We start from the raw sequence: 57671 nt of genomic DNA, 5'->3' as shown, positions 1-57671 counted from the left end.
ATCGGTTTGATTGCAACTGAGGGGTCAATTTATGATCATTTGTATGTAGATGAAATTGAGAAGGTTGGCCGCAAAGTTGAACTTGGTGGCCCGGAAATTCAGCCGATGGTTAATGAATTGATCTATTCGGATATTAAGGAAAAAGGTGTAGTCGATCATGACCTCTACCACAAGATTTTGAAGACTATGCATGATAAATATGGCTGCAACGTGATTTTGCTAGGATGTACTGAATTGTCTTTGGCACAAGAAAAGGCACCGGATCATCCTTATAACGTGATTGACCCACAATCAATTATTGCGGATGTGTCAATTGAATTGGCATTAAAGATTCGTAATGGGATGGATCCTAAGGACGCATGTCAGAAATATATGTATTAAAAAATGAAGACGTATTTGTTGGTTATCAGATGCGTTTTTTTGATATTAAACTAGCACTATTATTAAGAATTTAGAACATGAGTATTTAGAAAAGAGTGAAAGAATTGGCTTTACCAGTACAAATTGAGATCGAAGGTGCACGGGTGCACAACTTGAAGAACATCAACGTGAATATCCCACTTCATAAATTTGTGGCTATCTCAGGATTATCCGGCTCAGGAAAATCATCCTTGGCGATGGGAGTTCTTTATGAAGAAGGGTCTCGTCGATATCTTGATGCACTTTCTACTTACATGCGTCGGCGAATTAAACAAGGTTCACAAGCAGATGTAACAAGTGTTAAACATATTCCATCAGCTTTAGCTTTACGCCAGCGTCCAAGTGTCCCTAACGAAAGAGCGACTGTTGGTACAACTACTGAAACATTTAACTTAGTCCGCCTAATTTTCTCTCGCCTTGGGTCACCAGTGTGCCCTAATGGTCATCGTTTAGAGCCTAGCCTTGAAATTGCAGAAGCAATGAGTAGATCAGATGATGATATGGGGAAAATTGTTTGTCCAGTCTGCGGCGTGAAGTTCTCTGTACCGGGTGCTGAAGATTTTGCTTTTAATTCGGGAGGAGCTTGTACAAATTGTGGCGGCACAGGTAAGGTGCGCCAACTTGATGAAAATAAATTGATCGCTGATGAGAATTTAACGGTTGAAGAAGGGGCTATTGCTTCATGGAGCTTGCCAGGTCGTAATTTCATGCCAAGTGTTGCTCAACATGCTGGAGTAAGAATTGATGTACCTTATAAAGATTTAACTGATAAGGAAAAAGAATTCCTGTTAAATGGCCCAGAAAAGAAATATAAGATGGATTTTCTATCAGGTACCGGTCGCGTTTTTCATGATTTCAATGCGTTATATGAAAATGCTCATCAGGCTGTATTGCGCTCTGCAGAAAGCAGTAAGAGTGAACGTGCACAGAAGAGGATTGCGGAATTCTTTACTTACTCAACTTGTCCAGTTTGTCATGGTACACGGCTTAAGCCTGAGCTACTCAAGCAATTAGTCAATGGTAAAAATATTGCGGAAGTTCAAGAAATTCAACTTGGTAACTTACCTAAGTTTTTTGAAGAAGCATTAACTAAACTACCTAAAAATATGCACAAAATGGCTTCGGTTTTGATCAATGAATTTGGCAATAACTTAGATCCATTACTTGATCTTGGGCCTGATTATTTGACTATGGAGCGGGCAGGGAACACCTTATCCACAGGTGAGCTTCAACGAATTCAATTAGCTAGAACTTTAAGAACCGAAACCACTGGCGTTTTGTACGTTTTAGATGAGCCTTCAATAGGTCTTCATCCAGCTAATGTGGACGGCTTGATCAAAGTCTTGCGCAAATTAGTTGATCAGGGTAATTCTTTAGTAGTTGTGGATCATAATGTGGATATCATTAAAGCAGCCGATGAAATTATCGAAATTGGACCAGGATCTGGAGACGCTGGTGGACAAATTTTAGATCAAGGTACGCCTGAAGAAATTAGTAAGAAAACCGATTCTTTGATTGCCCCATACTTAAATGGCACTGCTAAACTGTTTGCTCATAAAATTGCGGATAAAGTAAATTCACAACAAATTACTTTTTCGGTGGATAATTATTTCAACTTGCACAATGTAAAAGCGGGTATTCCGCTCAATCAAATGACTGCGGTAACGGGCTTTTCCGGAGCTGGAAAGACAAGCTTGATCTTAGATTCATTGGTGCCAGCAATTCAAAATGAAGCAAAAGGAAAGAAGTTACCAAAACAGATCAAAGAATTTGATTCACCTGTGCATAACGTTGTAAGTGTTGATGCTTCGCCAATCGGTAAAAGTACTCGTTCAACGGTTGCAACTTACACCACGATTATGGACAATTTGCGTAAGTTATTCGCTCAGCAGCCGTTAGCCAAAGAAAAGCACTATACGTCAAGCTACTTTTCTTACAATAATAAGCAAGGAGCTTGCCCTACTTGTGGTGGGACGGGGATTGTGACACTAGATATTCAGTTCTTGCCAGATATGGAGCAGACGTGTCCAACTTGTCACGGTGACCGGTATAATCCAGAAATCCAAAAGGTGAAGTGGAATGGTCACTCAATTGTGGATATTTTGAACTTGGACATTAACGAAGCTCTACCTGTGTTTAAAAATATGCATAAGATCGAAAAGGAATTGAAATTACTGAAAGAGGTTGGACTAGATTATCTACATTTGGGTGAAAGTACACCAACTTTATCCGGTGGTGAAGCCCAGCGCTTGAAATTAGTGACACATTTAAGCCATAAGCAAGATGATACTTTGTTTGTTTTTGACGAGCCGACAATTGGCCTGCACCCACTTGATGTGAAGGTTCTAGTTCAAGTGATGCAAAAGTTGCTAGATCAAGGCGCAACAGTGATTACGATTACGCATGATCTTAATCTGATTTGTAATTGTGATTATCTTGTGGATTTAGGACCACGAGGTGGTGAAAATGGTGGACAAATTGTGGCTGAAGGCCGTCCACTTGATTTAATTAAGAAGCCAAAGAGTTTAACAATTGAGTATTTGGCGGATTATCTAAAAAATTTTGAAAAGTAGAAGCGAAAATCTTGTCTTGTGCTAAAATCAAACTATAGATGGAGGGCAAAAAAATGAGAAATCTAATGGAAGGTGTTGGCTTACATAATGACATCAGCCCTGAAGATAATGAGTTGATGATTAAGATTCGAGAGTTGGTAAATAGTGATCCAGATTTGCTTGGAAACGAAGATATTATGAAGTTTGTCGAAGTTGCTTTATTTCGTGCAAGCAAAAATGAGCCTAGAAATGTAATTGCCAAAGAACTCGATGAAGAACTATCAGGTTATTTAGTTAAGAATAAATTCAAAGCTCCTGAAGGTGTAAAAAAATTGCAAGCCGTATTAAAGCCATATACAGAAGTTTTGTAGATTGTAATGTCTAGCGTAAGCTAGGCTTTTTTTAACTCTAAAAATAGACCGCTGACAAAAAGTAAGCTATAATATTTGTGTGATTAAATTAGTAATACGAGGGAGGATTTTTCATGAGTAAGATCTTCATATTTGGTGGCTCTGGTCGTGTAGCAACAGAACTTATTAAGGATTTAGTTGCTGATGGAAATGAAGTTGTCGCGGCAGCTCGTCATCCAGAAAATGTAATAAGACTTGATGGAGTTACAGCAGACAAACTCGATTTACATGCCAATATTGATGAAATTGCTAGTCAAATTAAGGGTAGTGATATTGTTTACTTTACTGCAGGTTCACGTGGCAAAGATTTAATTCAAACAGATGCCCTTGGTGCAATTAAGACGATGATTGCTAGTGAAAAAGTCGGAATTAAGCGTTACGTCATGCTCAGTTCAATGTACAGCTTAGACATCGATGCGTTCAACAGTATTCCAGGTCTTGAAGATTATTTGGCAGCTAAGTTCTTTGCTGATACGTATTTGAAGGATTCTACTAACCTTGAATACACAATTTTGCAACCAACTAATTTGACTGAAAAAGCAGCAACAGGCAAAATTAGCTTAGATATTACTACTTCTAAAGAAAATACCATTCCAGATGTTGCTAGAGTGCTTGCTGATATTATTAAATATCCAAACACAGTTGGAAAAGTTATTGAAATGACAGGCGGTAATACTGAAATTGAAGAGGCGCTTAAGAGCATTAAATAGTTAAAGCGGACCAAATTGGTCCGCTTTTTTGTTGAAAAATACCGAATTGGTCAAAAAAGCGACCGAATTTGATCACTTTTACTTTTATCCCACATTATCTTTTAGAATGATGTATAAGATTTGACAGAAATAGCATTCTATATTACTGTATTAAATAGATAATACAGTGAAACGAAATGGATTATTTTAGTGGGGGATGGAAAAATGTTATACATTTTATATATTTTGCTTGGACTTTTGATTGTTTTGGGTGTTGATTGCGCAATTACCGCTTTTTTGGCAATTCGCGATACTTTGAAATACCAAAAAGAAGATCGTATGAGTTTTACTGCCGCTTTTATGAAGTATTTTGCTAAGAATAATAATATTCCGACTAGCTTTTCAGATATTTTCGAGTAGGTGATTAAAGTGAAAACTTATCAGACAATCTTGTATCCTTTGATTTGCTTTTTCTCATTGATTTTATCGTTAGCGGTCTTTGCCAAGCTAGTGGGAGATAGCAATATCTTATTTACTTTAGATGTTATAGCTCAAGTACGCTTTGCTTCTTTAGTTCTGTATGCAATTTTGATCGTTTTTGGAGGATACCTGTTAATTAAGATGCGCAGCGTTGCAGTTTGCATTGTGGCAGGATTGATCTTTTTATTGTCTGCTTGTTACTTGATGCAAGGTCCAGCACAATTTACACTTTTGATCTATTACTTCTTATATTCTGGCGTTTTAGCTGTTTTAGCAATCAAACAATTGAAAACTAAATAAGAAAAATTGACTTTGGATTTGTTCAAAGTCTTTTTTTATGCAAGTAAATGACGAATTTTGAATAAAAGTAAATAAAAGTGACATTTTTTGAAGAAAAATGATTGATTTTGATGGAGAAAGCGAATACAATAATTATCGAGGTGAGAAATGATGCTGACACAAGAACGCCAAAGTTTAATTGAAGATTACGTTAATCAACACGAATTGTGCCGCGTTAGCGAATTATGCGATTTAACTGACACATCTGAATCAACTATCCGTCGTGATTTGATTCAAATGGAAAAAAATGGCATTCTCAAGCGAGTTCACGGTGGTGCACAGTCAGTTAAGCATTTCTCGCGTGATGTTTCCCAAAACGTCCGCTTCAATCTGAACCATGAGGTTAAGATTGCAATTGCTAAATATGCAGCTGAACACTTTGTTAAACAAGGTGATAACGTCTTTATTGACGCAGGAACAACTACTTATGAAATAGTTCCGTTTCTCGCTGAGATTCCTAACGTTAAAATTATCACTAATGGTGTTGAAACTGCTTTATGCAGCTTGAATCATGGTATTAAGACTTTCCTAGTCGGCGGCGAAGTTAAAGATGACACTCACGCCGCAGTTGGTCAGACAGCTTTAAATCAGATTAAAGCAATGAATTTTTCAGCTAGCTTCGTTGGAGCTAATGGAATTGAAAAAAATGGTAATTTAACTACACCAGATCCTGAAGAAGCTGCGGTTAAAGCAGCCGAAATTAAGCAAGCTAGACGTGCATATGTCTTAGCTGATAGCAGTAAGATTGGTGAGCGAAATTTTGCCGTTTTTGCTAATACCAATGACGTTGTTGTGGTAACAGACAAGATTAAATTAAGTCAAAAAAAGGCATTACCTGCCGATATAAATCTAGAGGAGGTTATGGAATGATTTATACAGTAACTGTTAATCCAGCGCTTGACTACGTTCTTCAATTAGAAAAGGTTAACCGCGGAGAAGTTAACAGAACTAATAATGATTCATTTTTAGCTGGGGGTAAGGGAATCAACGTTTCTCAAATCCTTAATCAATTGAATGTTGACAATACTGCTTGGGGCTTCGTTGGCGGCTTTACTGGTAAGGAATTAGTTCGTCAATTGAATCAAAAGAGAATTGAAAGTGACTTTGTTACTATTTCAGACAATACTCGTGTGAACGTTAAGATTCACGCTGAAAAAGAAACTGAAATCAATGCAGCTGGTCCAGAAATCACTAATCAAGAAATCGTTGCCTTCAAAGATCGTTTGAACGATTTGAAAAAGGGCGACATCGTTGTAATGAGTGGTTCACTTACTCCAAGTCTTCCTACTGATTTTTATCAATCACTTCTTCCAACTATTAAAGAAGCTGGTGCAGAATTCGTAGTTGACACTACTGGACAAGCTTTACTTGATACTTTGGAATACCAACCATTAGTTATTAAGCCAAACCATCATGAATTGGCAGATTTGTTTAACACTACTTTTGATTCAAGTGACGTTATGCTTGAATACGCACAAAAGTTGCTTAACATGGGTGCACAAAACGTTATGATTTCAATGGCTGGTGATGGTGGCTACCTCTTAACTCAAGATCATGTTTACCACGCTAAGGGTGCGGTTGGTACAGCCGTTAACTCAGTTGGTGCAGGTGACTCAATGATCGCAGGTTTTGTTGGAACTTACTTTGAAACTGGCGATGCTGCTGAAAGCTTTAGAATGGGAATGGCATGTGGTGCCGCTACAGCATTTACTAAGGATATTGCAGTTAAGAGTCAAATTGATGCTGTTCTTCCACAAATTAAGGTTGAACAAATTTCCTAAAACTTATAGGAAGGGATGAATAATCACATGAGAATTAAGGACATTTTAAGTACCGAATCTATGATTATGGACCTCAAGGCTGATAACAAAGAAGAAGCCATTAAAGAAATGGCTGACCTTGAAGTCAAGACTGGCATTGTTAACAATGAAGATGAATTCATCAAGTCTATTTGGGCTCGTGAAAATGAATCAACCACTGGTATCGGTGGCGGAATTGCAATGCCTCACGCAAGAAACAAGTATATCAACAAGGCACGTGTTCTTTTTGCTAAGAGCAAAAAGGGGATTGATTATAACTCATTAGATGGTCAACCTGTTCACTTGTTCTTCATGATTACTGCTCCAGACGGTGCTGACAACACTCACTTGCAAGCTTTGGCAAAATTGTCAGGTTTACTTGTTAACCCAGACTTAGTTGAAGCTTTGAAGAAGGCTGAAACTCCTGAAGATGTTATCAAGCTTTTTGAAGATGCAGAAGATAAGAAGGATGCTGAAGATAAAGCAGCTGAAGAAAAGAGAAAAGCCGCAGCAAATAAACCTGCCGATAATAGCAAGCCATTAATCGTTGGTGTTACTGCATGTATTAACGGTATTGCCCACACTTACATGGCTGAAGAAGCTTTGATTAAGGCTGGTGAAAAGCGCGGCATCGAAGTTAGAATTGAAACTAACGGTTCAGAAGGTGTTAAGCATGAATTAACTCCTGATGAAATTAAGCGCGCTAAAGGTGTTATTATCGCTTCAGATAAGAAGGTTGACATGCCTCGTTTTGATGGCAAGCCTTTGACTAACCACCCAGTTGTTGATGGGATTAATAAGCCTGACGAATTAATCGACGCTATTATGGATGGTGACGCAAGTGTTTACCATGCAAGTAGTGCTGATAAAGAAGAATCAAGTGCTAAGTCATCTGGCGGTGGCGTATGGCACTCAATCTACCAAAACTTAATGAACGGTATCAGCCACATGCTTCCATTCGTTATCGGTGGTGGTATCTTGATGGCCATCTCCTTCATCGTTGAAAACTACATGGCTGGTGGTGCTAAGAACCCTGCATTTATCTTCTTAAATTCGGCTGGTAACTTAGCCTTTGCCTTCATGGTTCCTGTACTTTCAGCTTACATCGCTGAATCAATCGGTGATCTTCCAGCCTTAATGCCAGGTTTTGTTGGTGGATACATGGCCTCAATTGTTAATGGGACTAACGGCTTGACTGTTAATGTTCAGGCTCATTCAGTTTCACCAGCAGGATTCTTAGGTGGTCTTGCTTCAGGTTTTATTGCTGGTTACTTGATGATTGGTCTTAAGAAGTTGTTTGCTAAACTTCCTAAGTCAGTTGAAGGTATGAAGCCAATGCTGCTTTACCCAATCCTTGGATTGCTTCTAATTGCAGCAATTATGTACTACATCATCAATCCAATCTTCAGTACTATTAACTTAGCCCTTACTCACTTCTTGAACAGTATGGGTACTGGTAACTTGGCAATCTTGACTACTATCTTGGCAGGTATGATGGCTATCGATATGGGTGGACCTTTCAACAAGGCTGCTTATGTCTTTGCTTCAGGTGCCTTTGCTAACGATCCAAAATCAGCTACAGCTGCAGTTATGATGGCTGCTGTTATGGTTGGTGGTATGATTCCACCATTTGCTACTGCAATTGGTACTACTTTCTTTAAGAACAAGTTTACTGAAGAAGAACGCCGTGCCGGTGTATCTAACTGGGTACTTGGCTTCTCCTTTATTACCGAAGGTGCCATTCCATTTGCTGCAGGTGACCCAGGTCACGTTATTCCATCATGTGTGATCGGTTCAGCTGTCGGTGGTTTACTTGTAGGTTTATGGCATATTCAAGTGCCAGCACCTCACGGTGGACTTTGGGTATCACCACTTGCTAACCACATTTTGCTATACTTCTTAGCAACCATCATTGGTTCAATTGTGGCTGGTGTTATTTTAGGATTCTGGAAGAAACCAGTTAAAGATTAAGAAACTACAACTCTAAAAACCCTAAAAACATTGATAGAGTAATGAAATTAAATAATATATGTTATTATTTAAAAGACTGTACATTTCCGTCAAAAAGTATTATTATAAAGACATCTTGATGATCTCTACTTAATTCAAGATACTCTGTTATGTTTTGCGTCACTGAAAAGTGACGTTTTTTTGTACTTGAAATCAGGTTACAAATAGTAAGCAACAATAGTTATAAAAAATAAGTAAAAATAATTGACAAGAAAACTCAAAAAGATTACTCTAATATGATTTAGAAAAACAGCAACATTTTCTAAATTATAAATAAAATAGAATTTTGAGGAAAAAAGATGAAAATAAGACAAAAACTTGTTTATGTAGGTTTATTAATAATGACCGTATTTACTTTAGCTGCATGTAGTAACCAAAAGAGTAAAAATGGTAAGATTACAATTGTAACTACGACCAATGTTTATTCTGATATTGCTAAACAAATCGCAGGTAAATATGGTGATGTGAGTGCAATTATTACTAAGTCTGCAACAGATCCACATGATTTTGAACCAACTACTAATGATGCTAAACGCGTGAATAACGCTGATATTATCGTAGCTAATGGAATGGGCTATGATAACTGGATGAATAAGTTGGCTAAGTCGGTTAATAAGAAGCCGGTTTTGGTTGGAGAGGATTTGATGCACTTAAAGCACAATGATAATCCTCATATTTGGTACAATTTAACTATGCCAAAAAAATATACTGATTATTTGGTAAAAAGACTCAGTAAGCTTGATAAGAAGCATGCAGCATATTTCAAAAATAACCAAAAGAAATATTTAGCTAAGATTGATCAAATTAGACAACTTGCTAAAAAAGCTGATGGTAAGAATAAAAAACCAGTCTTTGTTAGTGAACCGGTCTTTGACTACGCTTTAGAAGAAGCAGGCTACAAGATTGGCGATAAGGACTTTGAAGAAGCAATTGAAAACGGAACTGATCCAAGTCCTAAGATGATTGGTTCAATGACAAATGCTATTAAGCAAAAGAAGATTGCCTTCTTTGTTAATAATACTCAAGCAAGTAGTTCAACTGTTAATACTTTTGTGAAGCTTGCTAAGCAAAATAAAATTCCAGTCTTAAACGTTAGAGAAACTATTCCTGACAACACTTCTTACCTTGCATGGATGAAACAAAATTATCAAGCCTTAGTTAACGTGAGTCGATAACGAGAATTTTAATTGAGAAAAGAGGCTACTGAAGTGATTTTAACCGTAAAAGATCTCACAATGAGATTTGATACTAAAACAGTTTTCAGTAATCTAAACTTCGAGCTGCAAGAAGGATCGATGACGGCACTGCTTGGCCCTAATGGTACTGGTAAAACTACGCTGATTAATATCTTAATGAACTTATTAGTTCCAACTAGTGGTAGCTTCGAGTTTGATAAGGGAGTTAAGCTCGGCTATGTACCTCAGTTCAGAAATATTGACGCAGAATATCCTTTGTCAATTAAGTCATTTGTTAGTTTGAACGCGCCATTGATCAAGACAAAAGCCGTTAAAGAAGAGATAGAGCATGAACTTGAAGAAACTAACCTATTGGATATCAAAAATACCAGAATGGGTGAAGCTTCAGGTGGACAAAAACAGCGGGCATACTTAGCTCAGGCACTTCTTGATAAACCCAATATGATTATTCTGGATGAAGCAACAGCCAGTTTAGATCCTGTAGCCAAAGAAGAGCTGATGAAGTTAATTAGCCATTTGAATGAAGAACACAAGATGACTGTTTTGTTTGTTACTCATGATGTGCCATTAGCGCGTAAGTACATGGATGAATATTTGTATTTAAATCATGGAACGATCAAACAAGGAAAGATGAGTGAGTTTGAGGGGGATTACGAATAATGTTTCAATATGAATTTATGCGTTATGCCTTCTTAGCAAGTACTTTTATTGCAGTAACTTGTGGGATCGTTGGAGTTTATGTGGTCGCTAGAAATTTTAGCTTTTTAGCTCACACATTATCAGAAATTGGTTTTGCAGGGGCAGCTTTTGCAGTGTTTTTAGGAATTTCACCTTTATGGGGGATGTTGCTATTTACACTACTTGGATCAATTAGTGTTGGAGAACTTTCAATGCATAGTGATCAAAAAGAAAGTTCCATTTCAGCTATTTCAGCTTTGTTCATCGGGTTGGGTGTGCTTTTCTTGGCTATTTCAGGCTCAAATAGCCGTTATGCGACGAATATTTTATTCGGTAGTATTATCGGTGTAGACAAGCAAGGCGTCCAGCAGCTGGTTGTTTTGTCCGTAATTATCTTAGTAATGATTTTTGCGGTACAAAAGCAATTAAACTTTGACTCTTTTGATCACATTGGAGCTTTAGCTCACGGGATTAAAACTGGGTTAGTCGGAGTAATTTTCTTAATTGCTTTGGCGATGGCTGTTTCAATTGGTTCACAAATTGTTGGATCGTTACTTGTCTTTATTTTGTTAACATTGCCGTCTTCGACTGCGCGCTACTTAGGTAGAACGATTCCAGCAATGATTGCTTGGTCGGTTGCGATTGCCTTATTTGGGGTCTGGTGCGGTCTGTACCTTGGTTTTATCACTAATTGGCCAGTTACCTTCTTTATTTCTGTAATTGAAGTAGTGGTCTATTTAGCCGCTTATTTTACACATGTAATAAGACATAAGTTATAAGAATAGAGGAAATTTCCTACTTTTGGAGTTTCCTCTATTTTTTTTCACAAAGTAAAGCGTATAATAAAAATAAAAAGAAAGCGGTTACGAAAGGAGTTAAAATATGACTAGTTACTTTAAGGGGTTTCCACAAAGCGATCGAAATGAAAAGATTGATATGATCAATGTTGATGAATTGGAAGAAAGAGCAAAGAAAGTAATGCCTGAAGGAGCATACTACTACATTGCCTCAGGTTCAGAAAATGAATGGACTTGGAGAGCTAATACCTCAGCCTTTAATCACTATCAAATTGTGCCACGTGCGTTAACTGGCATGGACAATCCATCAACTGAAACAGAGTTTATGGGGATGAAATTAAAGACTCCTATAATGATTTCTCCAATTGCTTGTCATGGGATCGCTCATAAAGATGCGGAAGTTGCTACTCAAGAAGGTGCAGCTGCAGCTGGTGCACTATTTTCATCAAGTACATATGCTAACAAGAGTGTTGAAGATATTGCAGCTGCAGCACCAGATGCACCAAGATTCTTCCAACTTTATTTGAGTAAAGATTGGGACTTCAACAAGATGGTCTTTGAAGCAATTAACAAGGCTGGATACAAGGGGATCTTCTTAACAGTAGACGCTTTGGTATCAGGCTATCGTGAAGCAAACTTGAGAACTAAGTTCACGTATCCAGTGCCACTTGACTTCTTCACTCGCTACTTAGGCGGAAAGGGTGAAGGCCAAAGTGTTGCACAAATGTATGCTTCAAGTGCTCAAAATATTTCCCCAGCTGATGTTGAAAGAATTAAGAAAGAATCAGGTTTGCCAGTCTTTATTAAAGGGGTAATGTGTGCAGAAGATGCATATAAGGCACTTGGCGCCGGTGCAGATGGTATTTACGTAACTAACCATGGCGGTCGCGAGGTTGATGGAGCTCCTGCAACTATCGATGTTTTGCCAGAAATTGCTAAGGCGGTAAATCACCGTGTTCCAATTATTTTTGATTCCGGTGTTCGCCGTGGTTCTCACGTCTTTAAGGCTTTAGCAATGGGTGCTGACTTAGTTGGAATTGGTCGCCCATACCTCTATGGATTAGCTCTTGGCGGTGCAAAAGGTGTGGAGAGTGTTATTGATCAACTTGACGATGAACTCAAGATTGATATGCAATTGACTGGCTGCAAGACAATTGATGATGTTAAGCACGCTAAGATTGACAGTATTCATTATGGTCGCGATGATTTACCTTCAAACACTGATCCATCAAGAATAAAGCCATATCCTAAGACTGCTGATAACCAAATTAAGCAAGAAGCTGAAACTGATGCAACTTCAGGTGCTTCTCATCACTAGGATTAAATGAAAAAAGGCAGCTATTTAAGCAAATTTGCTTAGTAGCTGTCTTTTTCTTCGTCATCTTTTGCTTTTTCTTCGTCAAATAGGGTAAAATGACTAAGCAAAAATGTCAGTGACGAAGAAAGAAGGTGCCTGTTTGAAAGAATTTAATTATCAGACTCTCAATAATTTAAAGCTTGATAATACGTTAATTAATAAATTAACCACAATTTATCAATTACGTGGTGAAACAAGCAGTTTTGATATTAATTATCATGAAGAATTGGAAAGATTGATTGAAGTTGCTAAAGTTCAGAGTACCGACGCATCTAACAGAATTGAAGGGATTTTTACAACAGATTCAAGGCTAAACAAAATTATGTCGGACAAAGTAGAGCCGCGTGATCGTGATGAGCGAGAAATTGCGGGCTATCGGGATGTCTTGAGCATTATCCATGAGAATTATCGTTATATGCCTATTAGCAAGAATACAATTTTGAGTATGCATAATATGCTGTTTAAATATGCTGGTGATTCCTGGGGCGGTCAATTTAAAGATATCAATAATAGGATCATTGCTAAGTATACAGATGGACACGAAGAAGTTAGATTCACTCCACCAGAAGCATTTTTGGTGCCAGATTTAATTGATAATTTATGTAATCAATATAATCAAGCCCTTGACAGAGGCGAGATTTCACCGCTAATCTTATCAGCAGCCTTTGTATTTGATTTTGTTTCTATTCACCCATTTCGTGATGGGAATGGTAGAATGTCGCGGCTCTTAATGTTGTTAACGATGTATCGCTCTGGATTTGAAGTTGGAAAATATATCAGTGTGGAAAAGATTATCGAAGAAAGTAAAGAAAGCTATTATGATGCTTTGGCTGATAGTTCAATTGCTTGGAACGATAATAAAAACGATTATGCGCCATTTATCAACTATTATCTTGGAGTCATTGTTAAAGCTTACCGAGAATTGATTGAAAGAATTGGACTTGTCCATAATCATCAAGAACTATCTGCGGATAAGTTAATCTTAAAAACACTGCAGCAGCAACTGCGACCGCTGTCTCGCAGCGAGCTAGTCGAATTAATTCCGCAATATAGCCAAACAACTATCCAACGTAATCTAAAGAAGTTAAAAGATGAGGAAAAAATTCAGTCGATTGGAAAAAGTAGAAATATTAAGTATATTCTTAGTCAAAAATAATTTTTCTTAGTCAAATATGGTAAAATGACTAAGCAAAAATGTCAGTGACGAAGAAAAAAGCTCATGCGATACATAATGTATCAACATGAGCCTTTTTTCATATATGCAATTTTTTAGTAATCGTAATCATGGTGATGACTTGGCACACGGTAAGCATAAGCCGCAATAAATGGCTTGTAACCTACACCAATTGCCAAGGCAGTCACATCTTGACCGTTAACTTTCTTTTGAACTAAACCATATGAAGTACCGTTTCCAGCGCCAGCAGTCCAACCATTAACATTTAACCATTGAATACCATCTTTGTTAAAGATGCTAGCATTACCCCAAGTCATTGTTTGGTCAATGATGAAGTGGTATTTCTTATAATTACGAGCATATTTACTTGTTTTGGCAAGATCAGCTTGGTAAAGCTTAATTCCATCAACGTGGTGCTTCCCAATTCTGACTTTATAAAGTTTATCGTGTTTTTGACCAAGCAAAGCAGAGCCCTTATAGACCCACTTGCCACGCATGTTAGCTGGAGTAACAACATGACCAATTCTGCCGTAAGAAGCAGCTTGAACGTTATCTTTATAGCCGAAGGCAAATAAAGAAGCAAAAACAGCGATTGTAAAGATAATTTTCTTTTTCATAATAATCACTTTTCCCCTATGTTTTCTTACTCTTATTAAAGCATGGATTGGGTGGTGAGAGAAGATAAATTGGTGATTTAATGAAAAAAACTGCTTCAACGAGAAGCAGTTTTTGTGATGTGAGAAATTTTACTTTCCTTTTATGTTATATATGTAGTTTGGGATTAAGTCAAACTAATTTTTTAAAATTTGCCAATTAATTTTTCGAATTCATCTAGACGCTTTTCAAATGAAGCAAAAGCAGCTTCTAAATAGTCAGGCTTCGTCATATCAACGCCAGCATTCTTCATGATTTCAACTGGATAATCACTTGAACCGGCTTTAAGAAAGCCTAAGTATTTTTCACGATCTTCATCACTGCCGTGAACAATCTTGTCTGACAAAGCAGCGGCTGCCGCAAAACCAGTTGCGTATTGGTAAACGTAGAAATTGTAGTAGAAGTGAGGGATACGTGCCCATTCCTTAGCAATATCGCCACCTTCTTCAACGCTATCACCGTAGTAGCGCTGATTCAAATCGCCGTAGAATTTGTCCAAAATATCGGCAGTCAATGGTTGACCTTTAGCATCAGCTTCGTGGATAAATTGTTCAAATTCCGCAAATTGAGCTTGTCTAAATAAAGTTCCCTTGAAGGCATCGAGATAGTAATTTAAGACAAAAGCACGAGTCTTTGGATCAGTAATGTGATCTAAGAAGTATTCAGTTAAGATGTTTTCGTTAGTAGTTGAAGCAATTTCAGCTACGAAAATTGGGTAATCACCGTAAGCATAAGGCTGAGTATTTCTTGTGTACCAAGAGTGAACTGAGTGGCCAGTTTCGTGGACTAAAGTGTAAAGGGAATCCACGTTATTTTCCCAATTGAGTAATTCATATGGATCGGTATCGTATGAACCACCTGAATATGCGCCGGTTACCTTGTTCTTAGATTCGACAACATCAATTATACGGTTATTGAAGATGTAATCAACATGCTTAAGGTAATCTTCGCCAAGTGGAGCTAAGGCCTTCTTAGCTTCTTCTTTAGCTTCTTCGAATGTGTAAGTTAAAGCTGGCTTACCAGTCAAAGGAACGTACATGTCCCACATTTGTAAGTCTTTTAAGCCCAAAATCTTCTTGCGTAGGTTTACATAGCGGTGAAGTAAGTCTAAGTGGCTGTCGACTTCTTTGATTAAAGTGTCATAAACAACTGTAGGGACGTTATTTTCAGCTAAAGCAGCGTCACGTGCAGAATCAAACTTGTGGGCCTTAGCGTTGAAATTATGAGCCTTAACGTTACCAGACAAAGTTGAAGCAAGGGAATTTTCAAATTGACCATAGCTTGCATACATCACGTCAAAGGCGTTTTTACGTACCTTGCGGTCTTGAGATTGAATCAAAAGTGAGTAAAGGCCGTCTGACAATTGGACCATTTCACCATTTTCGTCTTGAACGTAGCCGTATTCCATATCAGAATTAGTCAACACATTGAAGGTGCTTGCTGAAACGTTTAATGCGTCAGAAGCATCAGCAATGATTTTTTCTTGTTCAGCTGGCAAGGTGTGAGGACGCTTCTTGGTGATCACTTCTAACAAATGATCATAATCTTTAAGGCGGGGTTCATCTTGCTTGAACTTTTCTAATTCTTCAGCGGGAATTGCCAGAATCTCAGGGTTAGTAAAAGAAGTTGCGGCTTCAAATTGTGCGGTTAAGCTTTGAACGCGAGCAACGTAACCTAAATAATGAGCATCAGCTGTATCAACATCGCTAGACATTGTAGCGTAGACATAAACTTTTTCTAAACGGCGGCTAACGCCAAGCATTTGGGTTAAACCTTCGTATAAGGCTTTGCCACTAGTAAAGCTGCCTTTTAAGCTTGATAAGTCAGCAATATCGTTTTTAACGTTTTCAAATTCGTTTTCCCATTCTTGGTCATCTTTGAAGACGCGGGTCAAATCCCATTTAAGTTCTTCAGGAACTTCGTTTCTTGCAGGTATAGCCATAAGAATTCTCCTTTAATAAAACTAATAAATTATAAGTTAAATACTACTACCAAAAAGTAGTTCATCAAACTAAAAAGATAAGTAATTTTTAAATTTGTGTGACATTATTTTCTTCAATATATAAAAGTGTTACAAATAATAAAGAATATTTTTTCTAATTCGAAGGGAAAAGGAATATCGAATGGATCCAAACTCCAAGAGAAGAGAAGACTACCGCAGAAATAATTCGTCATTAAACCTAAAGCGAAATGGCGCTTTTGCTGCAAATAAAGCACCTAAAAAGCCAAAGGGACATATAGTTGCACGAATTATTGGAATTGTCGCGGTTTTAGCCGTTTGTTTTGCTGGCGCATGGGCGGCCCATCTATACTTTACTTTACATAGCGCAATTGATGGCCAAAGCGGAAACAATTCGGCGACTTCAGCTAAGATTGCTAATCGGCAACCAATTTCAATTTTGATTTTGGGTGTTGACCAAGGTATTGAAGGCCGCCATGATCAAGGTAATTCAGATACTTTGATTTTGGCAACGGCTAACCCTGATAAAAATAAGGCAACAATGACTTCAATCCCGCGTGATACTTTGGCAGATATTAAGGGTGATCCTGGAAACAAATATTTTATGTTCCGGATTAACTCGGCTTATGAAATCGGTGGCAATACAGCAGCTAGAAAAACCGTATCAAGCTTGCTTAATACTCCGATTGATTATTATCTAGAAGTTAATATGAAAGCTTTAAAGAGCTTGGTAAATGCAGTTGGTGGTGTTGATGTCAACGTTCCGTTTGATTTCTCGTACGACTGGTGTGATTTCCACAAAGGTAAACAGCACTTAAATGGCCGCCATGCTGTGGCTTATGTCAGAATGAGAAAGGAAGATCCGCGAGGCGATTATGGTCGTCAACTTCGTCAAAGACAGGTAATTGAAGCTGTAGCAAGAAAAGCTATGTCAGTTAATACTATTACCAACTACCGTAAGTTAGTAACGATCTTTACTAAATATGTCAAAACTAATTTAACCTTTAATGATATGTTTGCCTTAGCTATGAACTATCGTGGCTGTATGAAGAATCTTAAGTCAGGCTACATTCAAGGACATGATGCCTGGATTAATGGATCTTCAATTCAAGTTGCATCAACTGCAGAATTACAGAAAAAATCTGATCAGATCAGAACTAATCTAGGTTTAGCCAAAGAAACTTTGAATAATGAAGAAACCCGTCAGAATCGCTTGAATACTGAACAAAATCATGTTAAATGGAAAGATCCTAATCCATTTACTAACTATCAAGTTTTTGAACTAAATAGTGATACACCTGAATCAGGTAGTAGTTCGTCGAATGGATCTTCTAGTCAAAGTTCTACTTCTTCATCCAGTTCTTCTGGTAAAAAGTTCCTTGATTTTTTTAAATAAATGAAAAAAATAATAAAGTTCAAAATAACATTGTAATTTTTTTAAGCCCGCTTGTTGGGCTTTTTTTACGTGTTAAATAACTGCGCGCTGTCGGATTGAGCCGCTTAAGAAGAATAATCTATAATTAAAATAAGATAACATTGCTGAAAGCGCATAAGCGTGCGACTTGCAAGGAAAAAATGGAGGTGTAAACTTAAATTGAAGATAATTTTGTATGAGGAATTAGAAATTCGACGGAGGCGTAATTATGGATGTGTTAAGTTTGGCACGTTTCCAATTCGCAATGACAACTGTCTTTCACTTTTTCTTTGTACCATTTTCAATTGGTACGGTATTCGTAGTTGCCATTATGGAATCGATGTACGTGCGTACAGGAAATCCTAGTTACAAAAAAATGACGAAGTTCTGGGGAAACATTTTCCTTTTGAGTTTTGCAGTGGGAGTTGTAACTGGGCTTATCCAAGAATTCCAGTTTGGTATGAACTGGTCTGATTATTCAAGATTTATGGGTGACATTTTTGGGGCTCCACTAGCTTTTGAAGCACTATTGTCATTCTTTATTGAATCAACTTTTATTGGTCTTTGGATGTTTACCTGGGATCGCGTTAAGAAGGGCTTACACCTATTCTTTGCTTGGATGATCGTGTTTGGTACAGTAACTTCAGCACTTTGGATTTTGACAGCTAATTCATTTATGCAGCACCCAGTAGGCTTTACTTTAAGAAATGGTCGTGCTGAAATGTCAAACTTCGGTGCACTTTTGACTAACCCACAATTAATGTATGAATTGGGGCACGTACTCACTGGCGCTTTACTTACAGGTGCAACTATTATTACTGGATTAGCAGCTTTCCAATTACTAAAAAAGCATGACTTGTCAGAAGCTAACAAGGCTATTTACCACAAGACAATGCGTATTGGTATGGTTTTAATGTTGATCTTCTCATTAGGTTCAATTGCAGTAGGTGACGTGCAAATGCGCTATACCATTACTGAACAACCAATGAAGTTTGCCGCTACTGAAGCTGTCTATAAGACAACTGGTGAAAGAGCACCGTGGACTGTAGTTGCTATTGCTAACCCTAAGACGCATGAAGTTAAGGGAATTGATATTCCTGACATGTTAAGTATTCTTTCATACGGTAAAACTACAGGTTCTGTAAAAGGTATGGAAGAAGTAAATAAAGAACTACAAAAGAAATATGGAACTACAATTGATAACCATAAGATGGATTACTATGTTCCAGTAAACACTTTGTTCTGGTCATTTAGAATTATGTGTGGATTTGCTGCACTATTATTCTTAATGTCATTAATTGGGTTAATTGTTACTCGTAAAGGTAAGAAGGGCAATCGTTTCTTCCTTTGGATTATGGCATTATTGACCTTCTCACCATTCCTTGCAAACACTGCAGGTTGGCTCATTACTGAACTTGGTCGTGCACCTTGGACAGTTTACGGTTTATTTACTATTGCTCAAAGCGTTTCACCTTCAGTAACAGCAGGACAATTGCTCTTCTCAAATATTGTTTACTTCTGCTTGTTCACAACATTAGCCATCATTTTGATTGGTTTGATCGTTCGCTTCTTGCATAACGATCCAGAAGAATATGCTGCTAAAGAAGACGCTAAGAGAATGGATCCATTTGCAAAGGAGGCCTTCTAAAATGTCAATCTTGCAATTTTTATGGTTCGTCTTAATTGGAGTATTGTTCTCAGGCTTCTTCTTCCTTGACGGCTTTGACTTCGGGGTTGGAATGGCAGTTGAGACATTAGCCCATACAGAAGACGAAAAAACTCAAGTAATTAGTACCATTGGGCCAGTTTGGGACGGTAACGAAGTTTGGCTTATTACAGCCGGCGGTGCCATGTTTGCATCATTCCCATACTGGTATGCTACTTTGTTTTCAGGTTACTACATTATCTTACTTTTGATTTTGGTTGGTTTGATTCTTCGCGGGGTTTCATTTGAATTCCGTAAGCACAGCCCAGAATATCGCAAGCCAGTTTGGGATAAGACAATGGCAATTGGTAGTCTGATGGCAACCTTCTTCTTAGGTGTAATGTTCATTTCAATGATTAAAGGGATGCCAATTGATGCTAAAGGTAATATGAGCGCTAGCTTCTGGGATTACATTAATTGGTTCTCAGTTGTCGGCGGGATTGCTTTGACCTTGCTTTGTTACATGCATGGGTTGAACTACATCACCATCAAGACTAAGGGTGTTATTTCTGAGAGAGCTCAAAATTATGCTAAAGCTCTTTACTACGTCCTTTATGCAGGCGAAGTTGTCTTTGCGTTGTTACTACTTTTCCAAACTGACTTTATTAAAGTTCACCCAATTTTGACTTTACTTTGCTTAGTCTTAATCGTTGGCTTTACTGTTGGTGGACATGTTGCAGTATTTAGAAATGCACAAGCAGCTGCCTTAACTTGCAGTGGTTTAACTTTAATTTCACTTGTTGCTTTGATTTTCTGTGGCTTGTTCCCACGCGTGATGATCTCATCTATTAGCAGTAAGTACGATTTAATGATTCAAAGTGCTTCATCTTCAAACTACACTTTAATTGTCATGACTATTGCAACTGTTATTTTGGTACCTTGCGTTTTGGCTTACACGATTTGGGCTTACTGGATGTTCCGCAAGCGTATTTCAATGCCAAAGATTGGTGAGGTTAAGTAATGATTGATCGACAGCTATTTAAACTTGCTGGCGCTAGTTCAATCGTAAAAAAACTTGCAGTGCTTGAAGTTCTGCAAGCTTTTTTTATAATGGGACAAGCGTTATCGCTTAGCTTTGTTTTAACTAAGTTATGGCAAGGAAAGTCCCTAGATATAGTTTTATTATTAGTATTTATTGCATGTTTTACTTGCAGGCAATTCTTAAATGCTGTGAGTGATTCGTGGCTGACGGATTATTCAAGCGAAGTTTCAGAGAATTTGAGAGCTGAATTACTAGAAAAAGTCTTTGATGAAGGACAGGCGCTAGTGCAAAAGCAGGGAACTGGGTCGCTGATTACCATGTCCTTAGATGGAATTGACGAAGTAAGAAATTACATTAAGTTGATCTATAGTAAGGTTCTAGAAATGATGATTGTTCCAGTTTTGCTTTTTATTGGGATGCTTTTTCTTGATTGGAAATCAGCAGTGATCTTACTGACAACTTATCCATTGATTGTTTTATTCATGATTATTTTGGGAAAATCAGCTCAAGATAAGGCAATTAAACAGTTTGGTAATTTTCAAGTTTTGTCCAATAACTTCATTGATTCCTTGCGCGGAATTGATACTTTGAAATATTTAGGTTTAAGTAAGCTGTACTCTAACAGTATTTTTAAGACCAGTGAAGGTTTTAGAAAGAGGACAATGTCAGTCTTAAAAGTAGCGATGTTGTCAACTTTTGCACTTGATTTCTTCACTACTTTATCAATTGCAATTATTGCAGTTTTCCTTGGTTTTGACCTAATGAATGGCAAGATCAATTTATTCCCAGCTTTAGGAATTTTGATTTTGGCACCGGAATATTTCTTACCGATTCGTAATTTTGCCGGTGACTTTCACGCAACTTTGAATGGAAAGAATGCTTTTGCTCGCATTAACGAATTGATCAATTTGCCCAAAGAACCAAGTGAAGAAATTTCGCTTCATGATTGGCGTGATAGCGATGAATTGATTGTTTCTAACTTGCGCTTTAACTATAAGGAAGGCGCCGAGATTGGTCCAGTAAATTTAACTGTTAAAGGCTATCAAAAGATTGGAATTGTCGGTATGAGTGGGTCAGGGAAAACTACTTTGATCAACTTACTTAGCGGTTTTTTGACACCTATTGATGCAGAGATTAATATTCAAGACCGCGCCGTAAATACGATGAACATTCCAGACTGGCAAAAGCAAATGATCTATATTCCACAGCAACCTTATGTTTTCACTAAGAGTTTGCGCGAAAATATTGCCTTTTATACACCAAATGCGAGTGATGAAGAAATTAAAGAAGCTATTCATGTAATGGGGCTAGATGATTTATTAAATGACTTACCAGAAGGTCTTGATACTGTAATTGGACAAGGTAAGCGGGTCTTATCTGGTGGTCAAGCACAAAGAATTGCATTGGCTCGAGCTCTTTTAGATCAAGAACGAAAAATAATGATCTTTGATGAACCGACAGCGCATTTGGATATTGAAACTGAGATTGATTTAAAAAAGCGGATGATCCCATTGATGAATCAACGTTTAGTCTTGTTTGCGACTCATAGATTGCATTGGCTAAAAGAAATGGATTATATCTTAGTGATGAACCATGGTCAATTAGTTGAACAAGGAACGCTTGAAGAACTTCAAGAAAGTGATGGTTACTTCAAGCAGTTAACTAAGCAAATGAAGGGTGAGCGAGATGATTAATAAGATTCCAATTTTAAAAGCATTAAAAAACGATCGCTGGGTTCGCCCGTTCATTAAACAATATAAAAAGACACTAATTTTAGCTATATTTCTTGGGATTTTAACTTTCATTTGTGGTGGCGGATTAATGTTTTGCGCCGGCTACTTAATTAGTAAAGCTGCGACAAAACCTGAAAATATTCTATTGATTTATGTTCCTATTGTATTGACTAGAGCTTTTGGAATTGCCAGACCAGCAGTGCGGTATATCGAACGATTAGTGAGTCACAATTGGGTGTTAAAGATGACTTCTAAATTTAGACAGAAGCTCTATGATTCACTGGAAAAGGACGCCACAACCTTTACTAGTAAATACCAATTGGGGGATGTGTTAGGGCTACTTTCAGATGATGTTAGTCACATCCAAAATCTCTATTTGAGAACGATCTTCCCAATGTTTGTTGCCTATGGTCTATACGCAGTTATTGTAATTGGACTTGGAGCATTGTCACCTCTAATGGGATTATGGATGCTCTTAGTATATGGCCTTATGATTTTTGCTATTCCAATCTGGTCAGTTCTAGTTAACGGTGCACGTCAAAGCTATCAAAAGCAGGTTCAAGATGAACTTTACATTGATTTAACTGATAACGTTATGGGTGTTACCGATTGGATTTTGTCTGGTCGTAGTAATGAATTTTTAAAATTACACGTTAATAGTCAGAAGAACTTGCTTGTTGTTAATAGAGCAATGAAAAAGTTTGAACGTCTTCGTGATTTTTTGGTTCAAATGCTATATCTTTTGATTATTGTTAGCTTAGTCATTTGGGGTTCAATCAAGTTTGGCGGGCGTTCGTATGACTATACTAATTGGATTGCTGCCTTCGTTTTGGCTGTTTTTCCAATGGTTGAAGCATTTGCAGCATTGCCTGCTGCTGCTCAAGAAACAAATGTCTATAAGGATTCGCTTGATCGCTTAAATAATTTGCCAAAAGCAGACAATAAAAAAATAAAAGAGATCAACATAACCGCGCCTTATGAGATTTCCTTAATAGATGTCCGTTATACGTATCCTAAGACTGAAAAAGAAGTCTTAAGAGGAATTAGCCTTGATATTAAACCTGGCGAAAAACTGGCAATTTTGGGTCGCTCAGGTGCAGGTAAAAGTACCTTAGCCTCTTTACTTCGTGGCGACTATTCGCCGACTAGTGGTCAAGTTACCTTAAATGGAATTGAAACTGACCAGTTTGGTGACCAAATGGCAAAATATTTTAGTGTCATTAACCAAAAACCGTACTTATTTAACACGACAATTGCTAACAACTTACGATTAGGTAATGAAGATGCAAATGAAGAGCAGTTATGGGATGTGTTAAGACGAGTTGGTCTTGATGAAATGGTGCAAAATTTACCAAAAGGTTTAGATACCGAAGTTGATGAAGCTGGTTTGCGGTTTTCTGGAGGTGAAAGACACCGTTTGGCGTTAGCCCGAATTTTACTGAAAGATACGCCAATTGTGTTGTTAGATGAGCCGACTGTGGGACTCGATCCAGTAACTGAACAAGCGGTGATTGATACATTTATGAGTCAGTTAAAAACTAAGACATTGATTTGGATTACTCACCACTTGAAAGGAATCGACCAAATGGATCAGGTTGTGTTCATTGAAAATGGACGAATTAATATGCAAGGGTCGCCGCAAGAATTATGGGAAAATGAAAAACGCTATCGTGAATTAAAGCGCGCAGATCAAGGTATTTAGGTGAAAATGAGTTTAACTAACAGAGTTTCAGAAGAAGAAGTTCATAATATTTTTAGTAGAGTGGCTCCCAAATACGATGTGATGAATAACATTATCAGTTTGGGTATACAAAAAAAGTGGCGTCGGCTCTTTTTAGACACATTGAATCCAGAGAATCAAAATAACTTCCTGGATTTATGTTGCGGCACCGGTGATTCAACGATTGATTTATTAAAAAAAGGAGACCGAGTTGTCGGACTTGATTTTAATGAGCCGATGCTTAAGATCGCTAAACGAAAAAGCAAGGAAAAAAAGCTAGATGAATCAATTGATTGGGTGAAAGGTAATGCAATGGATTTGCCTTTTAGAGATGACTCTTTTGATCTAGTCACGATTTGTTTTGGATTACGCAATGTTCCAGATGCTAGACAAGTGACGAGTGAAGTTTATCGAGTTCTAAAGCCGGGAGGATGTTTTGCAGTTTTGGAAATGTCGCAGCCAACTAATCCAGTGATTAAGTTGGGCTGGAACCTTTATTTCAAGCTTTTTCCCTATTTTGCAAAATTAACTCGTAATAAAGTTGCAGATTATCGATATTTGTCCAAAACGTCAAAAAACTTTTTCTCTGCAGTTCAACTTAAGGAACTAATGGAAGAAAAAGGTTTTAAGGATGTATCAGTAACGAAACTCACATGGGGAGTTGGTGCAATCCATATTGGTCAGAAAAAATAATTTATCTGGTTCGATCTAGCAATTGGCTAGTCAATTGCTTAAGGATCTTACGTGCTGGACTATTTGGGAGAAGATCAAGTTGATCAATTGCCATTTGTGTATATTTTCTTGCAATTATGTGACTTTGCTTAATTGCAGAACTATTTAAAATGATTTTTTGAACCTGAAGAAGATCATCTTTGGTCATTTCAAGTTTCTTGTTAAGGAGTGGCGTCAGTTTTTCCTTCAAATCTGGCACGTTTAGAGCAAGAAGTAGTGGTAAGGAATAAACACCAGTGGCAACATCTTCAAGGACAGGTTTGTTTAAAGTATGTGCTCCAGTGTAATCTAAAATATCGTCAATCATTTGGAAGGCAATACCAAGGTTCTCACCGAAAGCAGCCAAGGTAGCAACCATTTTTGAATTGCCACCGCCATAATAGGCACCTTCTTCAGCGGCTAATTTGAACAAGGCAGCAGTTTTACCTTTAATATTTTCTAAATAGTTGTCAAAGGTTTGCTCTACGTTGAAGCGGTCAGCCATTTGATTTAATTCACCATTTAGTATTTTAGTCATTGTGCGTGCATTCTTAACCATATATTCATGATCAAGGTCAGTGTTTAACATTAGATCAAAGAAGTCAGTGAATAATAAATCACCGGCATAAACGGCTGTATCTTTGCCAAAGCGGCTTTGGATTGAAACTTTGCCACGGCGTTCATCAGCATCATCAATGATGTCATCATGAATAAGAGTAGCCATATGTAAGATTTCGATTGAGCTGGCAAGATGAATTACCTGTTCATTAATCTGACCTGCAATTTTAGCAGCTAAAATCAATAAACTTGGTCGTAAATACTTACCACCATTATTAGCCATTGCTCTTAGTGCTTCTTGCAGCTCCAAATGTGGTGTTGAAATGGTTTGTTCAATACATTGATTTACTTGCTTCAATTCATTCTTGATTAAAGGATATTGTTCCCAAGCTTGTTTCTTATTCATAAGTAATACTTTCTAGTTCTATACAAATGCACGTATCTTAACACTATTATTTATTTTAGCCTTTACTAATATTAAAATAAATAATAAAAGATTCAGTTTTGATTCCTTTGAAAGGGAGTGGCCATCTTTGTCTTTGAGTGTTTTTTTAGAGCTTGTTGAAATAAAAGCTAAGACTGCAAGTGTCATCCCGTTTTTGCTAGGGTTATGTTTTAGCTATTACTATTTTCATCAGCTAAATTGGCAATTATCAGTAGTATTTTTTATTGCCATGTTTTTATTTAATATGGTTGTTGATATGTTGGATAATTACAGCGATTACTATCATGCTGATAATAAAGAGTATCAACAAAAGACTAATATTATTGGTAGAGAGAATATTTCGCCAAAATTAGTTTTAACTTTAATGATTGTCTTTACAGTTATTTCTACTATTCTTGGCCTTTGGTTAGTTGTTAAAGCGGGGCTAGCTGTTCTATGGATGGGAATCTTCTGCTTTGCAGTTGGATATTTATATTCATCAGGACCTGTCCCAATTTCAAATTTACCATTAGGTGAATTGTTTTCAGGCTTCACCATGGGTTTTATGATTACGCTGATTAGTGTCTATATCAATACTTATCAAGTCTTCACTTGGAATTTTCCAACTTTGTTTAGCGTTTTCTTAGTGGCACTGTCAGATGAGTTATGGATTTCTAACTTGATGCTAGCAAATAATTTATGTGATGCTGAAGAAGATGAGTCGAATCATCGTAAGACAATTATTCACTTTATTGGTATTAAAGGTGGCTTGATCGCTTTTACTGCTAAAAACATTCTGGCTTATTATTATTATTTTTTGCCATTTTTGGGACTTGCTCCCCGTGGCATTTGGCTTAGCTTGTTAGCAATTCCGTTTGTTTATAAGCAGAACAAGCTGTTGATTCATAAGCAAGTTAAGACAGAAACATTTATTACAGCTGTAAAAACTTTGCTGGTTGGTTCCGCCAGTCAGTTAGTAGCATATTTTATCGGAATTCTATTTTTAAAATAATACGAGGGGAAAACTATTATGAAGAAGATTGTTGTTCTAGGCGCAGGCTATGCCGGAATTAAAACTGTTGTTAAATTACAAAAGAAGATGAAAAATGAAGTAGAAATTACTTTAGTTGATCGCAATTCATATCACTACGAAACAACCCGTCTTCCAGAAGTTGCAACTGGAGAGAATAGTTATACTCAAATTTCTTATGAAATTAATGATGTCATTAAGAAATCAATGACTACTTTTATTCAAGATGAAGTTGTTAAGATTAATCCCGAAGAAAAAACTGTTGAATTAAAGAATCACCCAGAACTTCATTATGACTACTTGGTTTTGGGATTAGGATTCACCTTCACCAGTATGGGGATTCCCGGTGTTGAACAATATGGCATGCCAATGTACAATCCAAAGACTGCCATTGAAATTCGTGACCATGTTTTAAATGAGATGAAGGAATATCGTAAGGATAAAGATAAAAAGCACCTTCAAATTGTTATCTGTGGGGCAGGTTTTAAAGCTTGTGAATTAGCCGGTGCCTTTAGAGATGCTGCTCCTAGATATGCTAAGATTGCTGGCGTTCAACCTGAAGATATTAGAATCACCTCTTTTGACGCTTCTCATCGTTTGCTTCCAATGTTTGATGGAAAAATTTATGATTATGCAATTGATGCAATGAAGAAACAAGATCTGAATATTATTTATCCATCTTATATTAAAGAATTGACTGAAGATGGAGTTAAATATAATTTGGCATCTGATCCAGAAGATGAAAAGCCACGTGAACTTAGGGCAGGAACTATGGTATGGATGATGGGCTTTATTGGTAGTCCAGTAATTCAAACTTCAGGCTTCAAGCAACGTCGAAACCGAATTTTGGTTGACGATCATTTGACTGTTCCAGGTTTTGAAAATGTCTATTCATTAGGAGATGTTTCAAACGTCCTCCAACCAGGTAAGAAGTGGCCATATCCTAACACTGCCCAACTTGCTCTTTCAATGGCTAATTACGCTGCTGATGATATTAAGGCAAGAATTAACGGTCAGACACGTCCAAACAAATACGCTTACCATGATTTAGGAGTTTGTGTAAAAATTTCTGAACATAGTAAAGCTGCCGCAGTTGCATTGGGACACGGTTATAAGGGTTACATGGCAAGTGTACTTAAGAAACTTATTGCCGATAGATCATTAATGGAAACTGGCGGTATTAAAGAAGTTATTGCCCAAGGTGAATTTGACTTCTGGCACTAATATTAATGACGATAAATGATGAAAAAGTAGTGGATTATATCAGATTCACTACTTTTTGTTTTAATTTTTTCAACATGCTAGTATTCTAATAGTATTGGAATTTTTATGAGGGAAGAAAATGAAAAAATCTAGTCTTTTTCCGGTTATCTATGGGGCAATTTCAGCTCTAATCGCTTTTATTGCAGTCTTATTCATTTGTCACGGAAATTTTCATCTTAGTTTACCTGTTTCAGTTTTAATCGCTGGTATTTTAGCAATTTTATTTTTTATCCTCTCTTATTTTAGAGGTCATGCCAGTGTTGAAATTAAACGAATCGTTGCTAAATATCAGTTAAGTGATCAAGATCTAGCTGAGATCACAGGGATGAAGGCCAGCGATTTTCCGATTTATAATAATAAGTTGCAATTGATTTTGCCGAAAAGATATTGGCCTAAAATTTTGAACGCACTACAAGAATATGAAAAAGAACATAGTTAAGGGATGTGAGAAATATTGAGTCTACTTGAAGTAAAAGACTTAAGTCAAAGTTTTATTGATAAGACATTATATGGAGATGGTAATTTTGTTTTAAATAAAGAAGACCACATGGGGGTAACTGGACAAAATGGGGTGGGAAAATCCACTTTAATCAAGATTTTGACTGGTGAAATTATACCGGATAATGGGTCCGTTAAATGGCAAAACAAAATTGATGTCGGCTACTTGGACCAGTATGCGAAATTAACTCCTGGGGTCACAATCAAAGGCTTTTTGAAGACGGCGTTTGATGAGTTATTTGCTAAAGAAAAGCAGCTGAATGACTTGTATACTGAGTACGCTGAAAATAGCGATGATGCACTGCTGGAAAAAGCGGGGAAGATTCAAACTTTTTTGGAAGAGAACAATTTCTATGACATTGATACTGAAATTGAGCGAGTTGCTTCTGGCTTGGGATTAGCGGAACTAGGTTACGACCACGATGTTTCAAAATTATCTGGTGGTCAGCGTTCTAAGATTATTTTGGCCAAGCTACTATTGCAAGATCCTGATGTCTTGGTGCTTGACGAACCTACCAACTACCTTGATGTGTCTCATATTGATTGGTTAGTTGATTATTTGAATGATTTCGAAGGTGCCTTTATTGTTGTTAGTCACGACTACGACTTTTTGGGTCGAATTACTAATTGCATTATTGATATCGACTTCGGTACAATTACTCGCTACACTGGTACTTTGAAGCAAGCTATCCGTCAGAAAGAAGCTAACCGCGAAACTTATTTGAAAGCATATGCTAACCAACAACGTAAGATTGCCAAGACCGAGGCATATATCCGGAAGAATAAGGCAGGTACGCGTGCTAAAAGTGCTAAATCTCGTGAAAAGCAACTGGCAAGAATGGACGTCTTGAATCCGCCTAAGAATAACCGTAAGGCAAGATTCGACTTCCCATATGTGGCAACTGCTTCTAACTTACTTTTACAAACGCAAGACTTGGTGATTGGTTACGATCAAGCTTTGGTAAAGTCAGCTTTCAACTTCTCTGTTGGTGCTGATGAAAAGGTGGCGATTACCGGTTTTAACGGAATTGGTAAGACGACCTTGCTTAAAACCTTACTTGGCAAGCTCGATCCGATTTATGGCTCTTTTGAATTGTCTGTTACAGCTAAATTAGCTTACTTCAAACAAGATTTAACTTGGCCTAACGGTAATATGACGCCGCTTCAGTACTTGCAAGAAGAGTTTGAACGCAAGAAGCAAAAAGAACTTCGTCAAGCATTGGCTAAAATGGGTTTAACTGCACAGCAAGCAATGAGTCCGTTAAAAGAACTTTCTGGTGGTGAACAAGAAAAGGTTAAGCTTGCTAAGATGCAATTTGAACCGGCTAATTTACTATTTTTAGATGAACCAACTAACCACTTGGACAACGACACTAAGGATGCTTTGAAGAAGGCAATTATTAATTTCCCAGGTGGAGTAATTATTGTTTCCCACGAGCGCGACTTCTTCCGCGGGGATTGGGTTGATAAGACCATTGATTTGGAAAAATTAAATTAATTCTTGGAGAAAAAATAATGGTTGAAAAGAAAGATACTGCTTTTTACCAAGAGGTATTGGATATTTGTCTAACAGCAGGACGCCTAATGATTGAGGGCGGTAGCGAAATGTATCGAGTTGAAGATACGATGATGCGAATTGCTCAGAATGCTGGAATAAAGGATCCACGCGTCTTTGCTACACCTACTTGTGTATTTATGAGCTTAGATGGCGGCGATCTTTCTCAGATGAAGCAGATCCGTGATCGCAACATTAACTTGGAACTGGTTGACCGTGTTAATGATTTGTCACGACAGTTTGCGGTTAAAAAAATCACATTAAATCAACTTAGAAAAAAGATCATTGATGTAGCTACAGATACACCATCTTTTCCACTTTGGATGCAAGTTATAGGAGCTGCGGCTTTGAGTGCAACTTTGATGGTTTTGTTTATGGATGACTATGATTGGGTTGACTTTCCGGCTGCTGCATTTGTTGGGGCAATTGGCTATTTAGCCTATGTTTATTTCAAGCGTTCCACTAAAGTTAGATTCTTGTCTGAATTAGTGGCAGCAATGGTGATGGGATTAGTTGCAGTCGGAATTACCATGATTTTTCCAAATATGATTGTTGATAATATCTTAATTGGAGCCTTGATGACTTTGGTGCCCGGGTTAGCTTTGACCAACGCCTTGCGTGACTTGTTCATGGGCGATTTATTGTCAGGAGTGGTTCGTTTTTGTGAAGCTGCTTTAACTGCTTTAGCCTTAGGCGGCGGGGTTGCAATTATTATCAAGTTTTTAGGAGCATAGCGATGCCTTTTTGGTTAGAAATAATTATTAATATTGTCTTCTCATATATTGCCTCGATTGGTTTTGCTTTGACCATTAACGTACCACACCGTGCTTTGAACTTAGCTGGAATTAACGGCGTAATTGGTTGGATGGTGTACTGGTTTGCGGCAAGAGCTGGAATGGGACGGATGCTGTCAAATTTGATGGGTGCCTTTGTGATTGGGATCTTGAGCTTGGTTTTTTCTAGAAGAAAAAAGTGTCCGGTTACTGTTTTTAATATTCCTGCTTTAGTGCCGCTTGTCCCAGGTGTGCCAGCTTATCAAGCTGTCCGGGCATTAGTTAATGGGAATACTTTTGATGCGGAAACTGCCTTTTTAAGAGTGGCAATTGTAACATGTTCAATTGCATTGGGGATATTACTTTCGACAATGTTTGTGGAAATGTTCTACCGGATTAAAAAGTTTTACAGACAAAAACAAAAAAGAGTATAATAGGGCTGACGAGTCGAGAAAGAGCGCGAGATGCGTATATTTTGAGATAGAGGGCATCTGCTTTTAATAGCAAGCACGGGAAGTGCCGATGCTGGATAACCCTGATGTGAACAGGAAGTGTCCTCACGTTTAGGCGTGCCTTGAATAATAAAAGCGAATCCGAAAGGATTCGCTTTTTACTTACTCCACATATAACGCCTGCTTACCTTGTTGGTTATAACTTGCTTCAATTCCACTCCACGAAACAGCGCGATTCTTATAACCATATGAGTCGTTCACATAGACAATCTTCTTTTTTTCATTATAGCCCGTAATCACACAAGCATGCGACGATGGGGTCACGTTAACTTTACCTTGCTTAGTATTCCACGTCTGCATGTCGTTTACGCGGTTGAACTTCAACGTTGTAATAATCATGACGGGATGCCCATCAGAGACCAGATTGATAATCTGGTCAAAATCATCGCCTGTCGCATTTTGGATGCGGTTAGTATATTTCCTTGCAACATTGTAGAGCGGCTCGTTATAAACGCACCAGCCCGCATTAGCTTGTCCCATATACCCAACAAAACCTTGGTGAGGATTGCCGCGGTATTGACCATCTTCACTGTAAGAAGACACGTGGGCAATATTGCTTGCTAGTTCATCTTTAGTTACTTTTATGCCGTAATAATTTAAAAGCATGGCTAGAGACGTTACCTCGCATCCGTTTGGTAAATCCGGCATTTGGTTCATGATTGGGACGTTAAGTTGTTGTTCTTCTTTAATTGGCTTTGGGAAAAAGCGCCAAAATACGACAGCTAATAGGACAAGAGCTAATGCTGCAATCCCAATAAGTCGCCAGCGCATTGATCTTTTATTTTTTCTTAATTGCATTCTTGATTCAGTGTTCATATACAGTATTAAAACATGCTTGCCCCAAATAAACCAGAAAAACTCCTCCATTAATAATTGTAATTAATGAATTTTTTGGTTATTGTAGTAATAACAGATAAAGAATTTTAAAGCGAAGGAAAATTTGTTTTGAAAATTACACTAAAAGATTTAACAGAAAAAATTGAAAATCAAGATTACATTCAAGACTTAGAAACAGTCAAATATGCGGAAGTAAGTAGATCTAAGGCTAAACTTAAGAAGATTGCTGACAAGATGGTTAAGGAAGTCGTAGCTGCATTTAAGCACGATTCATTAGTACAAACTCAACTAGCAATTGATGGTCAACGCCCTGTTACTTTTGCCTTGGAAACTAATATTATCAACTTGCCTTATAATAATTATAAGAAGGTTTCCAATTTCTTTGATGAAGAAGGCGAAAATCCACTTTACGTTTATTTTGAAACCATCTCAGACTATGTGAATGTTTCAAAGTTCCGTATTGATCAGCTTGCTACTGAAGAAGAAATCGAAGAGGATCCAGATGCAGTTGCAGCTAAGTTAGTCGATGCTATGGTCGAAAAATTGCAAGTGATTCGCGAATATGAAAAGCCAGAAGCTAAGACTGCTGAGAAGGCAGAAACAAAGATAAGTAAAACTACTAAAAAGTCTACAACTAAGGCTAAAAAATAAAGTAAATTCGAAAAATACGCCCCTTTGTAAAACAGAGTGACGTATTTTTTTACCTTCTTGAATTTTTTAGGAAAAATTCCACCTTTTTTTGCGTATTTAATTATAGAGGGTAAAACCTCAAAAATTAAATATGGAGGAAGAAGATGGCAATTGAATCAACGGCAATTACTGATGATGTGATGTTTCAAAACGTAATGAAAGATCCAGTAACTTGTCAGATGCTGATCCAAAGCATTTTACCCAAACTAAAGATTGAGAGGCTGGAAGTTCATACTCAAGAAAGAGTGGTCGATGATCGCAAGCATAAGTCAGTGATTATGGATATTTGGGCTAAGGAAATGGGAAAAGATGGTCCAGCTAGACAGTATGACGTTGAAATGCAGGTGGCAGATCAACATCATATGGATTTGAGGGCGCGGTACTACATGTCACGTTTAGATACAGAATCTTTGCGTGCAGGTAAGAACTATAGTGAATTACCGCCGTCATATGTGATTTTCCTGTGTCCATTTGATCCGATGGGCACAGGATTGAGAGAATATGATTTTGTCTATCGCTGCAATCAAGACTTTGCGCTTGCCTTAGACACCAGAACTGAGATAATATATTTAAACTCAGTTGGTGACAAAGGTGAAGTTTCAACAGACTTACAGAATTTCTTTAAGCTGATGAATGGTGAAACTGCACCTAGGACAAAATTTACTAATAAGATTCAATTTCGTATGGATGCATACTCAAGGACACCAGAATGGAGGGACCATAGGATGTATATTGACACTTTAGTTAATGAAGGTAAAAAAGCAGGTAAACAAGAAGGAATTCAAGAAGGGATTAAAAAAGGTAAACAAGAAGGAAAGCGTGAAAGCATTATAAACACCATTAAGGCAATGAGAGGCGAGAGAACCGCAGATGCCGATATTCTTAATCTCTTGAAAAAAATCTATGGTTCTGATTACTCTAGTGATGAATTAAAACAATTCATGAAAGAAAATTAGAGTCAAAAAAGCGAGGAAGGATCATAAACCTTTCTCGCTTTTTATTTTCATTCATTGTCTAATCTAGTTAATGCGTTGCGATTAGAGTAGTAGAAGAAATCTTCAAAGTTAGCGCTCTTAATTACGCCATCTTGGATAACATCACTTAGACTGTGCATAATATCATCTGGATACGGAGTAGGATAACCCAGATTCATGAAGTTCTTGCTGATGGTGTAGTGGAAGTAGTTTAGTGCATCCTCTGACCAACCAACTTCTTTGTAGAAGTCCTTAATGAAGGCATCCATTATATCAGTCATTTCCTTAACAAAATTGTTAAGCCATGGCTCAATCTTCTTTTGTTCATCTTCAGGCAAGTTGTCTTTTTCTAAACGGAATTTAACTCCCGGATACATAGCATTAAATGAAGTTGTTCTAATTGCTAATTTAACAATTTCAGTACTTCTTGATAATTCGCCATTACCAAAGATGAATAATGGTGCATAAAAACCGGTATGATAGATTGACATTTCCATAAAGGATAAAGCAATCTTCTTCTGCCAGCGAGTACCATTCTCATAAATATCAAGATACTTCTGAATAATTGCTTGTAAAGCTGAATTGTTTTCAGCCCAGTCAAAGTAATCATTAACGTGAAGTGGACTTGCCAAGGTGCCGACAACATAACCGTACCCTTTGTTAGCAATTGCTTCTAGATATGTCAACGCAGTAAAGACACTGTATTCTTGAGGAGTAGCAGCGTCTTTTTTTACTGCTTCATTACCAGTTTTTACTTGAACAGTTGATAAGAGTGTCAGTGCAGCAAAAGCCTTCAAGAAGGTTTCTTTAACTGACGCATCTAATTTATCAAATTCTTGTTTGTCGTTTGATACTGGAACACGCTCTGGTTCCCAAATAAAGTCATTTAAACGTGACCATGCTGAGTAATCAAGGCGATTTTCAATCTTGTTCCAGTTTATTGCTTTATATTTCTCAGTCATTGTTTACCTATAATCGCTTAAGAAGCTAATCTTATTTCGTAACTCTTTAGGCTTTTCAACCTTTTGGGTTGTAGTTTCACCATTATTGAGCTTCTTAATAATATTACGAACGTTTTGGACATCTTCAGTCGAACCGCTAAATTCGAGGAGGTATAGAATTGGCACTTTTAAAGTAACTGAAAGCTTCTTGGCTGTTTGTGCAAACAAGTCGCTGAAGTTTCGGTTGCCGCAGCCAATGATACCGACGAGTTTCTTTTTATTATCTTTGAAATTCAAAAAATCAACGATTGAATCCATCATAAAATCTTGATAAGAAGGTGTAATTAACACATAGTCCTCTTTCATTTCATACTGTGGCAATTCGTCGGTGATTTCATGAGCTTCTAAGCCAGTTTTTATAACAAATTTTTTGGTTTGACCAGTTATTGAATAAAATGCTACAGCTACCATGATTTTCCCTAACTAAATCTATTATGTTAACACTTACATTTTGACATAAATTAGCTCAATATTCAATTAATAGTAAGATTATGAGACTATAAGGTAAAATAGATCGCACTTGCCATTTAAGTTGAAATATTGATCACTCGGCACCCTATTCAAAATTAATTTGATAACTTATAATAAAGGCTATGGAGGAACTTGCCGTATGATAAGCTGGAATCTGTTGGGCATCCTAATTTGGGTTGCCATCATTCTTTATTTAGTCTTTATAATTCAAAATATTCGCAGACGCCGCATTAAGATGATTATTAAGGAGCATCGGCGCTTTAGTCCGCGTAATGTCATGCTCGATGTTCTAGAAATTGTGGTGTTATTTGTAGCAGCAGGATGGATGATTAATCAAGGAATTTTAGATAATCCTGATCTGGAAGATGCTAGCCGCATTAGTTCAACAATCAAGTATGAGCCACTTATTATGAGCACAGGTACTGGCAATTCTAGCTATGTGACAATTAATTCTTCTAAGAAAAAAGAAGGTTCACAAACTTATACTTTTTATCGCGCTGGTAGTAAAATGACCGTTTCAAGTGATTATGCTTCTGTTGCTTACGGTAATACTGCAACGGACGTTAATGCTGAAAAAATCCCATATATCAAGAAAGAATTGACTAAGATGGATAAAAAATATCAGCGTGCTTATGTTGCGATTTACACTGCTAAATATAAGCAAAATTGGCGTAACGGAATTGGCTTACATGCAGGAAGAATTGCGACAGTTTACTATTTGATTAGAATTCCTGATGCAAGTTTTATTAAGCAAAGTAAAAATTAGAATAAAAAAAGCAGCTTAAAGCTGCTTTTTAATTTGGATTAATAAATTACCTTCAGTAAAGGCAAGAATCAAGCTGGCGGTCAAAAAGTCCATCACATTACCAGATGAATATGCCGCAGCCAGCATAAAGACTGTTGCTGCTAAAAACGTTGAAATCAAGTAGGTTCTAACTCGCTTATTAGTTAGCCACTTAAATACTCCATATAGCAAAATTCCAACGTATGGCCCAATGAAGAGAATCATGCCGATCCAACCTAAAGAATAAACTTGTGACATAAAGTCGCGCTCTAAGTTGAAAATATTGCTCTCTCTAGTGTAAGATATCCCGAAAACTTTATCGAGCTTATTGTTGTTAGTCTTGACAACCTGGTTAAGCATCGCAAGTTCCAAATGCCGGTTCTGCATCCGTAAATCGCCAGGCTCACGCATAATTCTGAGCCAAAATTCCGGATCATATTTGTAAGGATAGCTCTTGAAGACGAAGCGCTTGTTTAAAGCATAAGCTTCATAATTCTTTTCAATAAAGTCTCGTAAGAATTCCTCGCGCTTTTCACCTTTTGGATACTTCTTTAAACCGGCAGCAAGTTCCTGCTTTTCTTTACTTAAATCATGGTCAGACTGAAGTGCCAATTGCTTTTCATAATTGTAGCGTTGAATGGTTGGACTAAATGGTAGAATACCAACAGCTGCCATAGCAATTACAAGTGCAGTAATGAGCGCCTTGGAATTTTTTTTAGCATTTTTGAACAAAAAGGCGTGGGCAGCGTGGATTAAAATAGCAATCACGATTCCACCAATTAGGCCAAAAGCTGCGACCTTAGTACCAAGCTCGATCATGGCTAAAGCTTGCATAATGAGCAAAACAGTATTTTTCCAATTGAATTCACTGAAAAGATAGTAGACCATAAATGGTACTAACATAAATAAAACAGCGGATACCATGTTGGAGAAGTTGAAGAAACCCTTAGAGGCCATGTGGGAGTAGCCAATCTGACTATTTACGAACCATTGAAAAATATTAGCAGAAATGCGGCCCTCGCCGTATGAACGCAGCGAAATAACGAATAAATTACTAATAACAATGGTGCCTGAGAACAAACCTGAGATCCACTTGATTACATTAGCTAAATCTTGAGCTGAAAAGTCACTTTCCTTAGTAAAATACATTGTTGCTAAAGGTAGTGCCATTCTAATTAAGTAGAAAATCTCGCTACCAGCAGAATAACCATAATTACTTGGATTAACGCTGGTAAAATTGCGCACGTGCCACAAATGTAAAATACTGTAGATGACTAGTAAGACCAAATAAGCGATTAACCACTTATCGCGGCCCAACTTTTGCCAATTTTGCTTCTGACTGAAGAACATGCAGAAAATAGCAAAAACTGCCAAAATTCTGATAATCGTCGGCAATGTAAAAGGTAAAACTTCTGCTAACTTGCCATTGTAGAACCAATAAAGATCCAAAAAAGGCTGGAGCAGAATAAAATAGTAGAGAACTTGTTTAGTTTTTTCTTTCATTGATAAATATTCCTCGTAAAAAAGTTACATGCCAATTTTAGGCAAAAAAAGAGCAGGGAATCAAGTCCCTGCTCAGAAAATATTCTTTATTTTTGATCGTCAGCGTCTTTTTTAACAGCGTCGTTAACCTTTTCAATCTTAACTTCATTAGTTGAAGCAGTTTTACTATTTTTATTAGCACTGCGAGCAACTTTCAAGTTCTTGAAGTTAACGACAATCTTGTTGTTTAAGTCGCTGATTGCAGTTTCATCAACTGGATCATATGAAGTGATTGCCAAGAGAGCTGAGTTTTCGTAGATCTTTTCAACTTTGCCTTGGAATGGCTTCTTCAATTCTTCTTCAGATTTACCATTAAGAATGGCACCAACTTTAACGTCTGCTTTCTTCATAAAAATCCTCCTATCAATTTTTATCTCTATTCGAAAAAATTATCTTCTTTTACAATAGTAGAATGTTATTATAAATAGACCAAGTTTACAAGGGAAAGCATCATAATGAAAAAAATAATTTTAATTGCAGGGCCAAGTGGGGCCGGAAAAACTACCATTTCCAATTATCTTCATCAAGAATTTAAAGTTCCGCGCGTCTTAACACACACAACGCGTCCAATGCGCGAAGGCGAAGCTGATGGGAAAGATTATTATTTTGAAATTGACGAAACTTTCAATAAGTTGCACTTCTTCGAACATATTAGATACGGAAATTATCAATATGGTTCAAGTAGGGAGGCATTAAACGCAGCTTGGCAAAAGAGCGACATCGTTTCTTTAATAGTAGATATTAAAGGAATTGAAAGTTACGTAAAACAATTGAATCCGTCAGAATTTTATTTCTTATATGTAACAACTTCGACAATGGATGAGTTGAAAGAGCGCTTGATTAAGCGCGGCGACTCGCTTGAAACAGTCAAAGAGCGCCTTAGCGGAGATGAATTAAACCGTCTGCCAGAAGATTTAAAACCTTACGCTCATATCTTACTTAATGACACCTGGCATGAGACTGCCGAGAAGCTAAATGCCCTTGTAGCAAGCCTTCGCGGTGAATAAAAGGCGCGTTTGTAACATAAAATTACTCTTCTTTAACGTGTTTGCAACCCTTCTTAACGAGTTAGTAGCTCTTTTGATACATGCTTGTAACATTAAGCAGGTATTATATAAAACGTCAACAAATGAAGAAACGTTAAGGAGAGAATTAATTTTGAAATTTAAACGTGATTTAGTTAAGTTAGCAGCAGTTTTATCTATTTTCTTTACTGGTATTTCAGTAGTAAATGTTCCAGTTGCAAATAACGGACAAGAAGTTCAAGCCGCAACTGTATCAGACAAGCGTAAGGCAATCGTAAGTCTTGCTAAGAAGCAAGTTGGTAAAGCTTACGTTAGTGGTTCAGCTGGTCCTTCAGCATTTGACTGCTCAGGTTTAGTACAATACGTTTATAGAAACGCAGCTGGTGTTAACTTGACTCGTACTACTTACACTCAAGTTAAGGAAGGTAAGTCAGTATCAATGAGTAACCTTAAGAAGGGTGACTTGTTATTCTGGGGTTCAGCATCAGCTCCATACCACGTAGGTATTTATGTAGGTAACGGTCAATACGTTCACGCAGCAACTCCAAGTCAAGGTGTTCGTAAGCAAGCTTTAAGCTCATACTTCTACCCATCAGCAGCTAAGCGTGTGCTTGACTAGTTTTTAAAAAAATTAATTCCCATCTGAATATAAAAAAGGCTCTTTAGGAAATCATCCTTAAGAGCTTTTTACGTACAAGTATTTATTTTGTAACGTTATTGTAATATAAGACGAGTATTATATAAAACGTAAACATTTTAAGGAATCCTTAAAGGATTAGACATTAGCAGAGTTACTTAATCTGCTGTATAGATAGGATTATCAGGAGAAGAAAGATTGAAATTAAAGAATAGTTTTGTTAAAGCAACAGCAGCTGCTGCACTTACAATTGGTGGACTTGCTACTGTTAATGCAGTTAAGCCATCAGCTACTAGCCATGTTCAAGCCGCTACTACTCAAATCAAGGTTAAGTACGTTCAAGGTTACGGAGTTAACATTTGGAATAACTACGAAGGTGGTCGTTTCACTGGTAAACGTGCTCAACACGGTACTACTTGGAATGTTCTTGATACTAAGACTGATTCTAAGGGTAACACTTGGTACGAAATCGGCGAAAATCAATGGATTGATGGCAAGTATGCTGTAGATGCATCTTCAACTGCTGCTACTAAGACTAAGAAGAAGTCTACCCAAGCCTCAGCTACAGCTTCATCAATTATTTCTTTAGCTAAGGCTCAAGTTGGTAAGCCTTATTCTTGGGGTTCAGCTGGTCCTTCAGCATTTGACTGCTCAGGTTTAGTACAATACGTTTACAAGAACGCTGCAGGTATTGACGTAACCCGTACTACTTATACTCAAATTAAGCAAGGTACTTCAGTATCAATGAGCAACTTACAACCTGGTGACTTATTGTTCTGGGGTTCAGCAACATCTCCATACCATGTAGGTATCTACCTTGGTAATAACCAATACGTTCACGCTGCAACTCCAAAGCAAGGCGTAATCGTTCAATCTTTAAGTTCATATTTCTATCCATCAGCAGCTAAGCGTGTGCTTAACTAATAAAATAATCAACAGAATAAAAAATAAGAGTTTTGGAAATTTCCAAGGCTCTTTTTTTATAGAATCTTAACTTTTACGGTATAATCAAAATATAACGGAACTAAAAAAGTCCGTTTTGTAACACGAATGTAATACTAAACTAGTTACAATAGATATTGTATAGTGTGATCATATTAATAACAGATATTTTTCGCTACCAAACAAAAGGGGATTGAGAAAATGAATCTTAAGCTAGCAAAGCTTGGGGCAGTTGCTACAATTTCAGTAGCTGGCGTAACGACCATTACGTCAATGAAAACAGTATCTGCCGCAACTTACAAAACTGCAATTAAAAGAGTAAAAATTAATTACCTTCCAGGTAAGGGAACCAAGATTTGGACTAATTATAATAATGGTCGATTCATAGGTTTTCGTGCTAAAGATGGTACTGAATGGAATGTAGTGAAGACTGCTGTGGATAAAGATGGTGGTCTTTGGTACATGGTAGGTGACAATGAGTGGATTGAAGCTCGTTATACTGTAGATATTGATCAAGTTACGCAAGCTCCAAAGACGCAAAAGCTTGATAAGACCGCGGTTAAGCCAGAAATTAATACTAAAAAATCTTTAACGCAAAAAGTTAAGGAAAAAGTTACTGCCGCTAAGACTGAAACTAAGAAGAAGCAAGTCCAAAAGGCAAATAAGATTGTTAACCAAACTATCAATAAAACTACAACTGGTAAGGCTTCTACTCAAGCACCAAGTAATGCGACCGCAACTGTTGTTGATCTAGCTAAACAGCAAGTAGGTAAGAATTATAGTTGGGGTGCAGAAGGTCCTGACACATTTGACTGTTCTGGCTTAGTGCAATATGTTTATGCTAAAGCAGGTGTTAATGTTCCAAGAACAACTTATGATCAAATTAAACTTGGTCAAACTGTTTCATTAGACAGTTTACAACCAGGTGACTTGGTCTTTTGGGGTTCAACAACTGCTCCATATCACGTAGCTATTTATGTTGGAAATAACCAATATGTTAATGCGGCTACACCAGAGCAAGGAGTTGTATTACAAACATTGAGTTCATACTATACACCATCAATTGCTAAAAGAATTTTATAGAAGCTGATATATACATAGGTATAAATGATTTCTATTTAGAAAAAATATTAAGATGACGCAAAAACGGCGGCTGTTATGCACAGTCGCCGTTTTTGTTCTGTGGATTATTATTTCTTAGCAATATCGCTATTTGAAATTGTGCCTTTTTGTCTGAATAAACGGAAGGTGTATGTATAAACATTGCCAATCTGAACCTTATACTTGTGAGTATTCACAATTTTTGTTTGGTTACTTGGCTTGAAACTGATAGCACCAGTATAGCCGCTGCCATAATAATCGCTACCAAAATTACGTACTAAAACAGCGCGACTTTTCTTACCGGTTGTCAGGTCAGTAATATAGACCTTTGGCGTTCTTGAAATCCGCTTATTAGCAAAGAATGCACTCCATGGCGTGTCGCTTGTTAATAACTCGTATGGAAAAACATTCTTGCTAGGATAAGTCACAGTGTTTTGCACAGCTGGGCGTAAAATGTCGTCGGCAAATACACCATTTTCCACAGAATAAAACTTGCCGTTGTCTTTGCCATATGCAGCACCGATTCCAATGTGAGTTGCACGTGCTGATAAAAGCAAAGCGCGGTGGCCAGGATTGCCAGCACCAGCTAAGTTGTTGCGGTCTTGCAAAAGGTCGGTGACAATTTCACCAGCAGTGGCACCAGTATTACTTTCTAAAAAGTTAATATTGCCAAGAGTGGCGTTTTCAGCTGTGTCCCAGTCAGTCTTGGAAATATAGGCTGGTCGTTTGTAGCCAAGCAAGCCGTGCGCGCGGAGGTTGGTCTTAGCATTAACGCTGGCTAAAGCTGCTACCCCGATTTGAGCATCGTGATTATCTTTGTCATGGTTGGCTTCACTTGGCAAACCGAACAAGGATCGGTAGTAGTTGATGTAATCCATCGAAGTAGAAATATAACCAGCAGTAAGTTTCCCAGCTTCAAAAGGCGCAGCGAAATTGGGCAAAGTATTGTAAAGATTGCTTTGAGTGTAGTTAGTTGTCTCTAAAGATTGGTAAGTCTTTTGAAAAGAGCGGGCGGAACTGGCCTCGCTTTGACTATACTTAGCTGCTGATACTTGCCCCGTTGGTCCAAAGAACAAAATGCCAGCGGCTAGGGAAATTAAGAGCGTTTTGACTTTCATTTTTCCTTCTCTTCTATACTAAATACTGCTTGAACTTCGCTTGATCACTCGGAGAAATATTTGCAGTGATCATAATACCATCGTCTTCATAATCTTCCTTAGTAACTTGAGCGTGTTCGTGTAAGTATGCCAGATCGCGCCCTGCTGCTAATGGTAATTTCAGATTGAAGGATTCGTAATCACTGAAGACCCGTTTGGTAATTAAATCAGCTAATAGTTTGATCGATTTCTCGTCGATTGCAGAATATAGAATGTCGTTTCCTTCAATTTGTGGATAATTACGGTCGGTCTTATCAGCCTTGTTATAGGCTGTGATCATCGGAATATCCTTCACGCCAATTTCGTTTAAAACTTCTTGTGTAGTTCTAATCATTTGGATCATGTTAGGATCTGATGAGTCTACAACGTTTACCAAAAGGTCAGCGTCTTTGGCTTCTTGCAGAGTTGCCTTGAATGATTCAACTAAGTTGTGGGGTAATTTGGAAATAAAACCAACGGTGTCTGAGAGAATGAAGCTGAAATTGTTGTCCATGTCGATGCGGCGAACGGAAGTGTCCAACGTAGCAAAGAGCATGTTCTTAACGAAAACTTGCTTGTCAGGCTTCTCATCGGTGAAAGTCTTGAGTAGGCCGTTCATGGTTGTGGACTTGCCGGCATTTGTGTAGCCGACCAAGGCAACTTTAGGGATGTGGTTTTGGTTTCTGCGGGCAGATTTGAGTTCTTCCTGGCTTGCTACAGCCTTAAGTTCTTTCTTAATTGCAGAAATTTGCTTACCGATCGTCCGGCGATTTAATTCAAGCTTAGATTCACCGGCACCACGGTTGTTGAAGCCACCACCACGCTGCTGGTCCAGGTTGTTCTCGGAGGGATGCAAACGTGGTAGTTCATATTGAAGGCGTGCAAGTTGCACCTGTAATTTAGCTTGCTTAGTGCGAGCACGACTGGAGAAAATCTCGAGAATTAATTCTGTTCTGTCAATTACTCGGAGCTTTGTCAGCTTCTCTAGGTTACGAATTTGAACAGGAGTTAATTCGTCGTTTATGATTAAGACTTTGGCCTTTAACCCTTGTGCCATCGCTTTAATCTCATTAATCTTACCTAAACCAAAGTATGTTCCAACGACAACTTTTTCGGCATTTTGTTGAGCACGACCAACGACTTCCATATTATTAGCTTCAGTTAAGTTGGCTAACTCAGTCATGTAATATTCGAAGTTTGGATCGTTTAGGTTTACCCCAGCGATGAAAGCTTTTGTTTTTTTAGATTGGTTATCAATCATTTATGCACCTACTTTCTATAAGAATGATTAACTATAATTTTAGTATATTCTATAAAAAGATGAAATTATTTAATTTAACACCGACATTAATTAAGGATAATAAAGAAAATTGTTAATAGGGGTGGTCGAAAACGCTTTTGTAGTTATATAATACTAGGGATAATGTAAATTGAAAGTAAGAAGGTAAAGTATGGCAGAGGAAAATAATAAAAACGAAAACCAGCATCGACATCACCATCATCATCACAGAAAACGTCGCAGATTTTGGCGGATCTTCTGGATCGTGATCGGCTTGATCGTAGTTGCTGGTATTTTTGTTGGCGGAATGATGTATAAAAACGTTAGAGATGCCACAACTACTATGTATACCCCCGTTACTAAGACAACTAAAAGCAACAAGGGGAGAAACCTCGATGATTTACTAAAAGATAAAAAGCCAATCAATATTCTTCTATTAGGTACAGATACAGGTGCAATGGGAAGACATTGGAAGGGAAGAACTGACACCATCATGATGATGTCAATTAATCCTAATAAGAAAACAACCAACATTGTTTCAATTCCACGTGACTCAAACGCAATTTTCCCAAACTATCCACAATACGGTGTAACTAAAATTAACTCAGCTTATACCTTGGGCGGAGTTAGTGAAACAATAAAGACACTAGATAAGTACTATAGTGTTCCAATTGATGGCTACATTATGATTAATATGGGTGGCCTTACTAAGGCGATTGATCAAGTTGGTGGAATTGATGTAGAATCCCCACTAACATTCGATAATATGGGTTATCACTTCGAAAAAGGTAAGACATACCACATGAATGGTAAGAAAGCCTTAGCCTTTTCACAATTGCGTCATGGTGATCCGCGTCAAGATTATGGTCGTCAAGATAGAGATAGACGTGTTGTAGCAGCTCTTCTTAAGAAGTCTGTATCTCCACAAACACTGCTTAATGATAAGTTCTTAAAATCTATTTCAAACGAAATGCAAACTGACTTGACAATGGGACAAATGTTTACAATTGCTAAGGACTACCGTCAAGCAACTGATAACGTTACTCAAGATCATGCTCAGGGTGAAAGTAAGCAGACTAATAATCCTAAATTTGGTACGATGGAAATTGAAGTTATTAGTCGTGCTGAGCGCCAGCGCATTTCCGATAATTTACGCACCGGCTTAGATTTACCAAAGGTCAAAGTTGCTGCTAACTCAGCAAGTTATGTAATGAATAATTAAGGAATGAATGAATGGAAAATCAAGATAATAATACAATTGACTTAACCCAATTACTTCGGATTTGTCGTAAACATATCTGGGCATTAATTATTTGGAGTGTAGGTCTTGCATTAGTGGGATGGGGAATTGCTAACTTTGCAATTACTCCTAAATATACTGCTTCTACGCAATTATTAGTTAACCAAAAAGCTAATAAAAATGATCCTAATGCAGCGTATAATACCCAACAAGCTAATATGCAAATGGTTACTACCTATAAAGATATCATTACTAGTCATGTTATCTTGAGCGAAGCATCCGATCGCTTAGCTAATCCAACTAGAGTAGTCCAAAAGGCCAAACCCGCTAAATATCGTGTTAATGCTGACGGTAGAAGAGTCTTAGTAAGAAAGGCTCAACCAGCAGTTGTTGAAAGATCAGGTAAGTCATACAGTGTTTCAGCTAACCAACTTGCTAAAGATATTTCAGTTTCAACTCAACAACAATCTCAAGTATTCTCTTTGAATGCAACAGCAGATACACCAGATAAGGCAAAGGCTGAAGCTAATACGGTTGCAAGAGTATTTCGTGATCGTATTCCAAGCATTATGAATGTAAACAACGTGACTATTGTGGCACCAGCTACTAATGGAGCTCAATCTTCTCCTAATGTAAAATTATTTACTTTAGCTGGCTTTGTAATTGGTCTTATTCTAAGCTTTGCAGTAGTTTTAATTCGTGAAATGAGTAATACTACTGTAAGAGATGATGAATTCATGACTAATGAACTTGGCTTGACTAATTTAGGTCAAATTGCTCACTTTAGAGTGCCTGGATCATTCTCTGTTAAGAAGTTAAACAACAATAGTGATAAGAACCGTCCAGCTAAGAGACGTAGGGTTTAGAAAGGAAAGGCAATGGCATTATTTAGAAAAAAACGTGGTTCAAGTGAAACCATGAAAAAAGGTGCTAGATTGATTACTGCTGCAGATCCTAAGAGCCCTGTATCAGAACAATTTAGAACGGTTAGAACTAATATCAACTTCATGGCAGTTGATTATGATATCAAGACAATGGCATTTACTTCAGCTAACATTAGTGAAGGTAAATCTACTGTAACTGCTAATGTAGCGATTACTTATGCTCAAGCTGGTCTTAAGACATTATTGATTGATGCTGACCTTCGACGTCCAACTTTGCACAGCACATTTGATGTACAAAATAATAGAGGGCTAACTACTGTTCTAACTTCAGAAGCTGATGTATTTAATTTAGATGAAGTTGTTGAAGACAGTGGGATTGAAAACTTGTCAATCTTGACATCTGGTCCAATCCCACCAAATCCAGCTGAATTAATTGGTTCTAAGCGAATGAGTACCTTCATTGATTTAGTAAAATCACATTATGATTTGGTAATTCTTGACTTAGCACCAGTACTTGAAGTTTCTGATACGCAAGCTTTGGCAAGTAACTTGGACGGAGTAGTCTTAGTTGTTAGACAAGGTAAAACGCAAAAGCCAGCAATTAAGCGTGCAGTTGAAATGCTTAGATTCGCTAAAGTACGTATCTTAGGATATGTCATGAACGATGTATCTAGTGAAAATAACGGCTATGGCTATGGCTACGGTTATGGTTATGGCTACGGGAATGAAAACAAGCAAAAAACAGGCTTTCTTTCAAGGTTTAGAAAATAATGGTTTTAGTTGATATTCACTGTCACATCTTACCTGGAATTGATGATGGATCAAAAGACTGGGAAACATCAATTAAGTTGGCAAGGGATGCGGTTAAAGATGGAGTGACACATGCGGTGTGCACGCCACATACGTTAAATGGAAAGTACACCAATCATAAAGATGATGTTATTAGATTAACTGAAAACTTTCAGGATATGCTTGATGAAGCAAAAATTCCATTAACAGTATTTCCGGGGCAAGAAGTACGAATTTCAGGAGATTTACCTGCTGCACTTGATAATGATGATATACTATTCTTAGATGAAACAGGTCAATATATGTTATTGGAGTTTCCAAGTGATGATGTGCCGACTTATGCGAAGGATATGATCTTTAATATTCAGCAACGGGGAATTACACCGATTGTTGTGCATCCTGAGCGTAATAGTCGTATTTTGAAAGAGCCACATATTTTGCAGGGGTTGATTGAGCAGGGATGCTTGGTTCAAATTACTGCTAGTTCATATGTTGGAACATTTGGTAAAGATATAGAAGAGATGAGTAGACGCTTTATTGATGCTGGGCAATGTGCTTGCTTTGCGTCAGATGCTCATGATCTGCCTAAAAGACAATATGAATATAGCGCCGCATTGAAGAAATTAAATTCTGAATTTGGTCAGGGAGTGGCTCAAGAATTCGAAGCCAATGCGCGCGCAATTGTGAATGGTGACAATGTTCAGTTAAATTGGCAACCACTTAAGAAAAAGAAGAAGTTTTGGTTGTTTTAGCTGAAACTTAAGAAATAATTGGTATTATATTACTGTTTTAGAATATTAAGTAAAAAAGAGGATAAGAGGAATAATGATGGCGATGGAAAGACTTGAAATTAATCCTAAAAAGGTTTCTAACAGACCTTTTTATCACACAGTTAAACGATTATTTGATATCGTTGCAAGTGCGATAGGATTAGTTCTTCTATCACCATTATTTTTGTATCTAATAATTAGGATTAGACACGAAGATGGTGGTCCAGCATTTTATTCGCAAGAGCGGATTGGTAAAAATGAGAAACCATTTAGAATGTGGAAATTTCGCTCAATGATTGTAAATGCTGATCAAATGATAGAGCAACTTGAAGAGCAAAATGAGATTGATGGTGCAATGTTCAAGATTAAAGATGATCCAAGAATTACTAAAATTGGTCATACTATTAGAAAGTATAGTCTTGATGAATTGCCACAATTGTGGAATGTATTAATTGGTGATATGTCATTAGTGGGTCCTCGTCCACCTCTACCCAGTGAAGTAGCCGAATATACTGATTATGATAAGCAACGTTTAGAAGTAATGCCTGGCTGCACTGGACTTTGGCAAGTAACTAGACGAAATGAAGCTGACTTTGATGAAATGGTCTGGCTTGATATTGTTTATATTAATCATTCTGGCTTATGGGAAGATTTCAAGATTTTAGTCAAAACTGTGGGTGTCGTGGTTCATCCAAATAGTGCGTATTAGGGAGGACCCTATGGATAAAAAAATTAGAGTTCTCCATGTAGCAGAAGCCGCTGGTGGAGTAGAAAGATATTTAGAAACACTATTTAAATATAATGATGACGATAAAGTAGAGAATATTTTAGTATGTTCTCAAAATTATGATCCTGAAAAGTTTAAGAATATAACTAATCGAGTAATAGTCTTAGAGATGGCGCATAATATTGATCCAAAAAGTGATTTAAAAGTCGAAAAAAAGTTAAGATCAATTATAAAACAGTTAAAGCCAGATATTGTATATGCTCATTCTAGCAAAGCAGGTGCATTAGCTAGAATTGCGGATCTAGGATTGAAGAATAAGGTTATCTATAATCCTCACGGATGGGCATTTAATATGCAACAATCTGCTAAAAAGAAAGAAATGTATAGATGGGTAGAGAAGATTTCTGCTCATTTTTGTAACAAAATTGTCTGCATTTCTGATGCCGAACGAGAGTCGGCTCTTAGAGAAAAAATTTGTAAGTTACGTAAACTGAAAGTGATTTATAACGGAATTGATATAGAAGAGATAGAAAAGACATTTCCTATGAGTAGAACTCAATTAGGCATTCCTAAAGATGCATTTGTTGTAGGTATGGTAGGTAGACTATCTAAGCAAAAGGCTCCAGATATCTTTGTAAAAGCTGCAAAGTTAATCAAAGAAAAGATGCCTAATGCATTCTTTTTAATGGTTGGGGATGGTGAATTGCGAGATAAAATTGAAGATTTAATTAATCAATATAATCTTAGTTCATCATTCTTGATAACTGGTTGGGTAGATAATCCTACAACTTACATGAAGATTATGGATGTAGGAATGCTATTATCTAGATGGGAAGGTTTTGGATTAGTTCTCCCAGAATATATGGCTTGTGGCGTTCCTATTATAGCCACTAGCGTTGATGCTATTCCTGACATTATACGTGATGGCGTGAATGGTATGTTAGTTGATAAAGATAATATTCAATTAATTGCTAAGATTATTAAAAAAATGGTTATAGATACTAGGTTTAAACAAGATATGATCAAAAATGAACAGCATGTGGTTGAAGAAAAATATAATGCTAAAAGGGTGGGGTATGAAACAAATAGTATGTATCAATTGTTATTAGATTGATTTAGTTATATTGAGGTTATGTTTGTGATAACTAAAAAAGAAATAGTGGCAATAGTAGTATTGTATAATCCTGATAGTCAAGTTTATAAAACAATAGCTGGTTATAAAGGACTAGTAAATCATGTAATTCTTGTAGACAACTCATCAAAAAATAATCAAGAATTATTTAAAGATTTATCTTACGTAAAGTATATCCCATTATTAGATAATTTAGGTATTGCATATGCTCTAAATAAGGGAATAAAGGAATCATATGAAAAATATATTTTAACTATGGATCAGGATAGTAATATATCAGTCAGTTTAATTAATTCTTATTTATCCTTTTTTAATAAGTGGAATAGAGAGAACATAGGAGCATTGACGTGTCAGTATAATACTGATAGAAATCCTCAAGAACCTACCCTTGGATGGGAAAAAGTAAAGCTATCTATGCAATCAGGAACGTTATTTAAACGCAGTACATTTCAAAAAATAGGATATTTTAATGAGAATCTGTTTCTAGATGTTGTTGATTATGAATATTTTTTAAGAATGAATAGTGCTGAACTGCAATTAGTTCGTATAAATTCAGCCGTTTTAGACCATCAACCGGCTACAACTCGGATGTTGAAAATGGGACCTATAAGATTAAAATATGGAGTTGCATCTCCTGTGAGATATTATTATCAAGCTCGAAATTTATTTTGGACGGCTAGAAAATACAATGATGTAACTTTATACATTAATTTGTTGATTAAATGGTTAAAAATACTATTATTATTTGATGACAAAAAGAAGTACTTTCAATATTTCTCTAAAGGTATAAAGGATGCAAAAAATAAAAGGTTGGGGAAATACAATGAACACAGAAAATAAAGTAAATGTAGCAATTTTGATGGCAACTTTTAATGGTGAGCGTTTTATAGAGGAACAAATAAATTCTATATGTAATCAGACTTTCAAGGATTGGACACTATATATAAGAGATGATGGCTCTACGGATAAAACTTTATCTATTATTAATCGTTTCGAAAAAAAAGACAATAGGATACATTTGATATCCGATAATATGAAAAGATTAAGACCGATGAAATCATTTTTAACTTTATTAAAAGAAGTAGAAGCAGATTTCTATTTTTTTTGTGACCAAGATGATTTTTGGAAAAAAAACAAGTTAGAGCTAATGATAAGGGAAATACTTAATCAAGATAACAAAAAACCTAACTTGGTATATTGTAATTTGCAATGTGTAGATAGTAGTTTAAATCCAATAGATAATAATTTTAATAGTTTGGTTGGGACTGTAACGGGTTACAGTAGATGTATAACTAATGATATGCCTGGTTGTGTAATGTTGATTAATAAAACTTTGAGAGATCTCACAATTAAATATACAACTAATTATAAAGAAATTATGATGCATGACTGGTGGATAGCATTAATTGCACAATTTTGTGGGAAAATAACTTTTTTAAATGATAGGTTGATCTTATATAGACAACATGGTGATAATGCTGTCGGAGCAGGAAAAAATGGAAGTACTTTAAAAAAGATTTTTCAAAAAGGAATTGTGAAGAAACAGAAAAAACTTGTAGTTCAAACATATTTACAAATAACTGATTTTTTTGAAACTTATAAGAATTTTATCTCAAATAAAGATATTGAAGTTATAAAAAGACTAATTTCATGTAGACATAAAAGTGCCTTATTTAGACTGAATTTCTTAATAAAAAATAATATTCATAGTACCTATGGATTACGTACATTTGCTTACGATGTATTATTTTGTTGCAGGTTAAATTCACTTTTAAAGGATAAAGAATAAGAGGAGATTAATGAAAGTAACTGCAGGAATTGTATTGTTTAACCCCGATATAAATAGATTAAAAGAAAATGTTTCAGCAATTGAATCTCAAGTTGATGAAATAATATTTTTTGATAATGGTTCAAAAAATATTTCAGAAATTAAAATTATGGTTGCAGGTATTAATTCTGAATCTGTTTTATTAACTTCATCGAAAAATATCGGAATTGCTCAAGCCTTAAATGAAATAGCCAGATATGCTATAAAAAACAAATATAAATGGTTGTTAACTTTAGATCAGGATTCTGTAGTTTATCCTAATTTAATCGCTCAGTATAAAAAAAAGTTAAACTTGCCACATTTGGGCCAGATAAGTTGTAAAAGGGTAGATCGAAATATAAAAGATGATAATATTACATTTAATGATTGTAGTGTGAAAGAGGTAAAATATTGTATAACTTCAGGTACTTTAATTAATTTAGAAGCGTTAAAAAAAATAAATGGGTTCGATGGAAAACTATTTATAGATTGGGTAGACAATGAAGTTTGCTGCGCTTTAAGAAAAGCAGGATATAAAACGTATGAATTAAATTATAAGGGATTATTACAAGAAATGGGAAAAGCTACGTTTAGTGTTTTTTTGAGAAAGAAGATATATACGCCTAATTACCCTGCCATTAGATATTTTTATAATGCTCGAAATAGTATCTATACTGCAAGAAAATATCCCACTGAAGAAAATGTATGTATCAAGGTTTTACAACAATGTAAAGTGCAAATTCATATTATTATTTTTGAAAAAAATAAGTTAAAGAAGTTTTGTTCAATAGCCCGAGGCATCAGAGCGGGTTTGGGGTTAAGTAAGTATCATGATAGGGGATTATATGAGTAGTCAAATTATTAACATTATAAAAAAAGGTATGGGGCGTGTATCTACCTTCCCTTTTTATATCAATTTAGGAAATAAATGCTCAAATGTTAAAATCAAAAAAAGCATAGCTTTATTGTTGAGTCCTGTTGGTTTGATTTCACTACTATTTAATAAAAAGTATAATGTTCCTAAATATAAACTTTCGGTTGCTTTAATTGTAAAAAATGAAGGTCCTTATATAGTAGAATGGATTGAATACTATAAAATGTTGGGCTTTAGAAGAATGTATATTTACGATAATGATAGTACCGACGGTACCTATAATAAAATAAAGAAGTACATTAAAAGCGGATTAATAAGATATATTAAAATACCAGGACGAGCACGTCAATTGGATGCATATAATGATGCGTTAAAAATCGCTAGAGAAGAAAGTAAATATTTAGCAATATTAGACGCAGATGAGTTTTTATTTCCTATAAATGGTAAAGATATTTATTCAATTATAGATAAATATATGACTTCTAACGATCATATTGGTGGATTAGGAATTAATTGGCTTATTTTCGGTTCGGGTGGGCAAAAAAACAAAACTGATGGTTTGGTAACGCAACGCTTTTATTATAGAAGTAAATATGATTTTGATGTAAATCGACACGTTAAAACTATTTGTGATCCACGAAAAGTAGCAGGAATATTAAATCCACATATAGTTCAATATAGATATGGATATTATGAAATAAATTTGTCCTATAAAAAAATAGATTCGCCTTTTACTGAATATAATCCCAATGCTCCATTAAGAATAAATCATTATTTTACTAAATCTAAAAGTGAATATGTAAGTAAAAAGAATAGGGGAGAAGCTGATTCTTTAAATATGAGAACAATGAAGGACTTTAAATTACATGATAAAAATGATGTATTTGATGATTCTATGAAAAAATATAAAAAAGTTTTAGAGAATAATATATAAATAATGAAAGTATAAAAGTATAAAGGGATATATACGAATGACAACAACTATATATATTGTTACGCATAAATCATATGAATTAAAAATAAAAAAAGAGCATATATACAAAGATTTACTTTTGGGTGCAGCGTTAGGAAATAAAGGAAATGCTGATTCTCTTAAAGATGATACAGGAAATAATATCTCTTCAAAAAATAAATCTTTTTGTGAATTAACTGGGATATATTGGATATGGAAGAATTCTACTTCGGATATTATTGGGTTAGATCATTATCGTAGATTCTTTGTGAAGAGTGAAAATGCTCTTAATCTATTGTCAGAAAATGATATAAAAGAAATATTAGCAAGGTATGATATTATTATGCCTAAAAGAAATCCAAACGTTTTTTCTAATAAAACGGCTGCTCAATTTTTTGGCGATCAACATGATCCATTAGTCTGGACTTTATGTAGAGATTATATTAAAGAAAACTTTCCAACTTATTTGAGTGATTTTGACTGGTTTAGTAGAGAAAAAACAGGATATGTGTTTAATATGTTTATAGGTCGAAAAGAAGTATTAGATGAATATTTTGAATGGTTGTTTCAAATATTAAATGCCTTAGAAAAAGAAGTAGACTTATCTATATATGATGACTACAACAAGAGAATGTATGGTTTTGTTGCCGAAAGATTAATAAATGTTTGGGTACATCATAAGAATTTAAAGGTAAAAGAAGTTCCTGTTTATATGACTGATAAGCCTAGCTTAAAAGAAAAAATGAAATCCAAAATAATAAGTCTTAATAAAAAAATAGCACAAATATAGTAATAAAAAAATTAGGAGTAAGTTTATGAATTTTGGAATAGCTTATGGGATTGTATTAGTCATATTTTTAATATTTGGTTTTTTTTGTAGTAATCCATTAAGAAAACGATATCTGCTTTTATCTGCTTTTTTTATTGCCATTCCTGCTTTTTTTGTAAAACCAGCACCCTTTTCTACTTGGGATACAATTCGGTTTAGTAATTTATTGGATATAATAAGGTCATTAAATAGTTCCGGTGTATTTAATGGGCTACAATGGGGAATGAGTGAATCTGTTTATGCAAATCAACCAATAGTTGTAATATACATATGGTTGCTGAGCTTTTTTAGTAATAATGGAATCTTTTTTTATGTAACAATAGTTTTGTTTGTATTTCTTTTAGCTTTATTGGTTGTAAAAAGTTTAGAGAAATATAAGGTAACCAATAATATGGTAGGAGTGATTACTCAACTTATTGTTTTAATGATTTTTAATTTGTTTTTTGAAGTTGAGGGTGTAAGAAATTTTTTAGCCTTTGATATTTTTGCATTAGCCTTTTTCGTTGACGTAAATACTCTAAATAAAAAATATAAATTTTTATGTTGGATGGCATACTTAATTGCATATGCATTTCATCCGGCAGTTATTCCATTTATTATTTTTAGAATAATTTTATTGTCTAAGAATAGATGGATTATTTTCTTTACTAAACTAGGAGCACTTATATATACATTTTTTACACCAGTAATATTATCGTTTTTTAATAGTATTTCTTTTATTTCACCTTTGATTGAGAGAGCGGATAATTACTTTTATGGCCAAAGTAATTATGATGCACATGCTACAAATCGAGAAATACTTTTTACGACATTAATCCTTGTATATTTAATAATTGAATTGCTCCTTTTTTATTTAATTAGAATGAGTAAACAAATTAACCAAATATATTTACAAATGTATATTATTGTATTGCTATTTACAATTGGATCATTTTTAAATATGCAAGTTTATTTAAGATCAATAATTTTATTATTATTTATGAGTGTTCCTATAAAAGTTAAATTATTCTCAAATATTTCTGAATTAAACTATAATGTTGTATATAAAAGTAGTGTATATTTTTATCGGTATGCTTCTATAATATTTTCTATCATGATGTTTGGATATTGGTACATACAGACATATTCTAGAGTTCCAAGTTTAAGTTTTTAAAAAGCGAGAGTACTAATGAAGAGTAAATATTTAATAGTAGGTTCAGGTCTATTTGGAGCAGTATTTGCTCATGAGGCTGCAAAGCGTGGTAACAAAGTTACAGTTATTGAAAGAAGAGATCATATTGCAGGGAATATTTATACTAAAGAAGTAGATGGAATTCAAGTTCATCAATATGGTGCACATATCTTCCATACATCAAATAAAAAAGTTTGGGATTATGTACATCAATTTGCTGACTTTAACCGTTATACTAATAGTCCTGTTGCTAATTACAAGGGACATATGTATAACCTACCTTTCAATATGAATACCTTCAGTGAAATGTGGGGAGTAAAAACTCCACAAGAAGCTATGGATAAGATTAATGAACAACGTCAAGAAATGGCAGGAAAAGAACCACAAAACTTAGAAGAACAAGCTATTTCTTTGATTGGTCGAGATATTTACGAGAAATTAATTAAAGGCTATACCGAAAAGCAATGGGGAAGAAAAGCTACTGAACTTCCAGCATTTATTATTAAACGGCTTCCAGTTCGTTTAGTTTATGATAACAACTACTTTAATGATGATTATCAAGGTATTCCAATTGGTGGTTATACTAAAATGGTTGAAAAGATGTTGGACAATCCTAATATCACAGTAGAGTTAAATACTGATTTCTTTGACAAGAAGGATGAGTATCTAAATAACTATGACAAAGTTGTTTACACTGGCATGATTGATAAGTTCTTTGATTATCAATTAGGTGAACTTGAATATCGTTCACTTCGCTTTGAAACAGAAGAAAAGAATGTTGATAATTACCAAGGAAATGCTGTAATCAACTATACTGAAGCTGAAATTCCTTATACTCGTGTCATTGAACATAAACATTTTGAATTTGGAAAAGGTGATAAGGATAAGACAATTATCACTCGTGAATATCCAGCAGATTGGAAGCGTGGAGATGAGCCTTATTACCCAGTAAATAATGACCGTAATAATGAAATGTATTCTAAGTATGCTGAATTAGCTAAAAAAGAAGGCAGTAAAGTTGTTTTCGGTGGTCGTTTAGGACAATACAAATATTACAATATGGATCAAGTGATTGATGCAGCTCTTGAAGCTGTAAATGCTGAATTTGGTGAATAATTCTTATGAGAGTCGTTAGGAACTATCTTTATAATGTAGGATATCAAGTTCTAGCAATTATTGTTCCACTAATCACTTCTGCATATGTTGCACGTGTCCTTCGTCCAGAAGGTGTTGGTGCTAATGCATTTACTAATTCAATAATCCAATATTTTATTCTTTTTGCCAGTATGGGTATTGGATATTATGGAAATCGTCAGATTGCTTATGTACGTGCCGATCGTAATAAGATGGCCAAAACTTTTTGGGAAATCCAAATTGTTAAAACAATTATGACTTTAACGTCATTTATTGCGTTTGAATTATTCATGCTCTTTTATACCCGGCAACCAGAATATATGTTGGCACAATCAATTAATTTAATTGCGGTGGCATTTGATATCTCGTGGTTTTATGAGGGAATCGAGGATTTTAAAGTTACTGTTCTAAAGAATTCCTTTGTAAAGATCGTATCAATGCTTGCGATTTTCTTACTAATTAAGAATCCAGAAGATTTAACTTTATATATCATTGTTTTGGCAGTTTCGACTTTATTAGGGAATTTAACACTTTGGCCTAATATAAAACGGGACTTACCAAAAGTTAAGGCTAATATATTAGATCCTTGGAAACATTTCTTGCCAATGTTTGAGTTATTTATTCCTCAAATTGCTACTCAAGTTTACGTTCAGTTGAATAAGACGATGCTTGGGGGAATGGTAAGTGAGACTGCATCTGGATATTATCAATATTCAGATAATTTAGTTAAATTAGTATTGGCTTTAGTAACTGCGACAGGAACTGTAATGCTTCCACACGTTGCCAACGCTGTGGCAAAAGGTAATATGCAAAAAGTAAACCAAATGCTATACAAGTCTTTCGACTTTGTTTCTGCTGTATCTTATCCAATGATGTTTGGGCTTGCTGCAATTTCTTTAACTTTAGTTCCTAAGTATTATGGTCCAGGATATGGTCCAGTTGGTCCAGCTATGATGATTGAATCAATTGTGATTTTGATGATTGCTTGGAGTAATGCGATTGGTGTTCAATATTTATTGCCTTTAGGTAAGAATAAAGAATTTACTATTTCTGTTACTGTAGGTGCAGTTGTTAACTTAATTCTTAATATTCCATTGATTCATTTATGGGGACTTAACGGAGCAATGTGGTCAACCGTTATTTCCGAAGTTTCTGTTACTATGTACCAATTATGGGTGGTACGTAATCTACTTAATTATAAAGAATTGTTCCATGGAAGTTGGAAGTACCTATTATCTAGTGTGATAATGTTTGCACCGGTATTCTGGATGAACACACATTTAAGAAATACTTGGTTAATGATGGGAATAGAAGTAATCGTAGGTACGTTAATTTATGTTGCTTTAGTCTTCGTTCTGAGAGCACCATTAATTGATCAGGCTAAGAGTTTGGTTGGACATAAGTTTTCTAAAAAGTAATTAAAATATTGAAATAGCTTTTCGTTTAGAGAAGCTATTTTTTGAGGATGAATGAGTGAAGAATAGAGATTCGCGGTAAGCGTCAAAAACTGAAGTATATTGAAAAAGCAGCTTGGCAATGATATGTATCAC

57 protein-coding genes (1 of these 57 running past the window's edge) are annotated in these 57671 nt (G+C 36.1%); 47 read left to right on the top strand and 10 right to left on the bottom strand.

Annotated features, from left to right (window positions below):
- From FC46_RS02815 to FC46_RS02750, 14 genes are all read left to right on the top strand, one after another.
- Positions 1-381, top strand: partial view of an aspartate/glutamate racemase family protein gene (locus tag FC46_RS02815; protein ID WP_057797629.1) — the 3' portion only. 366 nt of this gene lie to the left of the window's left edge; the window shows 381 of its 747 coding nt (coding positions 367-747); the start codon falls outside the window, past its left edge; its stop codon occupies positions 379-381.
- Positions 382-485: 104 nt separating this feature from the next.
- A complete protein-coding gene (locus FC46_RS02810; protein WP_057797627.1) occupies positions 486-2993 on the top strand; it encodes an excinuclease ABC subunit UvrA in 2508 nt (835 codons plus the stop codon).
- A 53-nt stretch (positions 2994-3046) separates the two neighbouring features.
- The gene (locus FC46_RS02805) at positions 3047-3343 is read left to right on the top strand and encodes a bacteriocin immunity protein (protein ID WP_236702285.1); all 297 of its coding nucleotides are present in this window, start codon (positions 3047-3049) and stop codon (positions 3341-3343) included.
- A 113-nt stretch (positions 3344-3456) separates the two neighbouring features.
- Positions 3457-4092 (top strand): SDR family oxidoreductase, encoded by a 636-nt coding sequence (locus FC46_RS02800; RefSeq protein WP_057797623.1) that lies wholly within the window; start codon positions 3457-3459, stop codon positions 4090-4092.
- A 204-nt stretch (positions 4093-4296) separates the two neighbouring features.
- On the top strand, positions 4297-4491 hold the full coding sequence (locus FC46_RS02795) for a hypothetical protein (protein WP_057797621.1): 195 nt from the start codon (positions 4297-4299) through the stop codon (positions 4489-4491).
- Positions 4492-4500: 9 nt separating this feature from the next.
- Entirely contained in the window at positions 4501-4851 is a 351-nt protein-coding gene (locus FC46_RS02790; protein ID WP_057797620.1) for a hypothetical protein, read from the top strand.
- A gap of 150 nt (positions 4852-5001) precedes the next feature.
- Complete coding sequence (locus tag FC46_RS02785; protein WP_057797704.1) at positions 5002-5760, top strand: DeoR/GlpR family DNA-binding transcription regulator; 759 nt, start codon at positions 5002-5004, stop codon at positions 5758-5760.
- Positions 5757-6671, top strand: a complete 915-nt coding sequence (gene pfkB / locus FC46_RS02780) for a 1-phosphofructokinase (protein ID WP_057797618.1) — start codon at positions 5757-5759, stop codon at positions 6669-6671. Before FC46_RS02785 ends, pfkB begins: the two co-directional genes overlap by 4 nt.
- Before the next feature lie 27 nt (positions 6672-6698).
- On the top strand, positions 6699-8660 hold the full coding sequence (locus FC46_RS02775) for a PTS fructose transporter subunit IIABC (RefSeq protein ID WP_057797616.1): 1962 nt from the start codon (positions 6699-6701) through the stop codon (positions 8658-8660).
- 338 nt (positions 8661-8998) lie between these two features.
- Complete coding sequence (locus tag FC46_RS02770) at positions 8999-9874, top strand: metal ABC transporter solute-binding protein, Zn/Mn family (protein ID WP_057797614.1); 876 nt, start codon at positions 8999-9001, stop codon at positions 9872-9874.
- 33 nt (positions 9875-9907) lie between these two features.
- The gene (locus FC46_RS02765) at positions 9908-10555 is read left to right on the top strand and encodes a metal ABC transporter ATP-binding protein (protein ID WP_057797613.1); all 648 of its coding nucleotides are present in this window, start codon (positions 9908-9910) and stop codon (positions 10553-10555) included.
- A complete protein-coding gene (locus FC46_RS02760; RefSeq protein ID WP_057797610.1) occupies positions 10555-11352 on the top strand; it encodes a metal ABC transporter permease in 798 nt (265 codons plus the stop codon). The genes FC46_RS02765 and FC46_RS02760 overlap by 1 nt, the downstream gene beginning before the upstream one ends.
- 103 nt (positions 11353-11455) lie before the next feature.
- On the top strand, positions 11456-12688 hold the full coding sequence (locus FC46_RS02755; RefSeq protein ID WP_057797608.1) for a lactate oxidase: 1233 nt from the start codon (positions 11456-11458) through the stop codon (positions 12686-12688).
- A 139-nt stretch (positions 12689-12827) separates the two neighbouring features.
- Complete coding sequence (locus tag FC46_RS02750) at positions 12828-13883, top strand: Fic family protein (protein ID WP_057797606.1); 1056 nt, start codon at positions 12828-12830, stop codon at positions 13881-13883.
- A 113-nt stretch (positions 13884-13996) separates the two neighbouring features.
- Here FC46_RS02750 and FC46_RS02745 read toward each other — a convergent pair whose 3' ends face one another.
- Together FC46_RS02745 and pepF are read right to left on the bottom strand one after the other, a co-directional pair.
- Entirely contained in the window at positions 13997-14518 is a 522-nt protein-coding gene (locus tag FC46_RS02745; RefSeq protein WP_057797604.1) for a hypothetical protein, read from the bottom strand.
- 182 nt (positions 14519-14700) lie between these two features.
- Positions 14701-16497: an oligoendopeptidase F gene (gene pepF, locus FC46_RS02740; RefSeq protein ID WP_057797602.1), complete on the bottom strand. Its 1797-nt coding sequence runs from the start codon at positions 16495-16497 to the stop codon at positions 14701-14703.
- 181 nt (positions 16498-16678) lie between these two features.
- On the opposite strand from pepF, the gene FC46_RS02735 reads away from it, so the two are divergent.
- The 6 genes from FC46_RS02735 (at position 16679) to ubiE (ending at position 24762) form a co-directional block, all read left to right on the top strand.
- The gene (locus FC46_RS02735) at positions 16679-17911 is read left to right on the top strand and encodes an LCP family glycopolymer transferase (RefSeq protein WP_057797600.1); all 1233 of its coding nucleotides are present in this window, start codon (positions 16679-16681) and stop codon (positions 17909-17911) included.
- 247 nt (positions 17912-18158) lie between these two features.
- Positions 18159-19577 (top strand): cytochrome ubiquinol oxidase subunit I, encoded by a 1419-nt coding sequence (locus tag FC46_RS02730; protein WP_057797598.1) that lies wholly within the window; start codon positions 18159-18161, stop codon positions 19575-19577.
- 1 nt (position 19578) lies between these two features.
- Entirely contained in the window at positions 19579-20595 is a 1017-nt protein-coding gene (cydB, locus tag FC46_RS02725; RefSeq protein ID WP_057797595.1) for a cytochrome d ubiquinol oxidase subunit II, read from the top strand.
- Entirely contained in the window at positions 20595-22310 is a 1716-nt protein-coding gene (gene cydD / locus FC46_RS02720; RefSeq protein WP_057797593.1) for a thiol reductant ABC exporter subunit CydD, read from the top strand. Before cydB ends, cydD begins: the two co-directional genes overlap by 1 nt.
- Positions 22303-24051 carry a thiol reductant ABC exporter subunit CydC gene (gene cydC, locus FC46_RS02715; protein WP_057797591.1) on the top strand — a complete coding sequence of 583 codons (1749 nt, stop codon included), beginning with the start codon at positions 22303-22305 and terminating at the stop codon, positions 24049-24051. Before cydD ends, cydC begins: the two co-directional genes overlap by 8 nt.
- Positions 24052-24057: 6 nt before the next feature.
- Entirely contained in the window at positions 24058-24762 is a 705-nt protein-coding gene (gene ubiE / locus FC46_RS02710) for a bifunctional demethylmenaquinone methyltransferase/2-methoxy-6-polyprenyl-1,4-benzoquinol methylase UbiE (RefSeq protein WP_057797702.1), read from the top strand.
- A gap of 1 nt (position 24763) precedes the next feature.
- Here the strand turns inward: ubiE and FC46_RS02705 are convergent, their stop codons facing one another.
- Positions 24764-25744, bottom strand: a complete 981-nt coding sequence (locus FC46_RS02705; RefSeq protein WP_057797589.1) for a polyprenyl synthetase family protein — start codon at positions 25742-25744, stop codon at positions 24764-24766.
- A 127-nt stretch (positions 25745-25871) separates the two neighbouring features.
- On the opposite strand from FC46_RS02705, the gene FC46_RS02700 reads away from it, so the two are divergent.
- The 6 genes from FC46_RS02700 to FC46_RS02675 all read left to right on the top strand — a co-directional run bounded on the left by FC46_RS02700 (position 25872) and on the right by FC46_RS02675 (position 31315).
- Complete coding sequence (locus FC46_RS02700; RefSeq protein WP_057797587.1) at positions 25872-26774, top strand: prenyltransferase; 903 nt, start codon at positions 25872-25874, stop codon at positions 26772-26774.
- Between the two features lie 18 nt (positions 26775-26792).
- Positions 26793-28016 carry an NAD(P)/FAD-dependent oxidoreductase gene (locus FC46_RS02695; RefSeq protein WP_057797585.1) on the top strand — a complete coding sequence of 408 codons (1224 nt, stop codon included), beginning with the start codon at positions 26793-26795 and terminating at the stop codon, positions 28014-28016.
- 118 nt (positions 28017-28134) lie between these two features.
- A complete protein-coding gene (locus FC46_RS02690) occupies positions 28135-28494 on the top strand; it encodes a hypothetical protein (RefSeq protein ID WP_057797582.1) in 360 nt (119 codons plus the stop codon).
- A 15-nt stretch (positions 28495-28509) separates the two neighbouring features.
- Positions 28510-30051 carry an ABC-F family ATP-binding cassette domain-containing protein gene (locus FC46_RS02685; protein WP_057797580.1) on the top strand — a complete coding sequence of 514 codons (1542 nt, stop codon included), beginning with the start codon at positions 28510-28512 and terminating at the stop codon, positions 30049-30051.
- 17 nt (positions 30052-30068) lie between these two features.
- Entirely contained in the window at positions 30069-30842 is a 774-nt protein-coding gene (locus FC46_RS02680; protein ID WP_057797578.1) for a threonine/serine exporter family protein, read from the top strand.
- Between the two features lie 2 nt (positions 30843-30844).
- Positions 30845-31315, top strand: a complete 471-nt coding sequence (locus FC46_RS02675; protein WP_057797577.1) for a threonine/serine exporter family protein — start codon at positions 30845-30847, stop codon at positions 31313-31315.
- A 180-nt stretch (positions 31316-31495) separates the two neighbouring features.
- On the opposite strand, the gene FC46_RS02670 is transcribed toward FC46_RS02675, so the two are convergent.
- Positions 31496-32209, bottom strand: coding sequence for a C39 family peptidase (locus tag FC46_RS02670; RefSeq protein ID WP_057797574.1), 714 nt, complete (start codon positions 32207-32209; stop codon positions 31496-31498).
- A 129-nt stretch (positions 32210-32338) separates the two neighbouring features.
- Here FC46_RS02670 and FC46_RS02665 point away from each other — a divergent pair, with 129 nt between their 5' ends.
- Both FC46_RS02665 and FC46_RS02660 read left to right on the top strand, forming a co-directional pair.
- Positions 32339-32881 (top strand): hypothetical protein, encoded by a 543-nt coding sequence (locus FC46_RS02665; RefSeq protein WP_057797572.1) that lies wholly within the window; start codon positions 32339-32341, stop codon positions 32879-32881.
- A 143-nt stretch (positions 32882-33024) separates the two neighbouring features.
- The gene (locus FC46_RS02660) at positions 33025-33876 is read left to right on the top strand and encodes an Rpn family recombination-promoting nuclease/putative transposase (RefSeq protein WP_057797571.1); all 852 of its coding nucleotides are present in this window, start codon (positions 33025-33027) and stop codon (positions 33874-33876) included.
- A 47-nt stretch (positions 33877-33923) separates the two neighbouring features.
- Here the strand turns inward: FC46_RS02660 and FC46_RS02655 are convergent, their stop codons facing one another.
- Together FC46_RS02655 and nrdI are read right to left on the bottom strand one after the other, a co-directional pair.
- Entirely contained in the window at positions 33924-34856 is a 933-nt protein-coding gene (locus tag FC46_RS02655) for a ribonucleotide-diphosphate reductase subunit beta (protein WP_057797569.1), read from the bottom strand.
- Positions 34857-34859: 3 nt separating this feature from the next.
- Positions 34860-35306, bottom strand: a complete 447-nt coding sequence (nrdI, locus tag FC46_RS02650; RefSeq protein ID WP_057797567.1) for a class Ib ribonucleoside-diphosphate reductase assembly flavoprotein NrdI — start codon at positions 35304-35306, stop codon at positions 34860-34862.
- 199 nt (positions 35307-35505) lie between these two features.
- On the opposite strand from nrdI, the gene FC46_RS02645 reads away from it, so the two are divergent.
- On the top strand, positions 35506-36132 hold the full coding sequence (locus FC46_RS02645; RefSeq protein WP_057797564.1) for an LVIS_2131 family protein: 627 nt from the start codon (positions 35506-35508) through the stop codon (positions 36130-36132).
- Positions 36133-36147: 15 nt separating this feature from the next.
- On the opposite strand, the gene FC46_RS02640 is transcribed toward FC46_RS02645, so the two are convergent.
- Both FC46_RS02640 and FC46_RS02635 read right to left on the bottom strand, forming a co-directional pair.
- The gene (locus tag FC46_RS02640; RefSeq protein WP_057797563.1) at positions 36148-37653 is read right to left on the bottom strand and encodes an O-antigen ligase family protein; all 1506 of its coding nucleotides are present in this window, start codon (positions 37651-37653) and stop codon (positions 36148-36150) included.
- Positions 37654-37739: 86 nt separating this feature from the next.
- A complete protein-coding gene (locus tag FC46_RS02635) occupies positions 37740-38042 on the bottom strand; it encodes a DUF2187 family protein (RefSeq protein ID WP_057797561.1) in 303 nt (100 codons plus the stop codon).
- A gap of 105 nt (positions 38043-38147) precedes the next feature.
- On the opposite strand from FC46_RS02635, the gene FC46_RS02630 reads away from it, so the two are divergent.
- The 4 genes from FC46_RS02630 (at position 38148) to FC46_RS02615 (ending at position 41379) form a co-directional block, all read left to right on the top strand.
- Positions 38148-38699 (top strand): guanylate kinase, encoded by a 552-nt coding sequence (locus FC46_RS02630; protein ID WP_057797558.1) that lies wholly within the window; start codon positions 38148-38150, stop codon positions 38697-38699.
- Between the two features lie 151 nt (positions 38700-38850).
- Positions 38851-39336, top strand: a complete 486-nt coding sequence (locus FC46_RS02625; protein ID WP_057797556.1) for a C40 family peptidase — start codon at positions 38851-38853, stop codon at positions 39334-39336.
- A 216-nt stretch (positions 39337-39552) separates the two neighbouring features.
- The gene (locus FC46_RS02620; protein ID WP_057797554.1) at positions 39553-40278 is read left to right on the top strand and encodes a C40 family peptidase; all 726 of its coding nucleotides are present in this window, start codon (positions 39553-39555) and stop codon (positions 40276-40278) included.
- A 219-nt stretch (positions 40279-40497) separates the two neighbouring features.
- Positions 40498-41379: a C40 family peptidase gene (locus tag FC46_RS02615; protein ID WP_057797551.1), complete on the top strand. Its 882-nt coding sequence runs from the start codon at positions 40498-40500 to the stop codon at positions 41377-41379.
- Positions 41380-41486: 107 nt separating this feature from the next.
- On the opposite strand, the gene FC46_RS02610 is transcribed toward FC46_RS02615, so the two are convergent.
- Entirely contained in the window at positions 41487-42515 is a 1029-nt protein-coding gene (locus tag FC46_RS02610; RefSeq protein WP_057797550.1) for a CAP domain-containing protein, read from the bottom strand.
- A gap of 13 nt (positions 42516-42528) precedes the next feature.
- Positions 42529-43794 (bottom strand): GTPase HflX, encoded by a 1266-nt coding sequence (gene hflX, locus FC46_RS02605; protein WP_057797547.1) that lies wholly within the window; start codon positions 43792-43794, stop codon positions 42529-42531.
- A 190-nt stretch (positions 43795-43984) separates the two neighbouring features.
- Between hflX and FC46_RS02600 the strand changes: the two genes are divergently transcribed.
- From FC46_RS02600 to FC46_RS02535, 14 genes are all read left to right on the top strand, one after another.
- Positions 43985-45034, top strand: coding sequence for an LCP family protein (locus FC46_RS02600; RefSeq protein ID WP_057797545.1), 1050 nt, complete (start codon positions 43985-43987; stop codon positions 45032-45034).
- Between the two features lie 11 nt (positions 45035-45045).
- Complete coding sequence (locus FC46_RS02595) at positions 45046-45918, top strand: YveK family protein (RefSeq protein ID WP_057797543.1); 873 nt, start codon at positions 45046-45048, stop codon at positions 45916-45918.
- A 12-nt stretch (positions 45919-45930) separates the two neighbouring features.
- Positions 45931-46707 carry a CpsD/CapB family tyrosine-protein kinase gene (locus tag FC46_RS02590; protein WP_057797541.1) on the top strand — a complete coding sequence of 259 codons (777 nt, stop codon included), beginning with the start codon at positions 45931-45933 and terminating at the stop codon, positions 46705-46707.
- Complete coding sequence (locus tag FC46_RS02585) at positions 46707-47477, top strand: tyrosine-protein phosphatase (RefSeq protein ID WP_057797538.1); 771 nt, start codon at positions 46707-46709, stop codon at positions 47475-47477. Before FC46_RS02590 ends, FC46_RS02585 begins: the two co-directional genes overlap by 1 nt.
- Positions 47478-47550: 73 nt before the next feature.
- Positions 47551-48204: a sugar transferase gene (locus tag FC46_RS02580; protein WP_157046773.1), complete on the top strand. Its 654-nt coding sequence runs from the start codon at positions 47551-47553 to the stop codon at positions 48202-48204.
- Positions 48205-48214: 10 nt separating this feature from the next.
- Positions 48215-49336, top strand: coding sequence for a glycosyltransferase family 4 protein (locus FC46_RS02575; RefSeq protein ID WP_057797534.1), 1122 nt, complete (start codon positions 48215-48217; stop codon positions 49334-49336).
- Positions 49337-49360: 24 nt separating this feature from the next.
- On the top strand, positions 49361-50194 hold the full coding sequence (locus FC46_RS02570; RefSeq protein WP_057797531.1) for a glycosyltransferase: 834 nt from the start codon (positions 49361-49363) through the stop codon (positions 50192-50194).
- Positions 50148-51143 (top strand): glycosyltransferase family 2 protein, encoded by a 996-nt coding sequence (locus FC46_RS02565; protein WP_057797529.1) that lies wholly within the window; start codon positions 50148-50150, stop codon positions 51141-51143. The genes FC46_RS02570 and FC46_RS02565 overlap by 47 nt, the downstream gene beginning before the upstream one ends.
- Before the next feature lie 10 nt (positions 51144-51153).
- Positions 51154-52014, top strand: a complete 861-nt coding sequence (locus FC46_RS02560; RefSeq protein ID WP_057797526.1) for a glycosyltransferase — start codon at positions 51154-51156, stop codon at positions 52012-52014.
- A complete protein-coding gene (locus FC46_RS02555) occupies positions 52007-52969 on the top strand; it encodes a glycosyltransferase family 2 protein (RefSeq protein WP_057797524.1) in 963 nt (320 codons plus the stop codon). Before FC46_RS02560 ends, FC46_RS02555 begins: the two co-directional genes overlap by 8 nt.
- A gap of 37 nt (positions 52970-53006) precedes the next feature.
- The gene (locus FC46_RS02550) at positions 53007-53777 is read left to right on the top strand and encodes a DUF4422 domain-containing protein (protein ID WP_057797523.1); all 771 of its coding nucleotides are present in this window, start codon (positions 53007-53009) and stop codon (positions 53775-53777) included.
- A 25-nt stretch (positions 53778-53802) separates the two neighbouring features.
- Complete coding sequence (locus tag FC46_RS02545) at positions 53803-54969, top strand: EpsG family protein (RefSeq protein WP_057797521.1); 1167 nt, start codon at positions 53803-53805, stop codon at positions 54967-54969.
- 15 nt (positions 54970-54984) lie between these two features.
- A complete protein-coding gene (gene glf / locus FC46_RS02540; RefSeq protein ID WP_057797519.1) occupies positions 54985-56103 on the top strand; it encodes a UDP-galactopyranose mutase in 1119 nt (372 codons plus the stop codon).
- Between the two features lie 5 nt (positions 56104-56108).
- Positions 56109-57539 carry a flippase gene (locus FC46_RS02535; protein ID WP_057797517.1) on the top strand — a complete coding sequence of 477 codons (1431 nt, stop codon included), beginning with the start codon at positions 56109-56111 and terminating at the stop codon, positions 57537-57539.
- Positions 57540-57671 lie beyond the last annotated feature (132 nt).

This window comes from Lactobacillus kalixensis DSM 16043 (assembly GCF_001434335.1).
GTDB lineage: Bacteria > Bacillota > Bacilli > Lactobacillales > Lactobacillaceae > Lactobacillus > Lactobacillus kalixensis.
This window is presented reverse-complemented; position numbering and strand designations above follow the sequence as displayed.

Excerpts from the sequence above, each read along its gene's own strand:
- FC46_RS02805 (WP_236702285.1), top strand. The coding sequence starts at position 3,047 with ATGAGAAATCTAATGGAAGGTGTTGGCTTACATAATGACATCAGCCCT.
- FC46_RS02800 (WP_057797623.1), top strand. The coding sequence starts at position 3,457 with ATGAGTAAGATCTTCATATTTGGTGGCTCTGGTCGTGTAGCAACAGAA.
- FC46_RS02795 (WP_057797621.1), top strand. The coding sequence starts at position 4,297 with ATGTTATACATTTTATATATTTTGCTTGGACTTTTGATTGTTTTGGGT.
- FC46_RS02785 (WP_057797704.1), top strand. The coding sequence starts at position 5,002 with ATGCTGACACAAGAACGCCAAAGTTTAATTGAAGATTACGTTAATCAA.
- pfkB (WP_057797618.1), top strand. The coding sequence starts at position 5,757 with ATGATTTATACAGTAACTGTTAATCCAGCGCTTGACTACGTTCTTCAA.
- FC46_RS02775 (WP_057797616.1), top strand. The coding sequence starts at position 6,699 with ATGAGAATTAAGGACATTTTAAGTACCGAATCTATGATTATGGACCTC.
- FC46_RS02770 (WP_057797614.1), top strand. The coding sequence starts at position 8,999 with ATGAAAATAAGACAAAAACTTGTTTATGTAGGTTTATTAATAATGACC.
- FC46_RS02760 (WP_057797610.1), top strand. The coding sequence starts at position 10,555 with ATGTTTCAATATGAATTTATGCGTTATGCCTTCTTAGCAAGTACTTTT.
- FC46_RS02755 (WP_057797608.1), top strand. The coding sequence starts at position 11,456 with ATGACTAGTTACTTTAAGGGGTTTCCACAAAGCGATCGAAATGAAAAG.
- FC46_RS02745 (WP_057797604.1), bottom strand. The coding sequence starts at position 14,518 with ATGAAAAAGAAAATTATCTTTACAATCGCTGTTTTTGCTTCTTTATTT.
- pepF (WP_057797602.1), bottom strand. The coding sequence starts at position 16,497 with ATGGCTATACCTGCAAGAAACGAAGTTCCTGAAGAACTTAAATGGGAT.
- FC46_RS02735 (WP_057797600.1), top strand. The coding sequence starts at position 16,679 with ATGGATCCAAACTCCAAGAGAAGAGAAGACTACCGCAGAAATAATTCG.
- FC46_RS02730 (WP_057797598.1), top strand. The coding sequence starts at position 18,159 with ATGGATGTGTTAAGTTTGGCACGTTTCCAATTCGCAATGACAACTGTC.
- cydB (WP_057797595.1), top strand. The coding sequence starts at position 19,579 with ATGTCAATCTTGCAATTTTTATGGTTCGTCTTAATTGGAGTATTGTTC.
- cydD (WP_057797593.1), top strand. The coding sequence starts at position 20,595 with ATGATTGATCGACAGCTATTTAAACTTGCTGGCGCTAGTTCAATCGTA.
- cydC (WP_057797591.1), top strand. The coding sequence starts at position 22,303 with ATGATTAATAAGATTCCAATTTTAAAAGCATTAAAAAACGATCGCTGG.
- ubiE (WP_057797702.1), top strand. The coding sequence starts at position 24,058 with ATGAGTTTAACTAACAGAGTTTCAGAAGAAGAAGTTCATAATATTTTT.
- FC46_RS02705 (WP_057797589.1), bottom strand. The coding sequence starts at position 25,744 with ATGAATAAGAAACAAGCTTGGGAACAATATCCTTTAATCAAGAATGAA.
- FC46_RS02695 (WP_057797585.1), top strand. The coding sequence starts at position 26,793 with ATGAAGAAGATTGTTGTTCTAGGCGCAGGCTATGCCGGAATTAAAACT.
- FC46_RS02690 (WP_057797582.1), top strand. The coding sequence starts at position 28,135 with ATGAAAAAATCTAGTCTTTTTCCGGTTATCTATGGGGCAATTTCAGCT.
- FC46_RS02680 (WP_057797578.1), top strand. The coding sequence starts at position 30,069 with ATGGTTGAAAAGAAAGATACTGCTTTTTACCAAGAGGTATTGGATATT.
- FC46_RS02675 (WP_057797577.1), top strand. The coding sequence starts at position 30,845 with ATGCCTTTTTGGTTAGAAATAATTATTAATATTGTCTTCTCATATATT.
- FC46_RS02670 (WP_057797574.1), bottom strand. The coding sequence starts at position 32,209 with ATGAACACTGAATCAAGAATGCAATTAAGAAAAAATAAAAGATCAATG.
- FC46_RS02660 (WP_057797571.1), top strand. The coding sequence starts at position 33,025 with ATGGCAATTGAATCAACGGCAATTACTGATGATGTGATGTTTCAAAAC.
- FC46_RS02655 (WP_057797569.1), bottom strand. The coding sequence starts at position 34,856 with ATGACTGAGAAATATAAAGCAATAAACTGGAACAAGATTGAAAATCGC.
- nrdI (WP_057797567.1), bottom strand. The coding sequence starts at position 35,306 with ATGGTAGCTGTAGCATTTTATTCAATAACTGGTCAAACCAAAAAATTT.
- FC46_RS02645 (WP_057797564.1), top strand. The coding sequence starts at position 35,506 with ATGATAAGCTGGAATCTGTTGGGCATCCTAATTTGGGTTGCCATCATT.
- FC46_RS02640 (WP_057797563.1), bottom strand. The coding sequence starts at position 37,653 with ATGAAAGAAAAAACTAAACAAGTTCTCTACTATTTTATTCTGCTCCAG.
- FC46_RS02635 (WP_057797561.1), bottom strand. The coding sequence starts at position 38,042 with ATGAAGAAAGCAGACGTTAAAGTTGGTGCCATTCTTAATGGTAAATCT.
- FC46_RS02630 (WP_057797558.1), top strand. The coding sequence starts at position 38,148 with ATGAAAAAAATAATTTTAATTGCAGGGCCAAGTGGGGCCGGAAAAACT.
- FC46_RS02615 (WP_057797551.1), top strand. The coding sequence starts at position 40,498 with ATGAATCTTAAGCTAGCAAAGCTTGGGGCAGTTGCTACAATTTCAGTA.
- FC46_RS02610 (WP_057797550.1), bottom strand. The coding sequence starts at position 42,515 with ATGAAAGTCAAAACGCTCTTAATTTCCCTAGCCGCTGGCATTTTGTTC.
- hflX (WP_057797547.1), bottom strand. The coding sequence starts at position 43,794 with ATGATTGATAACCAATCTAAAAAAACAAAAGCTTTCATCGCTGGGGTA.
- FC46_RS02600 (WP_057797545.1), top strand. The coding sequence starts at position 43,985 with ATGGCAGAGGAAAATAATAAAAACGAAAACCAGCATCGACATCACCAT.
- FC46_RS02595 (WP_057797543.1), top strand. The coding sequence starts at position 45,046 with ATGGAAAATCAAGATAATAATACAATTGACTTAACCCAATTACTTCGG.
- FC46_RS02590 (WP_057797541.1), top strand. The coding sequence starts at position 45,931 with ATGGCATTATTTAGAAAAAAACGTGGTTCAAGTGAAACCATGAAAAAA.
- FC46_RS02585 (WP_057797538.1), top strand. The coding sequence starts at position 46,707 with ATGGTTTTAGTTGATATTCACTGTCACATCTTACCTGGAATTGATGAT.
- FC46_RS02580 (WP_157046773.1), top strand. The coding sequence starts at position 47,551 with ATGATGGCGATGGAAAGACTTGAAATTAATCCTAAAAAGGTTTCTAAC.
- FC46_RS02575 (WP_057797534.1), top strand. The coding sequence starts at position 48,215 with ATGGATAAAAAAATTAGAGTTCTCCATGTAGCAGAAGCCGCTGGTGGA.
- FC46_RS02565 (WP_057797529.1), top strand. The coding sequence starts at position 50,148 with ATGCAAAAAATAAAAGGTTGGGGAAATACAATGAACACAGAAAATAAA.
- FC46_RS02560 (WP_057797526.1), top strand. The coding sequence starts at position 51,154 with ATGAAAGTAACTGCAGGAATTGTATTGTTTAACCCCGATATAAATAGA.
- FC46_RS02555 (WP_057797524.1), top strand. The coding sequence starts at position 52,007 with ATGAGTAGTCAAATTATTAACATTATAAAAAAAGGTATGGGGCGTGTA.
- FC46_RS02550 (WP_057797523.1), top strand. The coding sequence starts at position 53,007 with ATGACAACAACTATATATATTGTTACGCATAAATCATATGAATTAAAA.
- FC46_RS02545 (WP_057797521.1), top strand. The coding sequence starts at position 53,803 with ATGAATTTTGGAATAGCTTATGGGATTGTATTAGTCATATTTTTAATA.
- glf (WP_057797519.1), top strand. The coding sequence starts at position 54,985 with ATGAAGAGTAAATATTTAATAGTAGGTTCAGGTCTATTTGGAGCAGTA.
- FC46_RS02535 (WP_057797517.1), top strand. The coding sequence starts at position 56,109 with ATGAGAGTCGTTAGGAACTATCTTTATAATGTAGGATATCAAGTTCTA.